The 57,671-nt window shown below is 58.4% G+C and carries 44 protein-coding genes and 1 other RNA gene (1 of these 45 cut by a window edge); 20 read left to right on the top strand and 25 right to left on the bottom strand.

The window, feature by feature from the left end; all coding sequences use genetic code 11:
* Window positions 1–46: 46 nt before the first annotated feature.
* The 3 genes from J0X19_RS00940 to J0X19_RS00930 all read right to left on the bottom strand — a co-directional run bounded on the left by J0X19_RS00940 (window position 47) and on the right by J0X19_RS00930 (window position 1,748).
* On the bottom strand, window positions 47–649 hold the full coding sequence (locus J0X19_RS00940) for a helix-turn-helix domain-containing protein (protein ID WP_206980005.1): 603 nt from the start codon (window positions 647–649) through the stop codon (window positions 47–49).
* A 120-nt stretch (window positions 650–769) separates the two neighbouring features.
* Complete coding sequence (locus tag J0X19_RS00935; RefSeq protein WP_206980004.1) at window positions 770–1,123, bottom strand: hypothetical protein; 354 nt, start codon at window positions 1,121–1,123, stop codon at window positions 770–772.
* Window positions 1,124–1,130: 7 nt separating this feature from the next.
* Window positions 1,131–1,748 (bottom strand): hypothetical protein, encoded by a 618-nt coding sequence (locus tag J0X19_RS00930; RefSeq protein ID WP_206980003.1) that lies wholly within the window; start codon window positions 1,746–1,748, stop codon window positions 1,131–1,133.
* 149 nt (window positions 1,749–1,897) lie between these two features.
* On the opposite strand from J0X19_RS00930, the gene J0X19_RS00925 reads away from it, so the two are divergent.
* Together J0X19_RS00925 and J0X19_RS00920 are read left to right on the top strand one after the other, a co-directional pair.
* Window positions 1,898–4,738 (top strand): DNA methyltransferase, encoded by a 2,841-nt coding sequence (locus J0X19_RS00925; RefSeq protein WP_206980002.1) that lies wholly within the window; start codon window positions 1,898–1,900, stop codon window positions 4,736–4,738.
* A 123-nt stretch (window positions 4,739–4,861) separates the two neighbouring features.
* Window positions 4,862–5,068: a hypothetical protein gene (locus J0X19_RS00920; protein ID WP_206980001.1), complete on the top strand. Its 207-nt coding sequence runs from the start codon at window positions 4,862–4,864 to the stop codon at window positions 5,066–5,068.
* A gap of 162 nt (window positions 5,069–5,230) precedes the next feature.
* Here the strand turns inward: J0X19_RS00920 and J0X19_RS00915 are convergent, their stop codons facing one another.
* The 3 genes from J0X19_RS00915 to J0X19_RS00905 all read right to left on the bottom strand — a co-directional run bounded on the left by J0X19_RS00915 (window position 5,231) and on the right by J0X19_RS00905 (window position 13,455).
* Window positions 5,231–7,897 carry a TonB-dependent receptor domain-containing protein gene (locus J0X19_RS00915; protein WP_206980000.1) on the bottom strand — a complete coding sequence of 889 codons (2,667 nt, stop codon included), beginning with the start codon at window positions 7,895–7,897 and terminating at the stop codon, window positions 5,231–5,233.
* 579 nt (window positions 7,898–8,476) lie between these two features.
* The gene (locus tag J0X19_RS00910) at window positions 8,477–10,519 is read right to left on the bottom strand and encodes a S9 family peptidase (protein WP_206979999.1); all 2,043 of its coding nucleotides are present in this window, start codon (window positions 10,517–10,519) and stop codon (window positions 8,477–8,479) included.
* Window positions 10,520–10,764: 245 nt separating this feature from the next.
* Window positions 10,765–13,455 carry a valine--tRNA ligase gene (locus tag J0X19_RS00905; RefSeq protein WP_206979998.1) on the bottom strand — a complete coding sequence of 897 codons (2,691 nt, stop codon included), beginning with the start codon at window positions 13,453–13,455 and terminating at the stop codon, window positions 10,765–10,767.
* A gap of 257 nt (window positions 13,456–13,712) precedes the next feature.
* Here J0X19_RS00905 and J0X19_RS00900 point away from each other — a divergent pair, with 257 nt between their 5' ends.
* Together J0X19_RS00900 and J0X19_RS00895 are read left to right on the top strand one after the other, a co-directional pair.
* Window positions 13,713–14,663 (top strand): carbon-nitrogen hydrolase family protein, encoded by a 951-nt coding sequence (locus tag J0X19_RS00900; protein ID WP_206979997.1) that lies wholly within the window; start codon window positions 13,713–13,715, stop codon window positions 14,661–14,663.
* A 78-nt stretch (window positions 14,664–14,741) separates the two neighbouring features.
* A complete protein-coding gene (locus J0X19_RS00895) occupies window positions 14,742–15,905 on the top strand; it encodes an N-acetyl sugar amidotransferase (RefSeq protein ID WP_206979996.1) in 1,164 nt (387 codons plus the stop codon).
* A gap of 141 nt (window positions 15,906–16,046) precedes the next feature.
* On the opposite strand, the gene J0X19_RS00890 is transcribed toward J0X19_RS00895, so the two are convergent.
* Window positions 16,047–16,391, bottom strand: a complete 345-nt coding sequence (locus tag J0X19_RS00890; RefSeq protein ID WP_206979995.1) for a 4Fe-4S dicluster domain-containing protein — start codon at window positions 16,389–16,391, stop codon at window positions 16,047–16,049.
* Window positions 16,392–16,675: 284 nt separating this feature from the next.
* On the opposite strand from J0X19_RS00890, the gene J0X19_RS00885 reads away from it, so the two are divergent.
* A complete protein-coding gene (locus J0X19_RS00885) occupies window positions 16,676–17,689 on the top strand; it encodes an acyl-CoA reductase (protein WP_206979994.1) in 1,014 nt (337 codons plus the stop codon).
* Between the two features lie 128 nt (window positions 17,690–17,817).
* The gene (locus J0X19_RS00880) at window positions 17,818–18,123 is read left to right on the top strand and encodes a hypothetical protein (protein WP_206979993.1); all 306 of its coding nucleotides are present in this window, start codon (window positions 17,818–17,820) and stop codon (window positions 18,121–18,123) included.
* Between the two features lie 109 nt (window positions 18,124–18,232).
* On the opposite strand, the gene J0X19_RS00875 is transcribed toward J0X19_RS00880, so the two are convergent.
* The 8 genes from J0X19_RS00875 to J0X19_RS00840 form a co-directional block, all read right to left on the bottom strand.
* Window positions 18,233–19,105 (bottom strand): nucleoside phosphorylase, encoded by an 873-nt coding sequence (locus J0X19_RS00875; RefSeq protein ID WP_206979992.1) that lies wholly within the window; start codon window positions 19,103–19,105, stop codon window positions 18,233–18,235.
* 97 nt (window positions 19,106–19,202) lie between these two features.
* Window positions 19,203–20,165: an oxygen-dependent tRNA uridine(34) hydroxylase TrhO gene (gene trhO / locus J0X19_RS00870; RefSeq protein WP_206979991.1), complete on the bottom strand. Its 963-nt coding sequence runs from the start codon at window positions 20,163–20,165 to the stop codon at window positions 19,203–19,205.
* Window positions 20,166–20,267: 102 nt separating this feature from the next.
* The gene (locus J0X19_RS00865; protein ID WP_206979990.1) at window positions 20,268–20,900 is read right to left on the bottom strand and encodes a NeuD/PglB/VioB family sugar acetyltransferase; all 633 of its coding nucleotides are present in this window, start codon (window positions 20,898–20,900) and stop codon (window positions 20,268–20,270) included.
* A gap of 130 nt (window positions 20,901–21,030) precedes the next feature.
* On the bottom strand, window positions 21,031–22,293 hold the full coding sequence (locus J0X19_RS00860) for a hypothetical protein (RefSeq protein WP_206979989.1): 1,263 nt from the start codon (window positions 22,291–22,293) through the stop codon (window positions 21,031–21,033).
* Window positions 22,290–23,588, bottom strand: a complete 1,299-nt coding sequence (locus J0X19_RS00855; protein ID WP_206979988.1) for a DUF2851 family protein — start codon at window positions 23,586–23,588, stop codon at window positions 22,290–22,292. The genes J0X19_RS00860 and J0X19_RS00855 overlap by 4 nt, the downstream gene beginning before the upstream one ends.
* Window positions 23,589–23,735: 147 nt before the next feature.
* Window positions 23,736–24,380: a LolA family protein gene (locus tag J0X19_RS00850; RefSeq protein WP_206979987.1), complete on the bottom strand. Its 645-nt coding sequence runs from the start codon at window positions 24,378–24,380 to the stop codon at window positions 23,736–23,738.
* A 124-nt stretch (window positions 24,381–24,504) separates the two neighbouring features.
* A complete protein-coding gene (locus tag J0X19_RS00845) occupies window positions 24,505–27,474 on the bottom strand; it encodes an FtsK/SpoIIIE family DNA translocase (RefSeq protein WP_206979986.1) in 2,970 nt (989 codons plus the stop codon).
* A 146-nt stretch (window positions 27,475–27,620) separates the two neighbouring features.
* A complete protein-coding gene (locus J0X19_RS00840; RefSeq protein ID WP_317194718.1) occupies window positions 27,621–29,345 on the bottom strand; it encodes a DUF6044 family protein in 1,725 nt (574 codons plus the stop codon).
* Between the two features lie 104 nt (window positions 29,346–29,449).
* On the opposite strand from J0X19_RS00840, the gene J0X19_RS00835 reads away from it, so the two are divergent.
* On the top strand, window positions 29,450–29,863 hold the full coding sequence (locus tag J0X19_RS00835) for a hypothetical protein (protein ID WP_206979984.1): 414 nt from the start codon (window positions 29,450–29,452) through the stop codon (window positions 29,861–29,863).
* Between the two features lie 102 nt (window positions 29,864–29,965).
* Here J0X19_RS00835 and xerD read toward each other — a convergent pair whose 3' ends face one another.
* Window positions 29,966–30,868, bottom strand: coding sequence for a site-specific tyrosine recombinase XerD (gene xerD, locus J0X19_RS00830; RefSeq protein ID WP_206979983.1), 903 nt, complete (start codon window positions 30,866–30,868; stop codon window positions 29,966–29,968).
* A gap of 174 nt (window positions 30,869–31,042) precedes the next feature.
* On the opposite strand from xerD, the gene aroQ reads away from it, so the two are divergent.
* From aroQ to rnpB, 6 genes are all read left to right on the top strand, one after another.
* A complete protein-coding gene (gene aroQ / locus J0X19_RS00825; RefSeq protein WP_206979982.1) occupies window positions 31,043–31,489 on the top strand; it encodes a type II 3-dehydroquinate dehydratase in 447 nt (148 codons plus the stop codon).
* 268 nt (window positions 31,490–31,757) lie between these two features.
* Window positions 31,758–32,822, top strand: coding sequence for an aminotransferase class V-fold PLP-dependent enzyme (locus J0X19_RS00820; protein ID WP_206979981.1), 1,065 nt, complete (start codon window positions 31,758–31,760; stop codon window positions 32,820–32,822).
* 116 nt (window positions 32,823–32,938) lie between these two features.
* Window positions 32,939–33,499 (top strand): MarC family protein, encoded by a 561-nt coding sequence (locus J0X19_RS00815; RefSeq protein WP_206979980.1) that lies wholly within the window; start codon window positions 32,939–32,941, stop codon window positions 33,497–33,499.
* Between the two features lie 86 nt (window positions 33,500–33,585).
* Window positions 33,586–34,056, top strand: a complete 471-nt coding sequence (gene rnhA / locus J0X19_RS00810) for a ribonuclease HI (RefSeq protein WP_206979979.1) — start codon at window positions 33,586–33,588, stop codon at window positions 34,054–34,056.
* A gap of 37 nt (window positions 34,057–34,093) precedes the next feature.
* The gene (locus tag J0X19_RS00805; RefSeq protein WP_206979978.1) at window positions 34,094–34,528 is read left to right on the top strand and encodes a DUF4279 domain-containing protein; all 435 of its coding nucleotides are present in this window, start codon (window positions 34,094–34,096) and stop codon (window positions 34,526–34,528) included.
* A gap of 87 nt (window positions 34,529–34,615) precedes the next feature.
* Window positions 34,616–35,089, top strand: an RNA gene (rnpB, locus tag J0X19_RS00800) — RNase P RNA component class A.
* 163 nt (window positions 35,090–35,252) lie between these two features.
* Here rnpB and J0X19_RS00795 read toward each other — a convergent pair.
* Entirely contained in the window at window positions 35,253–35,693 is a 441-nt protein-coding gene (locus tag J0X19_RS00795) for a c-type cytochrome (RefSeq protein ID WP_206979977.1), read from the bottom strand.
* A gap of 10 nt (window positions 35,694–35,703) precedes the next feature.
* Window positions 35,704–36,990 carry a PQQ-dependent sugar dehydrogenase gene (locus tag J0X19_RS00790; RefSeq protein WP_206979976.1) on the bottom strand — a complete coding sequence of 429 codons (1,287 nt, stop codon included), beginning with the start codon at window positions 36,988–36,990 and terminating at the stop codon, window positions 35,704–35,706.
* Window positions 36,991–37,245: 255 nt separating this feature from the next.
* On the opposite strand from J0X19_RS00790, the gene J0X19_RS00785 reads away from it, so the two are divergent.
* Complete coding sequence (locus J0X19_RS00785) at window positions 37,246–38,403, top strand: sigma-54-dependent transcriptional regulator (protein WP_206979975.1); 1,158 nt, start codon at window positions 37,246–37,248, stop codon at window positions 38,401–38,403.
* Window positions 38,404–38,516: 113 nt separating this feature from the next.
* Window positions 38,517–39,014 carry a DUF421 domain-containing protein gene (locus J0X19_RS00780; RefSeq protein ID WP_206979974.1) on the top strand — a complete coding sequence of 166 codons (498 nt, stop codon included), beginning with the start codon at window positions 38,517–38,519 and terminating at the stop codon, window positions 39,012–39,014.
* 13 nt (window positions 39,015–39,027) lie between these two features.
* Here the strand turns inward: J0X19_RS00780 and J0X19_RS00775 are convergent, their stop codons facing one another.
* On the bottom strand, window positions 39,028–40,032 hold the full coding sequence (locus J0X19_RS00775) for a long-chain-fatty-acid--protein ligase (RefSeq protein WP_206979973.1): 1,005 nt from the start codon (window positions 40,030–40,032) through the stop codon (window positions 39,028–39,030).
* Window positions 40,033–40,149: 117 nt separating this feature from the next.
* Between J0X19_RS00775 and J0X19_RS00770 the strand changes: the two genes are divergently transcribed.
* Window positions 40,150–40,725 (top strand): hypothetical protein, encoded by a 576-nt coding sequence (locus J0X19_RS00770; RefSeq protein ID WP_206979972.1) that lies wholly within the window; start codon window positions 40,150–40,152, stop codon window positions 40,723–40,725.
* Between the two features lie 89 nt (window positions 40,726–40,814).
* Here J0X19_RS00770 and J0X19_RS00765 read toward each other — a convergent pair whose 3' ends face one another.
* A complete protein-coding gene (locus tag J0X19_RS00765; protein WP_206979971.1) occupies window positions 40,815–43,235 on the bottom strand; it encodes an alpha-ketoacid dehydrogenase subunit alpha/beta in 2,421 nt (806 codons plus the stop codon).
* A gap of 250 nt (window positions 43,236–43,485) precedes the next feature.
* On the opposite strand from J0X19_RS00765, the gene J0X19_RS00760 reads away from it, so the two are divergent.
* Window positions 43,486–44,259: a DUF1573 domain-containing protein gene (locus J0X19_RS00760; protein WP_206979970.1), complete on the top strand. Its 774-nt coding sequence runs from the start codon at window positions 43,486–43,488 to the stop codon at window positions 44,257–44,259.
* A 161-nt stretch (window positions 44,260–44,420) separates the two neighbouring features.
* Here J0X19_RS00760 and J0X19_RS00755 read toward each other — a convergent pair whose 3' ends face one another.
* Genes J0X19_RS00755 through J0X19_RS00740 form a run of 4 tightly spaced genes read right to left on the bottom strand, consistent with a single transcriptional unit; the run spans window position 44,421 to window position 52,707 of the window.
* Window positions 44,421–46,370: an alpha-L-arabinofuranosidase C-terminal domain-containing protein gene (locus J0X19_RS00755; protein ID WP_206979969.1), complete on the bottom strand. Its 1,950-nt coding sequence runs from the start codon at window positions 46,368–46,370 to the stop codon at window positions 44,421–44,423.
* A 6-nt stretch (window positions 46,371–46,376) separates the two neighbouring features.
* Window positions 46,377–48,548, bottom strand: coding sequence for a family 43 glycosylhydrolase (locus J0X19_RS24700; RefSeq protein WP_242581784.1), 2,172 nt, complete (start codon window positions 48,546–48,548; stop codon window positions 46,377–46,379).
* Window positions 48,549–48,608: 60 nt separating this feature from the next.
* Window positions 48,609–50,999, bottom strand: coding sequence for a glycoside hydrolase family 31 protein (locus tag J0X19_RS00745; protein WP_206979968.1), 2,391 nt, complete (start codon window positions 50,997–50,999; stop codon window positions 48,609–48,611).
* A 40-nt stretch (window positions 51,000–51,039) separates the two neighbouring features.
* Complete coding sequence (locus J0X19_RS00740; protein WP_206979967.1) at window positions 51,040–52,707, bottom strand: alpha-L-fucosidase; 1,668 nt, start codon at window positions 52,705–52,707, stop codon at window positions 51,040–51,042.
* Between the two features lie 651 nt (window positions 52,708–53,358).
* Between J0X19_RS00740 and ald the strand changes: the two genes are divergently transcribed.
* The 3 genes from ald (at window position 53,359) to J0X19_RS00725 (ending at window position 57,276) form a co-directional block, all read left to right on the top strand.
* Window positions 53,359–54,486, top strand: a complete 1,128-nt coding sequence (gene ald, locus J0X19_RS00735; protein WP_206979966.1) for an alanine dehydrogenase — start codon at window positions 53,359–53,361, stop codon at window positions 54,484–54,486.
* 167 nt (window positions 54,487–54,653) lie between these two features.
* Window positions 54,654–55,259, top strand: a complete 606-nt coding sequence (locus J0X19_RS00730) for an SMI1/KNR4 family protein (RefSeq protein WP_206979965.1) — start codon at window positions 54,654–54,656, stop codon at window positions 55,257–55,259.
* 124 nt (window positions 55,260–55,383) lie between these two features.
* Window positions 55,384–57,276 (top strand): LTA synthase family protein, encoded by a 1,893-nt coding sequence (locus tag J0X19_RS00725; protein WP_206979964.1) that lies wholly within the window; start codon window positions 55,384–55,386, stop codon window positions 57,274–57,276.
* Window positions 57,277–57,385: 109 nt separating this feature from the next.
* On the opposite strand, the gene J0X19_RS00720 is transcribed toward J0X19_RS00725, so the two are convergent.
* Window positions 57,386–57,671, bottom strand: the 3' portion of a protein-coding gene (locus J0X19_RS00720; RefSeq protein WP_206979963.1) for a type I restriction enzyme HsdR N-terminal domain-containing protein. Its footprint extends 170 nt past the window's final position; the window shows 286 of its 456 coding nt (coding positions 171–456); the start codon falls outside the window, past its right edge; the stop codon is at window positions 57,386–57,388.

Raw genomic sequence — 57,671 nt, 5'->3', positions numbered from 1 at the left:
TGCGCACTACCGCACAAATTTCCCCCTGTTTTGAGACCCCACGCCCCTATTTTGGGACGCCTCCCGGCGCTGGCTCCCGCAACAGTTCCGCCAAAGCCGCCGCTTCTGTTTCCAGGGCGTCGGCCCGCAGCCGCAGCAGGTGGTAGCGGGCCACCGTATCGGCATCGGTGAGGATGGCCGTGGCCTGCTGCTGCCGCGCCAGCAGCCACTGCCGGGCCCGGTGGGCGTCGGGGGCGGGCAGCAGCACTTCCGGCAACGCAGGGGCCCGCAGCAAGCCAGGCAACACCGCCTGCCAGCGCCGCGCCTGGGCCTGCCCGGCGGCCAACGTGCGCAGCTCCCGGCGCAGCTTGCCGGCGTGGTGCTGGCAATAGTCAAGGCGGGCTTCCAGGGGGCCGGGCGCGGGTGCACCGGGCGGAGGCATATCAGGCTCCGGCGCGGCGGGTTGGGCCGGGGCATCCGGTGGGAGCAGCTGAGCCAGCGAGTTCAGGCGCAGCAGCACCGGGCCAGTCAGGGTGCGGCGGCCGGCTTCGATGTGCTTCACCAACTCCGGGCTTACCCCTAAGTAAGCGGCCAGCTCGTGCTGTACCAGCCCAAAATATTTCCGGACGGCAGCTACCAGCGTAGTGGATGGAATGGCTCTGCGAGGCATGGGTTTCTGTACCTTATTTTTGAATTACTTGAGAATAAGGTACAGAAACCCATGAACAAAACAAAGCCCCGGCTGCTGGGGCGACCGGGGCTTTATCTGTCAAAGCAACGTTGAAAAGAACTATTGCGCGTCGGGGGGCAGCTCCGGCAGCGGCTGGCTCGACCAGCCCGACTGGGCCTTGCGGGCAAAATGCTCGCCTACTCGTTCGATACCGGCCCGGCGCTCCGGGTTAGCGGCCAACTCGGCTTCTTCACGGCGCTCATCCAGGTGGGCAATCAGCCGCATGAGGGTAGAGAAGACGCTCTTGGGGGTGGTAGCGGGCAAGGCTACCAGTTGTTGGTTCAAAACGGCAACCATGCGCTTCAATGTTGTTGGCTCACAATCCAACAACACAAACTTAAACAGCAAATCCTCTTCCCGAACGGGAGCGGCTTGCCTGGAGACAGTTTCGAGGTAGTTGGTGAAGGCGGACATAGCAGAATTATACTTCTATTAACTGTATAATGGGCAGACTAGTTGCCAAGTCAATGCCAACCACAGTAAATTGAGTGTCAGGTAAAAATAAGACTTCCTGCTCACTATCGAACGGATCTTTCCCATTAGGGCCATAACATGAAAGCTGTTCGATATTGCGCCCGGTTTTGGAACGCACGACAAACAAACAGTTTTTTGGCGCTACGGAATCAGAGAATCCCGCCGCATGGATTTTGGCCACCCGGCGTGAGCAACTGGCCGACAGATACGCTGGCCAAGTGATGATGCCCGCATTTTCCAGCGTATCGCCAGTAGTAGCGGCAGCTACCAACCGGCTAAGTTCAGTTGGTTGCAAATGAGCGGCGCTGTATACGGTACCAGCATAAATAGGCAGCTTGCGTAGCACTACTGGTAACTCTTGTTGGAATACGCCCGGCACCCCACGCAGGTTAGTGTGCAATGCCCGGTTCAGCGCCGTGGAACCAGTATCGGTGTAGTGGTATATCAGCGCCTTTTCGGCGGGCGTCAGCGTGGGGTGGGCGGTGGCGTAGCCGCCGGTTTGCATGAGGGCGAGTTCCGAAGAAAGATGCTTTTCGACGTAAGCCAGTAGGTCAGAGTGCAGCATTGTAATAGACTTATACACTCCTATACGATACTGCCATTTTCCTCTTCTTATGGGAGGTGGGTGAAAGTACTACATGAAAGCACAAGGACAGCACACGCTCCACCCCCTATCTTGCGGGACTATCCCATCCTGTTTATCCCCCGTACCCGATGCCGCTTAGCTGGACCGAGATTCGCAAGAATGCCTATGATTTTGCCCGCAATGCCAAAGACTACAGCTCGGAGCAGGGCGAGGCCCAAACCTTCTGGAACGACTTTTTCGAGGTGTTCGGCATCAACCGCCGCAAGGTGGCCCGCTTCGAGGAGAACGTCACCCGCCACGACCCTACCCTGCCCGCCGGCGCGGTAGCCGCCCCCGGCCCCGCCCGCCGGGGCCGCATTGATTTGTTTTGGCCCGGCATCCTGCTAGGCGAAAGCAAAAGCCTGGGCAAAAACCTCGACGATGCCTACCACCAGGCCCTGGAGTACGTGGGCGGCCTGGAACCCCACGACAAGCCGCAGTACATCTTCGTGTCGGACTTTGCCCGGCTGCGCCTCTATGATTTGCGCCCGAGCACGGTGTTTCCGAAGCCCGAGCAGCACACCGAAATTCAGCTCTCCGACCTGGGCCAGCACGTGCGGCTGTTTGGGTTTATGGCCGGCTACCAGCAGCGCACCTACCAGGAGCAGGACCCCGTGAACGTGCAGGCCGCCGAGCGCATGGGCCGCCTCCACGACCAGCTGGAAGCCAGCGGCTACCGGGGCTCCGACCTGGAGCGCTACCTCGTGCGGCTGCTGTTCTGCCTGTTCGCCGAGGACACCGACATTTTCCCCCGCGCCGCTTTCATGGATTTGGTGAGCCAGCACGCCGGCCCCAAAGGCCAGCACCTGGGCCCCCTGCTGCACCAGCTGTTCGAGACGCTGGACACGCCCGAAGACCAGCGCCCCGCCGCCCTGCCCGAGCACCTGCGCGAGTTTCCGTACGTGAACGGCGACCTGTTTAAGGGCGGGCTGCGCACGGTGGCCTTTGATAGCCAGATGCGCGACCTGCTGCTGGATGCCACCCGCCTCGACTGGGGCCAGATTTCGCCGGCCATCTTCGGCTCCCTGTTTCAGAGTGTGATGAACCCGCAGGAGCGCCGCACGCTGGGCGCGCACTACACCTCCGAGCAAAACATTAGGAAGGCGCTGGGGCCGCTGCTGCTGGATGAGAAGCGGGCCGAGCTGGCCCGGCTGGCCGCCCTGAGTGCCACCACCCGCGCCCCGCGCCTGCGGGCCATGCAGAGCGAGCTGGCCAAGCTGCGCCTGCTGGACCCGGCCTGCGGCTGCGGCAACTTTCTGGTGGTGGCCTACCGCGAGCTGCGTTTGCTGGAGCTGGAGCTGTTGGAGCTGCTCTACCCCAACGAGGCCGGCACCCAACAGGGCCTGGGCGTAGCCACGCTGGTACAATTGCAGGTCGACCAGATGCACGGTATCGAGATTGACGAGTTTGCGGCCCGCATTGCCGAGGTGGCGCTGTGGCTCGTCGACCACCAGATGAACCAGCTGCTTTCGGTGCGCTTTGGGCAGTACTACGCCCGCCTGCCCCTGCGCCACCGCGCCCGCATCCTGCACGCCAACGCCCTCACCACCGACTGGAACGAGGTGCTGCCCAACACCGACGCCAGCCACATCGTCGGCAACCCGCCGTTTGTGGGGCACCATTATCAGACGGAAGAACAGAAGGCCGATTTGCGCCGGGTACTGCACGGCGTATCAGCGGCAGGTGTCTTGGATTTTGTTTCGGCTTGGTTCTGGAAAACGGCGGAGTACGTTCAGGGAACCGATGTTCGGGCAGCACTGGTCAGTACCAACTCCATCACGCAAGGCGAACAAGTGGGTCTGTTGTGGGGGCCTATCATCTTCCGCTTTGGGATGAAGATTCATTTTGCCCACCAAACCTTTAAATGGACCAATGAAGCCCGCGGTAAAGCGGCTGTGCATTGCATCATCATTGGGTTTGGGCCGCAGGACGTCCCAGTGAAGCGGCTGTTCGAGTACGCCTCAGTTACCGATACACAACCGCACGAAATCAATCCTGATAACATTACACCCTATCTGACTGGCGGACCAACCGTGCTGCTCACCAACCGCCCCCGGCCCATTTCGCCAGTACCGGCTATGCGCTACGGCAACAAGCCCACAGATGGAGGCCACCTTATTTTATCAGATGAAGAACGGGAAGAACTATTAGCAGCCGAGCCAGCGGTGGCCCGTTTCGTGCGGCCTTTCACCGGGGCGCAGGAGTTCATCAACGGGCAAAGCCGCTGGTGTTTGTGGCTGGTAGATATGCAGCCTGGAGAACTGAAGCAGATGCCACTGGTACGCGCACGGGTTGAGGCAGTCAAACAATTTCGTTTAGCCAGTAAAGCCGCTGCTACTCGTGGCTATCAGAACCATACCCTCTTCAGACAACTGGCACAACCAGACACCGCTTATTTGCTAATACCGCGTGTTTCTTCTGAGAAGCGGCCTTATGTACCAATTGGCTTCATGCCAAAAGATGTAATAGCAAGTGACCTAGTTAATACCGTTCCCAACGCCACGCTCTACCATTTCGGGGTGCTGACCTCGGCTATGCACATGGCCTGGATGCGCTATACCTGCGGGCGGCTGAAAAGTGACTACCGCTACTCCAAGGACATCGTCTACAACAACTTCCCCTGGCCCGCCGAGCCCAGCGCCGCCGACCGGCAACCCATAGAAGCAGCCGCCCAGGTGGTGCTGGACGCCCGCGCCGCCCACCCCGGCAGCACCCTCGCCGACCTCTACGACCCGCTGGCCATGCCCCCCGACCTGCGCGCTGCCCACCGCCACCTCGATAGGCTAGTCGACCGGCTCTACCTGCGCCGCCCCTTCAAGCACGATACCGAGCGGGTGCAGCGCCTGTTTGAGAAGTACGCCGAGCTGAGCGCCCCCCTGGCCCCGGCCGCCGCGCCCGCCAAAGGCCATGCCCGCCGGGCCAAGCCGTAGCGGCGGCACATTCAATTTTTGTACCTTATTATTTATTTTTCCGAAAATAAGGTACAAAACAGCAGGGCCGCGGTGGCCAGTCGCAGCCTTACCTTTGCGGCTCTTACCTGCCTTGCTATCTGCATGAACAAAGTCCTTCCCCTCGTTGCCCTACTCATAGCGTTGGGCCTTATCATCTTTTTGTACCTGCGCCTTACTCGCACGGAAGAAGCCCTCAAGCAAGCCAACCAGCGGTTCACCGACTGTGAGCAGGTGAATTTTCAGCTGCAAAACCAGCTCACCCAAGCCACCCGCGGCGCCGCCGTACCCGACAGTTTGAAGGTGCGGTAGAGCACCTCGCTACCCATAAAAAGGAACGTCATGCTGAGGCGGAGCCGAAGCATCTCGCGTGCTGACAGTGGATTAGTAATCCGACATCAGCACGCGAGATGCTTCGACTGCGCTCAGCATGACGTTCCTTTTTTGCTTGCTGCCTACACAGCCTGGCTCGCCTTAGGGGCGGCCGCCGCCGCCAGTGGGCTGCGGGGCGGGGGTGCTGCCGGGGTCGGCGTCGCCGCCTTCTTTCAGGTCGTCGTTGCCGGCGTTGCGGCGGCGGCGGGGCTTGGCGTCGGCCACGCTCAGCTTACCGATGCGGTAGCTGAAGTTGATTTTGAAGTTGAGGCGGTTGGGGATGTTCTCGCTGTTCTGCACCAGCAGCGGCGAAGTAAACTCGGTGCGAATCGGGATTTTGGGCGAGAAGAAGTTCTCGGCCCCGAACCCGATGCTGCCGCGCTTCTCGGCAAACTCGCGGCGCACGCTCAGGCTATACACCCCAAAGCCGCTCTGGTAGCCTTGCAGCTGCACCTCCCGGCCCCGCGCAAACGTGAAAGCCTGGAGGCTCCACTTATCGGTGAGGTTGTAGGTACCAAACACACGGCCGCTTATCACGAAGCCCTTGTTGCGGGCGTTGTAGTTCACGTCCGACACGTTGTTGCGCAGGACGGCGTAATAGAAATCGGGGCCGCCGTTGAGGGTGAACTTGGTGCCAATCTTGGCATTCACGAACAGGCTGCCCCCGTAGGCGTTTTCCTGCCCGATGTTGTCGAACGTAGTGAAGATGGCGCCTTCCGACAGTTCGTAGCGCACAATTTCGTCGGGCGTAGCCGGCCGGCGCACCGACTGAATCGAGCCGGTGGTGTTGCGCACAAACGCCGACATATTCAGCAGCACGTTTTTGATGGCGGTGTTGTAGCCCAGCTCGTAGTTGTTGGTGTACTCGGGGTCGAGCACCGGGTTGCCCTGGGTGGCGTTGCGCGTGTTGGAAGCCTGCACGTTGGGGTTGAGGAAGCGCAGCGAGGGGCGCTGAATGCGGCGGTTGTAGGCGGCCTTTAGGGTGTTGCCGCTGGCCAGCCGGCGCGAGAGGTTGAAGCTGGGCACCAGCACCCCATACGACGGAATTTCGGTTTCGGTATCGGTATTGGCGAACTTGGCGTTGATGGTGGTGTACTCGTAGCGGGCCCCGGCTTTGAGGGTGTACTGCTTCAGGAAATTGAGCGTGTAGGCCGCGTAGGCGGCAGCCACGTTCTGGTCGTAGTTGAACTGGTTGTTGAGGCCCGCATTGGTGAGCGGCTCAAACAGGTTGTCGCCTTCGGCCCGCAGGTAGGTGTAGTCACTGTTGGCCTGGCGCATAATGTCCTTGGCCCCCACTTCCAGAATCTGCTTGTCGCCGATGGGCGTCTGGTAGTCGAGTTGCAGCGTGAGTTCCTGGTCGTAGCTGTCGTTGAGGTTTTTGAGCCGGTACGGCGACACGCTGGCCCCTGGCGCGGTATCGAGCAGGTCGGTGATGGTGTTGGTGAAGTCGTTGTTGCGGTTGTTGCGGCTGTACACCCCCAAAAAGCTTAGCTCCTGCTGGGGCGTTTCGGTGGTGTGGGTGTAGCCCAGGCTCACATCCACGTTGTTGGACTTGTCGTTGGTGCGCACGTTGCGCGTATCCCCGGTCTGGCGGAGCAGCGCCCCGGAAACGCCGTAAAAGTCGGAACGGGTGAGCAGGTCGTCCTGGTAGTTGGTGCCGTTGCGCAAGCCGTAGCGCACCGAGGCCGCCAGCGAGTTGTACTTGTTGATGTCGAAATCCCAGCCCAGGGTGTAGCGCCCGAATACGTCGTTGCGGCGGGTACTGGCCTGCTGGCTGGTGGTGGAAATCAGCCCCCCCGATTCGCCGTACGTTTGCTGGTCGTTGGAGAACGTGCCGGGCACGTTGTAGCCGGCGCGCCCCCAGCCGCCCAGCGAGAAGCCCATGCGACCCGTCCGGATGCTGCCGTTCAACCCCAGGTTGGAGCCCCGGTTGCCTACGCTGGTATCAATGCTCAGCGTTTTGCCTTCCAAGTTGTTTTTCTTGGTGACAATGTTGATGATGCCGCCCGAGCCTTCGGCGTCGTACTTGGCCGAGGGCGAGGTAATTACCTCCACGCTCTTGATTTCATCGGCCGGAATCTGGCGGAGCGCATCGGAAATGCTGCTGGCCGTGATGGTAGAAGGCTTGTTGTTGATAAGCACCCGCACGTTGGAGTTGCCGCGCAACGTCACGTTGCCATCCAGGTCCACGGTTAGCTGCGGTACGCGCTTGAGCACGTCGGTGGCGTCGCCGCCGCGGGTGGTCTGGTCCTGCTCTGCGTTGTACACGGTGCGGTCTACCCGCTCCTCAATCAGGGAGCGTTGGCCTTCTACCACCACTTCCTTGAGCGCCTGCGCCGACGAGGCCAGCGCCACCGTGCCCAGGGCTACCGTGTTGCCGGCGTCGGTGATGGTGATGCCGGTTTTATCAACGGATTTATAGCCCAGGAAGCTGATTTGCACGGTGTAGGTGCCAGCGGCCACCCCCGTCATGGTGAACTTGCCCCGCTCGTCGGCGGCGGTACCATCGGCGGGCTTGCCGGTAGCGGGGTTGAGCAGCACCACCGTGGCATAGGGCACTGGCTTTTTGGTTGCGGCATCGGTTACGGTGCCGGTAATGCGCCCACTGCCTTGCTGGGGCTGCGGTGCCCCGGTGGCTAGCTGGCGCGGGGCGCCGCCGGCGGGCGGGCCACCGGCGGGGCGTGTTCCGGCGGGCGGACCGCCTTGATTCTGTGCGAAAACCAGCTGGCCGGCACTAGTGAAGGCCAAAGCAAGTAAAATCTTTTTCATCAATTCACTGGAAGAATACCACTCGGCAAACCCGGTGGGGTGTAGTCGTGTACGTAAAATTTCTCGAAGCTACTGGCTTCGTGCGCAGCCTCGCCCCTCAAAACGACCAATCCTCTTTTTCATCCGTCCGGGACGGAAGATTAGCAGACCGGTTGAGACCTTGGACTGAACCCACAGACACCAGTTTAATGGCAAGGTGGCATCGGAAGGCAGTAATAGTCGCCCAACGACAACCGCCGTGCTTAGCCATCTGCCCTTTCTTACTGCGCTTCTACGTAGCTACCAGGAAGTTGACTATCTGAATTGTTAAAAGAAATGACGCTGCCACTCCGCACGTCGCGCGAAATAACAGCGTCATTTTTCAGGCAGCCAGCTTATTTAATACAGGTTACAAGGTAGCCGCGTAGCGGTGAGCGGTTTGTAGAACGGGTTGTTTTCGGCAGGAAGCGCCGCATAGCGGTGCCAGAATAGCCAGGTGGCTCTGGCACCGCTACGCGGCGCACACCTACTGTCGCTGTATCTGTTACAAACCTCTCGCCGCTACGCCGCTACCTCGCAACCTGAGTTAATTACCCGGGGCTACTGCTCACCCAGCAACAGCAGCATAAACGCAAACTGCCGGGCGGCGTCATGAATGGATTTGAAGCGGCCGGAGGCGCCGCCGTGGCCGGCTTCCATGTCGGTGTGGAGCAGCAGCAGGTTGTGGTCGGTTTTGAGGGTGCGCAGCTTGGCCACCCATTTGGCCGGCTCGAAGTACTGCACCTGCGAGTCGTGCAGGCCGGTAGTGACCAGCAGGTTGGGGTAGGCCTGGGCCTGCACGTTGTCGTAGGGCGAGTAAGACAGCATGTACTCGTAGAACAACTGCTCGTTGGGGTTGCCCCACTCGTCGTACTCGCCGGTGGTCAGCGGAATAGTGTCGTCGAGCATGGTGGTTACCACGTCCACGAAGGGCACGGCCGCCACCACGCCTCTGTAGTACTCGGGGTGCTGGTTGATGACGGCGCCCATCAGCAGCCCGCCCGCCGAGCCGCCGGCCGCAAATAGCTTGTCGGCGGCAGTGTATTGCTCCTGTAGCAGGAAGGCCGAGCAGTCGGTGAAGTCGGTGAAGGTATTGCGCTTGTTCAGCAGCTTGCCGGCCTCGTACCACTGCCGGCCCAGCTCCTGCCCGCCCCGGATGTGGCAAATCACGTAGGCGAAGCCCCGGTCCAGCAAACTCAGCCGGGCCGAACTGAATGTGGGGTCGATGGAAATACCGTACGACCCGTAAGCATATTGCAGCAGCGGCGCGCTGCCATCCTGCCGGAAGCCCTGCCGGTACACAATGGACATGGGGATGCGCGTGCCGTCCTGGGCGGTGGCGTACAGCCGCTCGGTCACGTAGTTTTCCTTCCGGAAATCACCCAGCACGGCCTGCTCTTTGAGCAAGGTTTTGGTGCGGGTGCCCATGTCGTAGTCGTAGGTGCTGGTGGGCGTGGTGAGCGAGGAGTAGCCGTAGCGCAGCACGGTGGTATCGAACTCGGGGTTGATGCTGATGGCGGCGGTGTAGGTCGGCTCGCCGAAGTTGAGGTAGTGCTCCTCGCCGTTTTCCCACCGCATCACGCGCAGCTGCAACAGGCCCTCCTGCCGCTCGCCCAGCACCAGATATTCCCGGAACAGCTCCATGTTTTCCAGAAACACGTCGTCGCGGTGGGCAATGATTTCCTGCCAGCTCACTTTGCCGGTCGCCGTAACGGGCGTTTTCAGCAGCCGGAAGTTGGGCGCCCCGTCGTTCGACAGCACGTAGAAGTAGTCCTCGAAGTGCTCGACTTCATACAGATGGTCGTCTTCGCGGGGCAGAAACACCTGAAACTCCGCTGCCGGATTGGTGGCCGCCACGTAGCGCGTTTCCGACGACATAGTGCTGCCCATCTGGATGAAGATGTACTCGCGCGACTTCGAGCGGCCCACCCCGATGTGGAAAGTATTATCTTCTTCCTCGTACACCAGCACGTCCTGCGCGGGGTCGGTGTTGAGTTGGTGGCGGTAGATTTGGTAGGTCAGCAGCGTGTTTACGTCCTGCTTGGAGTAGAACACGGTCTGGTTGTCGGCGGCCCATACGGCCTCACCGCCGGTGTTTTCAATCTGCTCGGGGTACAGCTCGCCGGTAGCTAAGTTCTTGATGCGCAGCGTGTACATGCGGCGCCCCACGGTGTCCACGCTGAAGGCCAGCAGTTGGTTATCGTCGCTGACCTGGAAGCCGCCAATCTGGAAGTAGGCCTGCCCCTCCCCCATCTGGTTGGCATCGAGCAGCACTTCTTCGGGAGCGTCCAGATTTTCCTTTTTGCGGCAGTAAATCGGGTACTCGCCGCCGGCCTCGTAGCGCACGTAGTAGAAGTAGCCATTGTCGCGGTACGGCACCGACTCGTCCTGCTCCTTGATGCGGCTCTTGATTTCGGTGAACAACCGGTTCTGCAAGTCGCGTACCGGCGCCATTTCCTGCTCGAAGTAGGCATTCTCGGCGTTCAGGTAGTCGATTACCTCCTGGTTTTCGCGCTCATTGAGCCAGTAATAGTTGTCGGGGCGGGGGCCGTGGGGGGAGGGTACCTGGTAGGGCTTGGGGTGAGCTACGGGTGGAGTGAGCATAACAGCGTTAGGGAATTGAAGTAGAAAATCACGATCAGTGGAAGATACACCTGAGCTAGTGTGCGCAGTGGGGTATCAAGCATTAACAGAAATACCCGCACTACTTCTTTGCGGTGCGGCGGTTGGCCGAAGGTAAACGGCTCCGTCTTGTTCTGCCTGCTGCCGCTGAGGACCCGCTATACAAAAAGCTCCGCCGGGTCAGGACGGAGCTTCTTGTGTACAAACAGCGCAAGCCGAAACGTAGACTACAAGTTGTTCAGGCTCTGCTGCAACGTGGCAATCTTGGCTTCGGCGTCGGCCAGCTTTTGCCGCTCCCGCTCCAGCACGTCGGGCTTGGCGTTCTGCACGAACTTCTCGTTGGAGAGCTTTTTCTGCACCGAGTCGCGGAAGCCGACGGCGTACTCCAGCTCTTTTTCCAGACGGGCTTTTTCCGCGCCCATATCAATCTGGCCTTCCAGCGGCACAAAGAACTCGGCCCCGCCCGTCACGAAGCTCACCGAAGCGGCCGGCGCGGCCTCCACCAAGCTGATTTCACTCAGCGCCGCCAGCTTCCGGATTACGCCGTCGTAGTCGTGCAGCAGGGCCACGTCGTCGGTTTTGGCGGCCAGGGTCAGCGGCTTGTTGGGGCCGAGGCCTTTCTGGTTGCGGATGTTGCGCACCCCCGCCACAATTTCCAGTGCCTTGTCCATCCGGGCCAGCAACTCAGCACCGCCGGCTACTGGGGCCGGCTTGGGCCAAGCGGCCACGCACACGTAGTCTTTGGGGCCGCGCTCGGCCAGTTCGTGCCAGATTTCTTCGGTGATGAAGGGCATGAACGGGTGCATCAGCTTGAGCAGCGTTTCCAGGAAACCAGTGGTGTGGCGCAGCGTTTCGGGGTCGATGGGGGCTTGATAAGCAGGTTTCACCATTTCCAGGTAGAACGAGCAGAAGTCGCCCCACACCAGCTTGTACACCGTCATCAGCGCGTCCGACATCCGGAACTTCTCGAAATGCTCGTCCAGCTCTACCTGCGCGGCGTGCAGCTTGGCCGAAAACCACTCTACGGCTTTGGCATTCGCGAAAGGCAGCGCAGCATCCACCTCCCAGCCCTGGGTGAGGCGGAAGGCGTTCCAGAGCTTGTTGGTGAAGTTGCGGCCCTGCTCTACCAGCTTCACATCGTACAGCAAGTCGTTGCCGGCCGGCGACGAGAACAGCATGCCGGTGCGCACGCCGTCGGCGCCGTAGGTGGCAATCAGGTCGAGCGGGTCGGGTGAGTTGCCGAGCTGCTTGCTCATCTTGCGGCCCTGGTCGTCGCGCACAATGCCAGTGAGGTATACGTTGCGGAACGGCACCTGCTTGCGGTATTCCAAACCGGCCATAATCATGCGGGCCACCCAGAAAAACAGAATTTCCGGGGCCGTTACCAGGTCGTTGGTTGGATAGAAGTAGTTGACATCGGCGTTGTCGGGGTCTTTGAACCCATCGAACACCGAAATCGGCCACAGCCACGACGAAAACCAGGTATCCAGTACGTCCTCGTCTTGGCGCAAATCGGTGGCCTGCAACTCGGCGTTGCCGCTTTTCTCGCGGGCGAGCTTCACGGCCTCTTCCTCGTTGAGGGCTACCACAAATGAACCATCTAGCAGATAATAGGCCGGAATACGCTGGCCCCACCACAGCTGCCGCGAAATGCACCAGTCATGCACGTTCTCCATCCACGCCCGGTACATGTTCTTGAACTTGGGCGGGTGCAGCTTGATTTCGTCGTTTTCCACCACCTCCAGCGCCGGCTTGGCCAGGTGTTCCATTTTCAGGAACCACTGCAAGCTCAGGCGCGGCTCAATTACCGCGCCGGTGCGCTCCGACGTCTGCAACACGCTGGCGTACTCTTCCACCTTGTCGAGCAGGCCAGCGGCTTCCAGGTCTTTCACGATGTTGCGGCGGGCCGCAAACCGGTCCTGGCCCACGTACAGCTCGGCTTTCTCGTTGAGCGAGCCTTCGTTGTTGAGGATGTCGATTACCGGCAGGTTGTGCTTGAGACCCAGCTCGTAGTCGTTCAGATCGTGCGCGGGCGTCACTTTCAGCGCGCCCGTCCCAAAGTCGATGCTTACGTACTCGTCCAGAATCACCGGAATTTCGCGGCCCAGCAACGGAATCCGCACTTTGGCGCCGTGCAGGTGCGTATAGCGCGGGTCGTTGGGGTTTACCGCTACCGCCACGTCGGCCATGATGGTTTCCGGACGCGAGGTAGCTACGGTGATGTAGTTGTTGGTTGTTGGTTGTTGGTTGTCAGGATCGTTCTGCTGGTCTCCCTCACTGGCAACTGGCAACTCAGAACCGACAACTGAGTACCGCAGATGGTACATCTTGGCCATGGTGTCCTTGGCAATTACCTCCTCGTCCGACACGGCGGTGCCGCCCTGGGGGTCCCAGTTCACCATCCGGATACCGCGGTAAATCAAGCCCTTCTGGTGCAGGTCCACGAACACGCGCAGCACGGCTTCGGTTAGCTCGGGCTCCATCGTGAAGCGGGTCCGGTCCCAGTCGCAGGAGGCGCCCAGCTTCTTGAGCTGCTCCAGAATGATGCCGCCGTATTTCTCTTTCCACTCCCAGGCGTGCTTCAGAAACTCTTCCCGGGTGAGGTCTTTTTTGTCGATGCCTTGCTCCTTGAGCAGCGCCACTACCTTAGCTTCGGTGGCAATGGAGGCGTGGTCGGTGCCGGGCACCCAGCAGGCTTCCTTGCCCTGCATGCGGGCCCGGCGCACCAGCACATCCTGAATGGTATTGTTGAGCATGTGGCCCATGTGCAGCACGCCCGTTACGTTGGGCGGCGGAATCACCACCGAGTACGGCTGCTTGCGTGGGTTGGCTTTGGCTTTGAAAAAGCCCTGCTCTTGCCAACGCTGATACCATTTGGCTTCAACGTCGGCGGGGGTATAGGTTTTGGCGATGGACATCGACAATCGGGAAGTCAGTGGATACGTATTGGCCGCAAAAGTAAGGATTTAGTGCCGGGCCTGCGTATAAGCTATCCAAGCTCGACCTATTGCCAGTATCTTTAACCCCTATTTAATCCCAAAAAAAGAGAGCAAATCCGGGATATAACTTAAATTTGGCTTGCCTTTCTGACAATTAGCTGACTATATGGTACATGCTTGCATCTTTATATAGATAGTTGAAGTTCTCAGTTTTGGCCTTTCTCTCATTCTGCCTTATGGCTTCCTTGTTCAAGTTTCGCAGAGCTGCTCCTTCTCCGCCTGCTCCTATTCAGGCACCTGTAATTCCTCCGCCGACCGCACCGGCTGCTTCTTTTACCACGGATATTCTGCGGGTTGGCATGGGCCAGCTGCTGGTGGAAGGCGGTGAGCCGGAACGCAACATGGTGCGGGCCGCCCAGATGATTGCCGAAGCCGCCAGCCGCGGTTGCCACGTGGTGCTGCTCCCCGAAACCCTCGATTTTGCCTGGACGCACCCCAGCGCCCTCACCGAAGCCCAACCCATTCCCGGCATCTACTCCGACCAGCTTTGCCAGGAAGCCATTCGGCACCAGATTTATATCTGCGCCGGCCTTACCGAGCGGGGTGCCGACGGCCGCGTGTATAACGCCGCGTTGCTCATCAACCCGCAAGGCGAAATCATCACTAAGTATCACAAAATCAACCTACTCACGGTAGAGCAACCCTACTATGCCGTAGGGCAGACCCTGAACGTAGTGGATACGCCGCTCGGCAAAATCGGCGTCAATATTTGCGCCGACAACTTCATCGATGGCCTAAGCATCGGGCACACGCTGGCCCGCATGGGCGCCGAATTTATTTTGTCGCCTTCGTCCTGGACCGTGGATTACTCCATTACCGAGGAGCACGACCCCTACCGGGAAAAGTGGGTGAAGCCGTATTCCATTCTGGCCCGGCTCTACAACGTAGCGGTGGTAGGCACCACATCGGTAGGCTACATCGTGGGCGGCCCCTACGAAGGCAAAAAGAGCATCGGCTGCTCCCTGGCCGTGGATGCTTCGGGCATTCGGGCGCAGGGCAAATTCAACGAATTTGCGGGCGACTTGGTGGTGGTAGACATTCCCCGGCCCAACCGCGTTGAAAAGGGCACGCAAATTGGTGAGATGCTTGTCCGTAAGGGTTTCAAGTTCGATTCTCTTCCTTCGTAAAGGGGAAACCTCTTTCTTTTTTTCTTTCTGTTTACTTACAGGATTCGTGCTTTTGCCGATACCCTGTTGCGCTTCTGCATGACTCAAGCTTACCAACGCTGCACCCGTTGCATCATGGATACCACTGTGCCTGGCATTACGTTCGATGCGAAGGGAGAGTGCAACTTTTGTGAAGTACACAACCACATGGACAAAGCCTTTCCGCTGGGAGAGGCTGGCCGCCAGAAAGTTCAGGAGCTAGCCGCCGACATCAAGCGGCTCGGCAAAGGCAAGAAATACGACTGCGTGCTCGGCGTCAGCGGCGGCCGGGACTCGTCGTTTACCTTATGGTACTGCGTGGTGAAGCTGGGGCTGCGGCCCCTGGCCGTGCACTTCAACGACGGTTTCGGCAACCCCGTGGCCGGCGAGAACATGGTGAAAGCCTGCCAAAAGCTGGACGTGGAAATGCGCACCATCACCTCGGACTGGCGCGAATCCAAGGACCTGAAAATTGCCTTCCTGAAAGCCTCAACGCCGGACATGGAAGAAGGTACCGACGTGGGTATTGCCACGGCGCTATATGGCGTGGCCGCCAAAGAGGGCATTCAGCGCATCGTCATCGGGCAGTCGTTCCGGACCGAGGGCATTGCGCCGCTCACCTGGAACTACCTGGATGGCAAGTACTTGAAGGCGGTACACAAACGCTACGGCACGGTGCCACTGCGCCCGTGGAAAGCCGACGACCCCGGCTTCCACCTCGACATCCCGCAGATGTTCTACTACGCTTTCGTGCGGCGCATCAAAACCGTTACGCTGCTCTACCACGTGGATTACGTGCGGGCCGACGTGGACCAGTTGCTGGAGCGGGAACTAGCCTGGGTGAACCCCGGTGCCCACTACTTCGACGACCTGTACCAGAGCGTTATCTACTACCTCAACCGCACTAAGTTCAACATCGACCGGCGGCTGTTCAACTATTCGGCTCTGGTGCGGTCCGGCCAGATGCCCCGCGAAGTAGCGCTGGAAAAGGTGAAGCACATCAACGGCATCGAAGACGAAAAAGTCATCAACCTGTGCATCAAGCGCCTGGGGTTGACCCGCGAAGAATTCGAGCAGATTGTGAAAGCCCCGCCGAAAACCTTCCGCGACTATCCCAACAACTACTCCTTGATTCGGAAGCTGCGCTGGCCTATCAAAGTGCTCAGTCAGCTCAACCTAATTCCAGAGTCCGCCTACGATAAGTATTTCAACTGCGGCACCTGATCCTGAACCGCGGATTTTGTGGACGATTATAAACCAAAAGAGGCTTGCCAATTGGCAAGCCTCTTTTGGTTTATGCGGCAACGCGGCGTAAGAACGGATAATCGTCTACAAAATCCGCGTAATCCGCGGTTCAGCATGCGCTTAGGCGTGCAGCCACTCCTTTTTCTCGGTTAGCTTCTCCTGCGACTCGCGGTAGTCAGGGTCGTCTACGCAGCAGTCAACGGGGCATACGGCGGCGCACTGGGGTTCTTCGTGGAAGCCTACACACTCGGTGCACTTGTCGGATACGATGTAGTAGTACTCGTCGGAAATGGGGGTTTGGGGAGCTACGCCAGACACCGTTTTGCCGCCGTCGATGGTTACTTCTTTCAACGTGGTACCGTCGGCCCAGCGCCAGGCAGCGCCGCCTTCATAAATGGCCGTGTTGGGGCATTCTGGTTCGCAGGCACCACAGTTGATGCACTCGTCGGTTATCATGATGGCCATAGCCGTAGAATCAGGTAATGTGAGGTATCGAAAGGGTTGTACGCGAAATTTTTCCGCTTGGCGGAGTATTCGCTGTGCAAAAGTAGAAACTAACTTTAGGATGTGTGACTTATTACCGGATGATAAGTTGATTTTTGGCTAATTGTTGAGTCGGCAGCGTGTCGCCAAGGCAAACCGTAGAATCCGGCCTGGGTTGTCCAAGAACATTTCTGTTCGGAATCCTGCTTTGCCACACGCTCACCGCTTGACCACCGTTCTGTTACCACCCTGCTAACCAGTTTTTAATGCTTCACTCCGACCGCCTGGCTGCCTTTGTTGCGCTGGGCAACCACTTGCGCCAGCTTCCAGTTGATACTTTCACCGAGCTAACCGCCCACGCCCGCAACCGCAACGCCTGGTTCGACCTGCCCAACGTGACGACGGCCATCAAAAGCGTAGCCGACATGCTCACCGATAATACCCTGACGCGCTGGGCTGCCCGCTACCCCGCCGAGCCAACTGCCCCCAAGCAAGTAGGCGTGGTTATGGCCGGCAACATTCCGCTGGTGGGCTTTCATGATGCGTTGTGCGTACTGCTCAGCGGCCACACCCTGCTGGCCAAGCTTAGCAGAGACGACTCGGTGCTCATGACCTGGGTGCTGAACGAGCTAACGAAGCTTGAGCCTCGCTTTCAGGCACGGATTCAGATTCAGGAGCGCCTCAACGACGCCGATGCTTTCATTGCCACCGGCTCCGACAACACGGCCCGCTACTTCGACTACTACTTTGGCAAGCGACCCCATATCATCCGGCGCAACCGCACCAGTCTGGGCGTGCTCACCGGCCACGAAACCGACCATGAGTTGAGCTTATTGGGCGAGGATATTTTCCGGTACTACGGCCTGGGCTGCCGCAACGTCAGCAAGTTGTTTGTGCCTCAGAACTACAACTTTTCGCCCCTGCTCGACTCGCTTCGCCCCTGGCACCATGTAGTCGACCATCATAAATACAACAACAACTACGATTATAACAAGAGCATCTTGCTGGTGAATGGGGTGCCGCACCTAGATACTGGCTACCTGCTGCTGTTGGAAAGCCCGCTGCTCGTTTCGCCTATTTCGGTGCTGCACTACGGCACGTATGCCCACGAGGTGGATTTGGTGGACCAGCTGACCGACGTAGCCGCTCAAACCCAGTGCATTGTGTCGGGCAGTGGGCAATGGGCTGGCAGCACGGCCTTTGGGCAGGCGCAGTACCCGAGCGTGTCGGATTATGCTGATGGCGTGGATACAATGGCCTTTTTGGCGGAATTGGCGTAAAATGTGTTAAGAAAATAGCATCCACTTGAGGGCCGATTCGTTAGGGTCAGCCTTCCAGCAGATGTTCATCCGGACCGGATTGTTTCCGGCGCCCTGCCCACTACCTCTGACCTTTTGTACTTACCGTTATGTCATTTGAACTGCCCACCGAAACTGCTGAAGTAATTGATAAAGACGCCATTGCTCTGCTCCGCTTCTCTGCCGACGACGTACTGACCGACCCCGCCGCCATTCAGCAGCGCCGCCACGATGCCGAACGGGCTACCAGCCTGGGCAACAACTACCAAGGCAAACTCGACATCTATTTCAAGACAGCAGAGGGCGCCGTAAAGCGGGTGTACACCACTGTTTGGGCCACCCACCACGAGTACCTGACGCTTAAAGCCGGCATTACTTTGCCACTGCGGGCTATTATCGGCTTTGATTTCTACTAGGCGACATTCAAAGTAGCTTGTAGAACTAGCTGTAGAATTGATTGCAAACGAATCGGCCCTTGCTCTCCCATGGGAAGGCAAGGGCCGATTCGTTTGCACAGATGCAGGTTTAGACCCGATCCAGCGTTTTGGCAATCAAATCGTGCATCACGGCGTCGGAGTTGGTGGCAAACTCGCCGGTGGCACGGTTGGCCACAATGGCATTCAACGATACCACCTCGTGGCCCAACATGCGGCCCAGGGCATAATAACCAGCCGTTTCCATCTCGAAGTTGGTGAGCCGGAACTCGCCTTCGGCGCTTTCGTGCCGGAAGTTTTGGAACTGCTCGATTAAGTCGGGGCGGCGCAAATCCAGGCGTAGTACGCGGCCTTGGGGCCCATAGAAGCCGGGGCAGGTCAGCGTATTACCCACTACCATGCCCGCGCCCAGCTGCTCACGCAGCAAATCGGTACCCCGCACGCAGTATGGGCGGTAGTCGAGGGCCAGAGCTTGCTGCACGCCGGTCGCCACTTCAATTTCCAGCCCGGTTTCCACTAAGGGGTAGAACTGCATCAGCGAGTCGAGACCAACGGCATGCTCGGTAACCAGGTGCGAACCTACCGGAATATCGGCCTGCAACGCGCCGCTGGTGCCCACCCGCACAATGCGCAAGGCAATGTGCTCTTCCTGAGGGCGGGCCTCCCGCGTCACGAAGTCGATGTTAACCAGCGCATCAAGTTCATTAAGCAGGATATCGATGTTATCGGTGCCCATGCCGGTGCTGATAACCGTGAGGCGCTTGCCTTTGTAGTAGCCCACGTGGGTCACGAATTCACGCTTGTGAATCCGGGTTTCGATGGAATCGAAATGCTGGCTCACAAGTGGTACCCGCTCCGGGTCGCCGACGGTAATAATGGTGTCGGAAATGTGGTCGGGCTGCAAATTGAGGTGGTAGATGCTGCCGTCTTTATTGAAAATCAGCTCGGAATCAGGAATGGCCATGAAAAGGAATTGAAAATTGAGAATTAAAAATTAAAAGTTGAGGCTAAAAAATGAGTGCTGTTGATTTTAGCAGCACCCGTTTTTAATTTATTAATTCTCAATTTTTAATTGCCGTCGGTGCCCGATAGGAAATCAGGCCTTGCTCGGGGCGGTAGTGGTTGCTGATTTTGGGGTAGGTGCCGGTGCCGTCGTAGGGGCGCTTATCGGGGTGCTCCTGGCAGGCGGGCGAGCAGGCGCCTTGCAGTTGCTCGCCGCAGGTTTCGCAGAGCGGAACGTGGGCGTTGCAGTGTGGGTTGGCGCAGTTCACCATCCTATCGGAGGGCGTGTGGCAGTGGTGGCACGCACTGATGATGCTAGGGTTGACGTGGTTGACATCCACGGCCACCCGGCCATCAAATACGTAGCACTTGCCCTCGAAGTCTTCGCCGCCCGCTTCCAGGCCGTACTTAATAATGCCGCCGTGCAGCTGGTACACGTTTTCGAAGCCTTGTTCGAGCAAGAACGCACTGGCTTTCTCACACTTGATACCGCCGGTGCAATAGGTCAGAATCTTCTTGTCTTTGTACTGTTCCAGCCGCTCCACCCGGTCGGGAAACTCGCGGAAGTTTTCGATGTCCAGCGTTACGGCGTTTTTGAAACGGCCCAGCTCGTACTCGTAGTCGGAGCGCACGTCCACAATCACCACGTCGTCCTGGTCCTTCATGGCGCGGAACTCCTCGGGCGAGAGGTGCACGCCAGTCCGCTCGTAGGGCTTGATGTGGGGCAACCCGACGTGCACGATTTCCGGCTTCACGCGCACGTGCAGCTTCTGAAACGTGTGCGCTTCGGCTTCTTCCACCTTGAACTCCAGCGCCGCAAAGCGCGGGTCGGCCTTCACCAGTTGCATGTATTCGGCGCAGTCGGCCACCAAGCCCGACACGGTACCGTTGAGCCCTTCGGGTGCCACAATGATGCGCCCGCGCAGATTCAGTTGCAGACACAGGCGGTGGTGCTCCTCCCGAAACTGCTCCACATTTTCGATGGGCGTGTAGCAGTAATACAGTAAAACGCGGTAATCCATATTTTAGAAAATTATGAGTTATAAGTTATGAGTTATGAGTTGATTACTATTTGGCAACCACCCTTATAACTCATAACTCATAACTCTCAACTCATAATTCAACTAAACTTTAACGGCGGGGTTGCCGAACACGGTTTGGTTGGCGGGCACATCGGCCACTACCACCGAGCCGGCGCCAATGCGGGCTTTGTTGCCGATTTTCACGCCGGCTACCACTACCGCGCCAGCTCCAATGAACACCTGCTCGCCGACTACCACGCCGGCATTGAGAATGGCTCCGGCACTGAGCTGCGAATAGTCGCCCATTTCCACTTTGGCGTCTACTACGGCGTTGGCCCCAATCAAGCAGCCATTGCCTATTTTGGCGGCACCAGCCACAACAGCGTTGGCACTTACCAAGTTGCCGTGTCCTAGCCACGCGTGCGGCGACACGCTGGCCCGCTGGTGAATGGCATTGACGGGAGCTACTTCGTACTCGTCGTGAAGCATGGCCGTGAGGCTGCGGCGGCTGGCGGTGTCTTCGGTGGCCACGAATACTTCGCACTTTTTGCCTAGTAGTTTGAGCAGTTCCTTGTCGTCGGTATTGCCCATCACGGGCACGTCGAACAGCTCGGTATTTTGCAGCTTGGTATCGTCATCGAGGAGGCAGTACACCACTACCTCGTTGGAAAGGAAGGCATCAAGGGCCGTAATGCCCACAGTTTGAGCACCAAGAATTATAACGGGGTTTTCCATGCGTAGCGAAGAGAGGCTGTGCGATACAGCGCGAGTTAAACCGCAAAGATACGCCACGTTGTTGTTGGTTTTTTGGGGTTGGTTTTTCGAGTTGAGTGAAAGATCATCTGGGCGAAAAACCAAAAACGAATTACAGCCCAAACCGCCGAAGCACCCGCGCCGCATAATCGTTTTGCAGGGCCAGCCACAGCACAAACGGCAGTAGCGCCGCCCGGTATCGGTTGAGAGTGCCCAGGTTGGGCGTACTCAATCCCAGCAGCACGGCCAGCGCCAAACAGTAAAATAGTAGGGCCATTACCAGCGCAAATGGCAACCGGCCCGGCTGGCCGCGTAGCGTAGCCACTACTGCCACGGCCAGTACCGCCAGCAGCACCAGATTTTCGAGGCCCGCTACCTTATACAATGCTCCGCCTTCCCAGAACCACGGGCGGCTTATAGCTTCCCAGGCCGCCTGCGGAGCGTTACGCAAAGCGCTTTCCGCAGTCGGCCGGAACTCGACAAATACAATGCGCGGCTTGCCCTCCGACTCGCGGCTTAGTTGGTTGTAGTTACGGAGCAGCTGTAGCGTAATGCGGTTCGTGCGAAATACCAGGGTTACTTCACTGCCTACCCAAGTGCCCACGCCAATGGCAGCCACAAAAGCCGTAATCAGCAGCCAGCGCCGCGTAACGCCCAGTAGCTCCAGCAGCCGCATCAGCACCACTCCACCCAATGCGGCAAACAGTAGCGCCGCGAAGAAGTAGCGCATCTTAAATTGCAAAACGGCTAGTAGCACAAACCCGATAACACTGATTATTGATACGGCTTTATTTCCGTAGAGCCACCGCACTACTATAGCCACCAAGCCGGCCGCACTACCCAAAACCAGGCTTTCCTTGGTAATGCCTGCCGTCCAGTACACCACCATTGGCCAGGCCATAAACCCAATCAGCGCAGCACCGGCCGGAGTTTGCGGAAATACCTGCGCCACGGTCCGGACCAGCACCCAGCACGCCACAAAGCAAAACAACGACAGGTACAGGCCGTTTCCCCAGTTGCTGCTGTAGCTGGCCAGGTTAAGCACCGACAGAATTTTGGCCGTGAAAAACGTATTGGAATAACCGTGGTAGACGAGGTAGAGCTTCTTGCTGTAATGAAACTCGTTGCCCAACATGGCCTGCAACCAAGCGCCCGGCCGCTCCCAGAGTTGGCGCGTCATGGTAGAGGAAAACTGCTGCATATGAAAGGCATCCGAGCTGGGTTTCCAACAGGCCGCCGCCCAGGCCAGAAGTTTAAACAACAATGTGGGCAGCACCCAGCGGCCCAGCCGGGGCACGCGCAGCTGCGCCATCAGCCAGCGCCAAAACAAAACCGCCAGCGCGGCATTGAGTAGAATGGCCAGAGCTAACTTCACTGATTGACTGAGTTACGTTGTAGAATCCGGCTACCCACGGCGCAGTGCAGGCAACGGCGCGGCTCACAATATGCTCGGTGTAGCGCCAGCAACCCCTGCGAATCGGCGGAGTTGCGGTGCTGAAACCCTAGTGCGGCATAGTCGTCGGTGAGGTGGTTGTGCTCGGGAGGCAGCAGGTTTAGCAGCGCCACGGCACTTTCCACCTGCTCTTGTTGGCCGGTGTGATGGGCATAGGCAACACGCAGCGGCACTACCACGTTGGTAATCAACAGATAGATACTGCTCTTACCCAGCGCCGGCACCTTACCGGCCACGCCCGGCCGGTAATGGTTTCGCCAGTATGCAGAGGTAGGCACCTGAAAAAACCGTAGCAGCGCAGGCAAATCGGTGGCGGTGAGCAGGGCATCGAACAATGCCGGGCGGGCGTGTAGCACAGCCGCCAGCTGCGCCAGCCGCACCGACGGAAAATTGGCAGGCCGGAGCCGCAAGAAATTCCACTCGTGCACGGCCAGCCCGGTACCGTGGAGGCTGTACTTGTGGCGCAGAAACTCGAACTCCTGGCGCAGCTTCGTCACGTATTCGTCGGTGATGGTGGCTTCGTTTTCTGCCAGGAAACCGGCCTGCCCAAATACCAACGCTTCCAGCTGAAGTGCATCGTGGCGGTGGCGCCGGAGCACCGAAAGCGGCAGGGCTTTGGCTAGCCGGGCCAATGGCTCGCTGTTTTTCTGGAAGCCAAACCCCGCTGCCAGCGTGTGGTAGGCCGTGGCTTCCCAATCGTCGCCGAGGCGCTGGTGCAAGGCGGATACTGTGGCGGCTTTCAGTTCTACCCGTTCCAATAAGGCCCGCTCCACCATACTGGTGCGGGTAATTTCGGGCACTTCCGGCAAGTGCGAGGCACAGGGCAACAACGAAGTAGGCTGCTCCAACAACCGGTGATATGCCTGAAGCAGATGCGGCGCAATACGAGCCGCCAATGGCAAGGCAGGCACGACACTACCATCCAGGCGCTGCACCGGCTGGTCGGCTTCATACACCACGTGCAACACCACCTGGTCGTATTTAGGGTCGGTTTGGTGGTGGTGGCGGTGCCAGTCGGAAGCTTTCAGATGGATTTCCACGGCCCCGTTCCATTCCACGTCGTCAAGCTGCAAACGAGCCGTCAGGAAGTCGGGGCCGGCATCGGCGTTGCGGTAGCCGGGTTTAAGCACCGTTATCAGCTGCCCGTCAGTGGTGCGTAAGTCAGTCCGGTCGAAGTATTGGTGCTGCCAGATATAATGGAGGAAATCTTCTTGCATAACGGCATATGAATAGGAAATATACTCTATTGCTTTCGTTCACTCAGTAGACAATTTGAATGATGCAACTATTTCCTACCAGATAAAAAACCGGCCCGCCTCCGCACAAAGCAGAAGCGGGCCGGACAAATCGGCAGATGGAATTAGTTAGCGTAGGTCGATAACCCGGACGCCTTTGTATTTGGTTTTATCGAAGTTGAACGTGGTGGCATCCACGGGTACGTTCGGGGTGAACTTGTTGATTTTGACGGTGTAGCGGTTGCCGTTCTTCTTGAACATCTGCCAGCTTTTCACCGACTTATCGGCCTTGCTCACTTTCATGCGCACTTTGAAAATCTGGTTGGTGCGGTCTTCCGGCGACAATTCAATAACGTCAACCAGTTCCCCATTTTCCTTGGCTTCCTGCACGTAGGTGTACTTGTACCCCTTTTTGTAGAGGGTATAAATCTGCGAGGGGGATATTTCCTGCTCGTCGGGCTCGTTGTCGGAAACGGTTACTTCGTTTTCCGATTTGGCGTAGGCCCACACGGTTTTACCATCATTGATAACTTCCTGGCCGCTCATTTTCAGCCGAAACTTCTGGCCGCTCACGGTGATGTCGCCGCTCAGGTTTTCCTTCACTTTGGCAGCGTCGTTTTCCAGAGTTTGCGTGAACGAGGCTTTGAAAGCTTTCATGGCCTGGTACTTGGCACTCATCTGGTCGAGAATCTTGCCGGCTTTGGGGTCCTGCTGCGCCGAAGCAGTGCTTAGCAACGATACGGATAAAGTCAGCAGGGCGAGTATTTTTTTCATTACGAAAAGGTGTGCAGTAGCAGTAGAAGTGAGTACTGAGACGTACGAAGACGAGCTTTGTTTAAGATTCAACAAAAAGAAGTTTAAAATGATGCTCTTTCTGTTTGAAATCGTGTTTGACGTACTATTTAGGCAGGGTATTCAACAACTGTTCCAAACTGTATTCATCGGGAATTAAAACCTCGCGGGCCTTGCTACCCTCGAACGGCCCTACCACCCCCGCGTGCTCCAGCTGGTCGATGAGGCGGCCGGCGCGGTTGTAGCCCAGCTTGAGGCGGCGCTGCAACAGGGAGGTGCTGCCCTGCTGGTGCGTGACAATAACGCGGGCCGCTTCCTCGAACATTGAGTCGCGCTGGGCGGGGTCCATGTCCTCCAGGTCGCCGTTGCCACCGCCCGATTCGCCCACCACTTCGGGCAGCATGTAGGCGTCGGGGTAACCTTGCTGCTCGCCCACAAAGTCGCAGAGCCGGTCCACTTCGGGCGTATCGATGAATGCGCACTGCACCCGGATGATATCGGAGCCCTGCGAAATCAGCATGTCGCCCTGCCCCACGAGCTGGTCGGCGCCGCCGGCATCGAGAATGGTGCGCGAGTCAATTTTGGACGTCACTTTAAAGGAAATCCGGCACGGGAAGTTAGCCTTGATGATGCCGGTAATAACGTTCACGGAGGGGCGCTGGGTGGCCACAATCAAGTGAATACCGATGGCGCGGGCCAGCTGGGCAAGGCGCGCAATCGGGGTTTCCACTTCCTTGCCCGCCGTCATCATCAAGTCGGCTAACTCGTCGATTACCAGCACGATAAAGGGTAGGTAACGGTGGCCCTTCTTGGGGTTGAGGCGCCGCTCGATGAATTTGCGGTTGTATTCCTTGAGGTTACGGCAGCCAGCATCTTTCAGCAAATCGTAGCGCCGGTCCATTTCCATGCACAACGAGTTGAGCGTGTTCACCACCTTCTTGGTATCGGTAATGATGGCCTCCTCGGTGTCGGGTAGCTTGGCCAGGAAGTGGCGCTCAATCTTGTTGAAGATACTGAGTTCCACTTTCTTCGGGTCGACCAGTACAAACTTCAGCTGGGCTGGGTGGCGCTTATACAACAACGAAGCCAGTATCACGTTCAAACCCACCGACTTACCCTGGCCAGTGGCCCCTGCCATCAGCAAGTGGGGCATCTTGGCCAAATCCACCACAAACACCTCGTTGGTGATGGTGCGGCCGAAGGCAATCGGCAGGTCCATTTCGGTGTGGGCAAACTTCTCGGTGCTGAACACCGACCGAATGCTTACCATTTCCTTTTTGGTATTCGGCACCTCGATACCAATCGTGCCTTTGCCCGGAATTGGGGCAATGATTCGAATACCTAACGCCGCGAGGCTCAAGGCAATATCATCTTCCAGACTCTTGATTTTCGAGATGCGCACCCCGGCGTCGGGCACGATTTCGTAGAGCGTAACGGTGGGGCCGATGGTGGCTTTGATGCTGGCAATGTTGATGCCGTAATGGCCCAGCGTTTCCACAATCCGGTCTTTGTTGGCTTCCAGCTCTTCCTTGGTTACCTGGGCTTTAGCCTGGCCGTAGTCGTTGAGCAACTCCAGCGTGGGGTACTGGTAGCGCGAGAGGTCCAGCGTGGGGTCGTAGTTGACGGCGGGCATGGCGTCGGCATCCTCGTCTTCGTCGGCAATAACGGCCATATCGGCACCAGCGGCGGGGTCCAACTCGTTGGGCTTGGTGATTTGTAAGGTTGGTTGTTGGTTGGTTGCTGATGGTTGTTGGCTGGTAGATGCCGGCAGCGGCGCATCAGCGTCGGCCAGGTCGGCCAAAGAAAGTGGCGTCGGCACGCGCGTTGGCAACACGGCTACCGGCTCCGGGTCCATGGCCGATTCGATAGAGAAACTAGGGCCTTTGGACGCCGCCGTGGCCCCGGCCGCAGCTACCGTAGCTGCCGCACCAGCGGCACTAATAGCCGCTGCGGCCGGAGCAACAGTAAGCGGCAGCGCCGCTCCGGCCACTGCTGCACCCGCCCCCGCTAAAAGCCCAGCACCAGCAACTGGCGCCACACTCGCAGCCGGCGAAGCCACCGAACCCGACATAACTACCGGCACATCAGTGTCATCAGAATCGTCGTCGTCCTCAAAGGCTTGGGCGGTAACTGGTGGTGCAGCAGCAGGAGTTGGCCGCAGTGAGCGAACCGTCATACCAAAATCCTTTTCCTCTTCTTCCAGGGTAGCGGGAGTTGCATAATTGCCACGGGGGCTAGGCTGGCTGAACTGATTGTGCGGAACCGGAGCTGCTTCGTTGGATTCCTCTTGCTCGGTCCCGAAACGGGGCAGGTTGAGAGTTGTCACGTTGAAGAAGAACACCACGAAGGAAATCAGCAGGAATGCCAGCAGCAGTACGGTGCCCCAACCAATGAGGCTATCGAGCCAGAGGGCTGCTTCGTAGCCAATGCCGCCGCTCAGAAAGTCGAGGCGGTGACTCAGCGCGGGGTCGGCGTCGGGAGCCTGCATGGAGTGTACCACGTAGCCCAGCAGCACGCTCAGCCAGCCCATAATAAACACGCACAGCGCCAGCACGTAGCTCACTGATACGCCTGCCCGCCGGAACACAATCTTGTAGCCGAGGAAGAAAACAATGGGAATCAAGGCAAATGCGGCTACGCCAAATCCCTTATAGATAAAGACTTGTGCTACCATTGCCCCCACCAGCCCCAGCCAGTTGCCCGACTCCTGCCCGGCTTCTTTTACCGGCGTCCGGTCCAGGCCAGCTACCACGCTTTGGTCGGCGTGGCCCGTAAACAGGAACGAGAGGAAGGCAATGGTCAGATACAGGGAGCCGAGTAAAAAGAAGAAGCCCAGGAACAGCTGAAAGCGCCGGTCGCGCACAAAGGCGAACATGCCGCCCAGCTCAAACGTCGGAAGCTTGAAGGATGGGCGCGGTACTTTCGGGGCGGCCTTGGCCTCGGACGCCCGGCGGTTTTCGCGGGGCGCAGTTGTTTCGGCCGGCGCAGGCCGGGCCGACGTAGCACGCGGGGGCCGCGGCTCATTGCCCCGGCTTACCGGCGTGGGTTGATCTTGCTTGTAAGTATTCTTAGCCATTCTAAACGCACCAAAGAGCCAAATTTAGGCATTTCCGGCGGCGCAAAAGTGAGATGGTGAAATGGTGAAATGGCGAGTTGACGTTCCAGAGCACTTAGCTGCAACACCTTAGAGCAAAAAACGCGTCATTTCCTCATGTCATAATTTCACTGCTGCGTCGCCTCATATAAGTAAATCTGCCAGTACGCATCGGGTTGCGTAAACACGCCAGCCAAACGCAAACCAGTACGGCCCGGTTGGGCCAGCCGGGCTGCCGACAGCACGTAGCGCCCGCCCAACTTGCGGAAGTTAGGGGTATCAAACGTGAAATCCTGCACCACGCGGTGTTGAAACGCACCTACCCGGAAATCCTTGCCCAACTCGGCGGAAAACACGTAGCACCGGTTGCCCCAGGCATCGAAATAGGTTTGCAACGTGGGGCTTTTAGCTAACTCCCCGGCAATAAGCGGCCGAAACCGGTGCTTATACGGCAAAGGGTAGTTGTTCTGATAAGAATCCAGGGTGTAGAAGTTGTTGAGCTGCGCCACTGCCGGCGGAAAACCCAGGCATACCACCCGGTATTGAGCGGGTTGCAGCCCGGTTTGGCGCTGCACCGCTTGTTGCACCTGCCGGAACAGCGGCTGGCTAAGGTATTCTGCGTACGTCGGCTCGTTGGATTTAGGGCGGCCCGCCAGCTCGCGCAGGTTGTTGAGCCACTCCGGGTTCATGCCCAGCCCAATCAGCAGCTGTAGCCCCACCAACCCCACTTGCCACCGGCTTGGCACCTCGCGTAAGGCCAGGGCCAGCACCGCAAACCACAGCAACGGCGTGAGGTAGTGAAATCGGCCGAAGTTGAAGGCTCCGACGGCGGGCAGGCGCGTTTGCACGGCCGCTACCAACTGCGGATAAAACCCACTGAACAAAGCCAGGCCAGCCAATACCAGCAACAAAACCCCTAGGCGCCGCACCAGCACCGGCCAGCGCCCCACCGGAGCCAGCACCACCCCTGCCCCTATGGCCAGCAACGCCGCCAGCCGCAGGAAACGGCTGGCGTGATACTGCCCAAACAAAAAGAACTGCGCGGAGCTGCGAAGCCCAGCCACCAGCCCCATTGGAGTCAGGCGCCGCATGTCAAACTCCAACCGGTGCGGCACAAACTGCTTGGCAACCAGCAAGGAATAGAACAGGGGCCACTCTACCACTACGTACATGCTCAAAAGCAAGCCCAGTCCGGCCACCAGGCGCCAGTTCAGTTGGCCAGCAGTCCGCCAGTCCCAGAGCATTAGCAACCCCAATGCCACCAGCACAAACGGCCCCACAAACACAAACGTGCTCCAGAGCGGAAAGCCCACAATGATAGCCCAGTGCCACCACCGCACCGCGCCGCGCCATAGTGCCAGAAAGGCCAGCAACAAACCCGCCTGCCCCAGCAACGACAATCCGTACATGGAATACATAGGCAACAAGGCCCAGCATAAGGCCAGTGCCGCCGCCAACGCCTGCTGCTGTGGCCGGCGTAGCCCAGCCTGCCGCAGTAGCGCGTACATGCCCAGCAGCCCCAACAGCCGCACCAGCGCCTGCTGCACCAAGTAGGCACCCCAGGGCGGCAGCGCCTCAAACAGCAGCATTGTTACGCTCAGGCCGGGGCGGGCGGCATTGCGCGGCAGCCCGTTCATAATGGCCGGCAACGTGGTAGCGGCCCGGTAGTCAAACACTATACCTTGCTGGACAAGCAGATACGGAATCGAAAATTCAGCATCTAAATTGTCATCAATAGTAATGTAACTGTGCTCCTGCAAAACCACGTATGGCAGTAGAAACAGCAATAAACCCACGATTGCCAGCAACAAAGGCGTACGCCAAGGAATTTTCGAAATCCTAGATGATGGCACAGTGAAATGATTAGATTTGTTGCAAAAGTACCACTGCGCCCCTACCACTCACACCTATTGCAATGCTTAATTAGGACCTCTCCTCCTCTTCTCTGCATTGTTCCATGCCACAACTGTCTTTGACTTCAGCCGAGCAGCCATACTGCCAAGTTGATTATGACTCCCGCAACCGTTGGGTACGCGCTACGTGGCGCGGCTTCATCAACCCGCAACATGCGCTGCAAAGCATTGTTTCGTCGTTGAATACCCTGAGCACCCCGGCGGTTACCTTGTTTCTCAACGACAACAGCCAGGTCCTGAACCCGTGGTTCGACTCGCTGACGTGGCTGCGCTACGCCTGGGACAGTACCGATACCCCGCCCCCCACCTGCGTTGCGCACGTGATGCAGCCCGGCGGCGACGCCAACGTGGGCGACCTGGACACCACCTGGACCCGTAGTGCCGGCACCGAGCTGCAACTCTTCGAATCAGTGGATGAAGCAGAAGACTGGCTGCGCGGCTGCCATCAAAAGGAGTGAATAAGTAAGTGAGTGAATGAGTGAAGTAGCCTACGGCGCATATTGCATAAACGTCAGCAAGCGTAGGCTACTTCACTCATTCACTCACTTACTCATTCACTCTCAGCTACGTGGGTGAAAAGCAGTTATAACTTGGCGCAAATAGTCTCTATCCAGGTGCGTGTAGATTTCGGTGGTGGTAATGCTTTCGTGGCCCAGCATTTCCTGCACCGCCCGCAAATCGGCGCCGCCTTCAATCAGATGCGTGGCAAAGGAGTGCCGAAACGTGTGCGGGCTAATGGTTTTGCGCACCCCGGCCGTTTTCGCGGCGTCTTTGATGATGTTGAAAATCATGATGCGCGAGAGTTTGGCGCCGCGCCGGTTCAGAAATACGAAGTCCTCGTTGCCGGGCTTGATATCGAGGTGGCAGCGGATGCCTTGCAGGTACAAGCCCATGTGTTTCAGCGCGTCGCGGCCGATGGGCACCAGCCGTTCCTTGTTGCCTTTGCCGGTCACGCGCACGAAGCCCTGGTCGGCGTACACGTTGGACAGGCGCAGCTCGGTTAGCTCGCTCACGCGCAGGCCAGAGCTGTACAGCACTTCCAGAATGGCCCGGTTGCGGGTGCCTTCGGCGGTGCTTAGGTCCACAGCATCCAAGAGTTGCACAATATCTTCGTAGCTAAGCGTATCGGGGAGCTTGCGGCCGGTTTTGGGAGCTTCCAGCGTGTCGGTGGGGTCGATGGTAAGCAGGTCCTCCATAATCATGAAGCTGAAAAACGCCTTGATGCCCGACAAGGTGCGGGCCTGCGAGGTAGCCGTCATGCCCAGCTCGCCCAACCAATCCAGAAACTCGCGTAGCAGCGCCGTAGTCACTTCCTTGGGGTTGTTGGGCAGGTGCCTGATTTCCAGGAAGTAGCGCAGCTTGCCCACGTCGCGCACATACGCCTCCACCGAGTTAGCCGAGAGCGACTTTTCCAGCTGCAAATACCCTTCGAACTGCCGCAGCGTGATAGACCAGGTGGACATGGATGCAATGATTGGATGAGAGGATGATTGAATGTGGAAATGGGAAATTGTTAGCCAGATTGCTGAACAGATAGATATTTATGCAAGTTTAACGAAGCTTGGCTTGACACTTCCGCCGGTTGAATGACCGTGCTCAGGCAATCATTCTCTCATCCAATCACCCAATCATTGCAAATGCAGCTTCTCATCCTCAACGGCCCCAACCTCAACCTGCTGGGCCGGCGCGAGCCGGGCATCTACGGCACCCGCTCCTTCGACGATTACCTGCCGGAGCTGCGCGCGGCCTTCCCCCACCTTACCATTGAGTATTTCCAGAGCAACCACGAAGGTGAGCTACTCGATAAGCTGCACGAAGTGGGCTATACCTACCACGGTATTGTGCTCAACGCCGGCGGCTACACCCACACCAGCGTAGCCCTGGCCGATGCCATTGCCGCCATCAACGCCCCCGTAGTGGAAGTGCACCTAAGCAATCTACACGCCCGCGAAGATTTCCGCCAAAAAAGCATGATCGGGCGGCACTGCGTGGGAAGCATCAGCGGCTTCAAGCTGGAAAGCTACCGGCTGGCGGTGCAGTACTTCGACAGCCTCCGCCCTAAGCGTGTAGGGTTTAAGGTGTAAGAAAGTGAGATGGTGAAGTGCAAAACAAAAGAATGGGTCATGCTGAGCTTGTCGAAGCATCTCGCGTGCTGACGCAGGATTACTATTCCAACATCAGCCCGCGAGATGCTTCGACAAGCGGACGCCAGATGAAGCATGACGTTCTAGTTGCTTAGTCAACTCTTTTTAGGCCGGTTCCGCTGTCTGAACCACCACCTCACAATTTCACTACTTCACTAGTTCACCTCCCCTACCTTTGCGGTTCCGTTTCCTTTAGCCTTTCCAACCTATGTATACATTCAATCCTGGCCCGTCGCAGGTGTACCCGCAGGTACGCCAATATCTGCAAGATGCATTTGATGAGGGCTGGCTGTCGGCGCCACACCGCGGTGAGCGGTTCACTGCGCTGATGCGCCAGACCGTGGCCGAGCTGAAAAATAAGCTCAATGTTCCGCAGGACTACACCGTGTTCTTCATGAACTCGGCCACCGAGTGCTGGGAAGTGCTGACCCAAAGCCTGACCCCCAACAAGAGCCTGCACCTCTACAGCGGCGCGTTCGGTGAGAAATGGTACGAGTACGCCAAAGCCTTACGGCCCGCTACCATCGGCCTGCCATTCGGCCCCAACGAGGTACCCGACGTCACTACGCTGCCCCTCCCCGACCCGGAAATCGACCTGGTGTGCATCACCCAAAACGAAACCAGCAATGCCACCCAGCTGCGCGACAGTTTCATTCTGAACCTGTACAACCGCATCGGCAATGCGTTGCTGGCCGTGGATGCTACCTCGTCGTTGGCGGGCATCCAGATGAAGTACATCAAGGCCGACGTGTGGTACGCCTCGGTGCAGAAGTGCTTTGGGTTGCCGGCCGGCTTGTCGTTGATGATACTATCGCCGCGGGCCGTCGACCGGTTCCGCCAGATCAACGAGCGAAGCCACTACAACTCGCTCACGGCGCAGTACGAGAAGATGCTCAACTTCCAGACCACCCACACCCCCAACGTGCTGGGCATCTACCTGTTGAGCCGCGTATTGCAAGACCGGGAGCCCATCAAAGCGGTGCACCAGCACTTGCAGGAGCGCGCCACCAAGCTCTACGACTACTTCGAGCAGGCCACCCAGCTCACGCCGCTTATCACCAACCCCGAAACCCGCTCGACCACCGTTATCGGTCTGCAAGCTGCCCCTGCCCTCATCGACGAGGTGAAGCGCCGTGCCTTGGCCCAGGGCTTGCAGCTTGGCAACGGCTACGGCAACTGGAAAGCCGGCAGCCTGCGCATTGCCAACTTCCCCGCCATTCCGGATGAGGCCTTCGAGCAGTTGGTCCAGTTCTTCGCCCGCGAGTTTGCTTAAAAGGTGAGATGGTGAAATTGTGAAGTGGTGAGTTTGATGTTCTGACTGCGCCACTTACATAACTGACGCAAGCCAAACGTCAAACTCACCATTTCACAATTTCACCATCTCACCTCATGTTCAGTCTCAAAGAAATATTCTCCGTCACGCTCACGCTGTTTGCCGTGATTGATGTGTTGGGCTCCATCCCGATTATCATTCAGATCAGGCAGCGCGAGGGCAAGATTCACTCTGAAAAAGCTACGCTGGTAGCCGGGGTGCTAATGGTGGTGTTTTTGTTTCTGGGGCAGAGTATTCTGAGCTTGTTCGGCGTCGATTATCAGTCGTTCGCGCTGGCTGGCGCCATTATTATCTTCCTGATTGGCATGGAGATGATACTGGGCATTGAGCTGTTCCGGCACAATCCGCTGGCAGCTTCGGGGTCCATTGTACCATTGGCGTTTCCCATTATCGTGGGGGCCGGCACCATGACTACCCTGCTTTCCCTCCGGGCTGCTTACTCGCTGCCCAACGTGCTGGTGGGCATAGCCGTGAACCTAGTATTCGTGTACGGGGTGCTCAAAAGCAGCGCCTGGATTGAGCGCAAACTCGGCAAAGCCGGCGAGGATATTCTGCGCCGCGTGTTCGGCGTGATTCTGCTGGCCATTGCCATCAAGCTGTTCAAATCGAATTTTTGATTTCAGTGCCTAGTGCCTGGTGCTGCGTGCTTAGGTTGTTCAAACCTTTTCACTACGCACTACGCACTAAGCACCAAGCACTACCTATGATTTATCTCTTCACCGACGGTTCCTCCCGCGGCAACCCCGGTCCCGGCGGCTACGGCGCCATTCTGCGCTTCGGCCAGCACGAAAAGGAGCTGACCGAAGGCTTCCGCCTGACCACCAACAACCGCATGGAGCTGCTGGCCATCATCGTCGGCCTCGAAGCCATCAACCGTCCCGAGCTGCCCATCACCGTCGTGACGGACTCGAAGTACGTGGTGGACTCAGTGGAGAAGCGCTGGGTATTCGGTTGGGAGAAAAAAGCCGATTTCGGCAAGAAAGCCAACGAAGACCTGTGGCGCCGCTTCCTGAAAGTGTACGCCCAGCGCAAAGTGTTCTTCAAGTGGGTGCGCGGCCACAACGGCCACCCCGAAAACGAGCGGTGCGACCAACTCGCCGTACGCAGCGCCACCGGTAGCCGCCTCCTCATCGACGAAGGCTACGAGCTAATTGAGGCGCGACGTGCTGGGTAAAATACACTTTGTTATAAAGCCATCATTAACTTCATATATGCCCTGTAACTACATCTTTACGGCCAACAACCTCAACGTTGACGAAGTACTTGAATGGTTAACTATTGAGCCTATTACAACATGGCGCAAAGGAGATACACCTTTTATAAAATCTCGACAGCCTCTTACATGTAGCGGCTTCAAGCTCGCAACAAGCAGAGCTGATTTTATTGACTCAGATCAGCAAATTCAAGACACTATAGATTTTATAAGAAGCAATAAAACTCTGCTATTGCGTTTAAAAGATCTAGCAACCAAACTGGAAGAAGCGGATATTGAGGTGGATTTCGGTATCGAAACTAGAATGCATGATGTTGGTGTACAGATGGATCATTGGTCGGCCGAACTGATTCAACTACTTGCTGAAATTGGTGCAGGACTTCAGATTTCCCAGTATCATCCTTCGGTTGAGGAAGATGAAGAAATGTCATAATGTTTGACAGAAGGCATTACACTTACACAGCGCAATAAAAGATTCAAAATACTAATTTCCTCTAATCGACTTCCTACCTTTGCCCACGTGATGAGTCGCTCCACCGCGGCGCCGCAAGGCGACGAGGAAAGTCCGGGCAACGCAGAGCACCCTGCTTCCTAACGGGAAGGATGTGCCGTAAGGTGCAGACAGCCAGTGCCACAGAAAACTACCGCCAGACGGTGAAATGGTGTGTTGGTGAAATAGTGAGTTGCTGTTCAATCTGCGCAAGCGGAACGATAAACTCACCATTTCACAATTTCACCACCTCACCTTTGGTAAGGGTGAAAAGGTGCGGTAAGAGCGCACCAGCGGGCGGGTGACCGATCCGGCTGGGTAAACCTCAGGGGTTGAAAGACCAAATAAGCGGGCACGCCGGCCTTCGGGCTGGCACCGGGCGGCTCGTCCGGCGTCCGTGGGTAGGTTGATGGAGCCTTTCCGCGAGGACTGGCCTAGATAAATGGTGGAGACGTTGCCTTTCGGGGCAGCGTACAAAACCCGGCTTACAGACTTGTCACCCACAACAAAAAGGCCGCCGCAACATATGTTGCGGCGGCCTTTTTACTTTATCGGACCGTCATGCTGAGCTTGCCGAAGCATCTCGCTTGAATCGTTGAGTAGCTAATCCAACGTCAGCACGCGAGATGCTTCGGCAAGCTCAGCATGACGGGCTTTAGATTGAATCTTACTTCTTATTCGCGGCACGAATGGCTTCCACCTCGGCGGCGCTAATTGGGGTGGCCTTGTTGCCGAAGCTACTGCGCACATAGGTGAGCACGGCGGCTATTTGCTGGTCGGTCAGGAAGTCGTAGGACGGCATGGCGTTGTTGTATTCTTCGCCGTCGATGTCTACGTCCTGCAAGCCGTTGAGCACCACTTTCACTAGGCGGGTTTTGTCGCCGAGCACGTAGCTGGTTTTGATGAGCGGCGGATTCATGCCGTCTACCCCACCCCCATCGGCCTGGTGGCAGCTCAGGCAGGTTTCAGTGTACACGGCCTTGCCCTGCGCAATAAGGGCGGCGGGGGCAGCAGCGGTGGTCTTTGGTTTCGGGGCGGGCTTCTTTTGGGCTTCAGCAGACAAACTGCCTATCATCAGCCCGGCAAGAGCAACTAGCAACTTCTTCATTCAAAAACGCTTATTTCTTCGTGTACACAATGCGGTAGATGGTGCCGGCCTTGTCGTCGGAGACGTAGAGGGAGCCGTCGGGGCCCTGGGCCAGGCCGCAGGGCTTGTGGTCGGCGCGGCCGGAAGCTACCTTCTCGGGGGAGCCGGCAAAGTTATCGGCGAATATCTCCCAGTCGCCGCTGGGCTTGCCGTTCTTGAAGGGCTGGAAGGCTACGTAATAACCCATCTGCGGCTCAGGAGCCCGGTTCCAGGAGCCGTGGAAGGCAATGAAGGCGCCGTTGCGGTATTTCTCCGGAAACATGGTGCCGGTATAAAACAGCAGCGCATTAGGCGCCATGTGGGCCGGGAAAGCCGCTGCTGGGTCGATGAAATTGCCGGTGGCCTCTTTCTTACCGTCGCCGCCGTACTCGGGCGCCATCATTTTTTTGCGCTGCTGGCCATCATAGTACATGTAGGGCCAGCCGGCGTTGTCGCCTTTCTTGAGCGCATAGAGGCACTCGGCTGGCAATTGCGCCGACTGTTTGGTGTCGTAGAGGTCGGGGAAGATGTCGTGCAGCTGGTCGCGGCCGTGCTGCATCACGAACAGCTGGTTGGCTTGCTGATTCCAGTCGAGACCCACCACGTTGCGCAGGCCGGTGGCGTAGCGCGTACCGTCGCCGTAGGTCTGGTTGAGCTTGTCGGCCCGGAACTGCCAGATGCCTCCCGCCGAATCCAGAATGGGGCAGTTTGGCTGACCGAGCGAGCCTTTCTGCCGGTCTTTCACTTGGCACGAGTTGGAGTAGGCGCCCACATTCACATAGAGGTTGCCGTTGTTGTCGAGCACCACCGACTTGCTTTCGTGCTGCCGGCGGTTAATCAGGCCCGTCACGATTTTCTCGGGCTGAGTGGGGTTCGTGACTTCGCCCTTCTCATTGAGCTTGTACCGAAACACTTCCTGGTCCGACGACGCGTACAAATAGCCGCCCTTGGCGTAGATGCCCGTGCCGCCGTAGCTGCCAAAACCGCCCGCTACCTCGGCTTTGCCGGCGCTGTTTTCGCGCAGCATCAGAACGCTCCGCCCCGATTTATCGGGCCGGTTCAGCTTCACGTAGATGTTGCCCTGCGGCGTGATGGTCAGGTGCCGGGCGCGGCCACCCGTTTCGGCCACTACCAGCGCCCCAAAACCGGCGGGTAGCTTCAGGCCCGCATTGTTGGCATCGGGGGCCGGGGGCCCTACTTTGCTGGTGAGGGCGTAGAGCGACAGGCTGCCGACCAGGGCCGTAGGAACCAGCAGGAACCGGAGTAAGTTGTTTTTCATGAGTGGGAATACGGTTCGATGAGCGAAAATAAAACTGTTCACTGACCTGCTCTGCGGCTGCATCCAGCCCCAAGCAAACCATTCTTTAGTTTGCACTGCTTACTACATTCCGTTGCCAGAAGTTGTTGGCCTCAAGCCATCGTTTATACAGACGAAAACTAGAGCCTGCGGCGTTTCGTAGGCTTTGCTGTTTGCTAAGAACGGCTTTTCGCTACCTTCGCTGCTCTTCGCCCCATCTATTTTCTTGAATTTAGTATGCCCCGCATTCTCATCATCGACGACGAAAAGGCCATCCGCAATACGCTAAAGGAGATTCTGGAATACGAAAGCTACCAGGTCGACCAAGCCGAAGATGGCCCTACCGGCCTCGACATGCTGATCCGCGACAAGTACGACGTGGTGCTCTGCGACGTGAAGATGCCCAAAATGGACGGTATTGAGGTGCTGGAGCGCGCCCGTATTGCCGCTCCCGATGCGGCGTTCATTATGGTATCGGCGCACGGCAACGTGGAAATGGCCGTGGATGCCACCAAGAAAGGCGCCTACGATTTCCTCCAGAAGCCACCAGACCTGAACCGCCTGCTCGTAACCGTCCGCAACGCCCTGGACCGCACCAAGCTGGTAGCCGAAACCAAGACGCTGAAGAAGAAAGTTGCCAAAAGCTCGGAGATGGTGGGCTCGTCGGAGGCGCTGGGCGCGGTGCGCAAGGCCATTGAGAAGGTAGCCCCCACCGATGCCCGCGTGCTGATTACCGGCCCCAATGGCGCCGGCAAGGAAATGGTGGCCCGCCAACTACACGAGCTCAGCAACCGCGCCAGCGGCCCGATGGTGGAAGTGAACTGCGCGGCCATTCCCTCCGAACTGATTGAGAGTGAGCTATTCGGGCACGAGAAAGGCTCGTTTACGTCGGCCGTGAAGCAGCGCATCGGTAAGTTCGAGCAGGCCGATGGGGGCACGTTGTTTTTGGACGAAATCGGCGACATGAGCCTTTCGGCCCAAGCCAAAGTGCTGCGGGCGTTGCAGGAAAACAAGATTACCCGCGTGGGTGGTGAAAAGGAAATTTCGGTGAACGTGCGGGTGCTGGCGGCTACCAACAAGAACCTGCTCCAGGAAATAGCCGACCGCAACTTCCGCGAAGACCTGTACCACCGCCTTTCCGTCATCCTGATTCAGGTGCCCGCCCTCAACGACCGGCGCGACGATATTCCGGAGCTTATCGAGAAATTCCTCAAGGACATTGCCAACGACTACGGCAACAAGCCCAAGAAAATCGACGCCGAGGCCCTCACCTACCTGCAAGGCCTCGACTGGCGCGGCAACATCCGGGAGCTGCGCAACGTGGTGGAACGCCTCGTCATCATGAGCGACGACACCATCTCGGAAGCCGACGCCAAGGCATTTGCGGGGAAATAACCTCAGCAGCCATTCGCTGTTTGTAGTAGAAAGGAAACGTGCGGGCCGAGAGCAGCTGTAGCAGCTGCTCTCGGCCCGCACGGCTATTTAACTCCCACGATTTTCAGGTGATTATGGAAATGTTCTTCAGTGAGTTGTTCGGGTTGGAGGCAACCGCAAAAACCATGACGCCAGGGCAGATGTGCGCTCGTACGTTAGTGGTATTTGTGCTGGCGTTGGTGCTGCTGCGCCTGTCGGGCCGGCGCACGTTTGCCAGCAACAACTCCCTCGACATGATTGTAAAATTCATGATGGGAGCCATCCTGAGCCGCACTATTACCGGCGACGCCTCGTTTCCGGGCACCCTGGCCGCTGCCGTTACGCTGGTAGCCGTGCACCGGGCGCTGGCCTATGCCGTGTTTATGTCGCCGTGGCTGCACCGTCTGGTGAAGGGTGAGGCGTCGGTGCTGGCCGAAGGAGTACAAATTGATAAGAAAGCCTTGCAGCGTGCTCACATCAGCGAAGCCGACATGCGCGCCGATATTCGCACAACCGCTAACCTGGATGATTTAGCCGAGACGAAAACGGTACGACTAGAGCACGACGGCAGCATTAGCGTGATAAAAAAGTAGTGCCCCGCTTCTTCTAACTCACCATCTGGTTGCAACCGCGCACATCAGAGTTGTCGAGACGGCCGAGTACTTCAAACGAGCCATCAGGGTGCAGGCGGGCCAGGTCTTTAGTTTCGATAAAGGCGCAGGAATCCACGTTGGCTAGGTCGATGACGTTGAGGGCGCCGTCGGGGCGAGAGTCACTGACGGAAAACGGGTCGGCGGGGTCACGAAGCAGGATGCGCAGTTGCGGCGGGGCGTAGAAGCGGCCCCCGCCGAGGCTATAGGCCTGGCTCAGCAGTTCGGTCATGCCGTACTCGGAATGAATGCCGGCGGGGCCAAATACTTGCTGTAGTTCCTGATGCAATTCTTCACGAATCATCTCGCGGCGGCGGCCTTTCATGCCCCCGGTTTCCAGCACCGTCAGGTTTTGCAGCTCCGGCGCGGCCCCCACTTCGGCAGCCAAATCCAGCAGAGCGTAGCTCACCCCGAACAGCAGCACGCGCCGGTTGGCGTCCTGTTTCACCTCGCGCAGGGCTTGCAGCAAAGCGGCGTGGTCGTGCAGGAAAAACGCGGGCTGCGTCTGGCCCGACTGCTTGGCAAAGTAATCGACCATGGCCACCAACGACGAATTTCCCTGCTCCAGGTACGAAGGCAGCAGCGCCAGAAACGTCCAGCTGGTGAGCGGCCCATAATACTGCTCGAAGATGCGGGCCGCGTTCTGCCGGTACAGCTGCGGGTCGCGGACCTGGTGCTGGCTGCGTTGCTGCAACGTGGTGCCGCTGCTCAGAAACAGCTCCTGCGGTTCCCACGCATCGGGTTCGGTACGGACATCCTGAGTTTTGAAGAACTCGATAGGTAGAAAAGGAATATCAGTAAGCTGCTGAACAGCGGCAGGTGTACAACCTAATGCTGCTAAATACGCTCTATAGGGTGGGCAGTGCACCGCCTGGTGCTGAAACAGGCGCAGGGCGGCGGCGGGCACCTTGGCGGCAGTCAGGCGCGCCAGCTGCCTTATGTAATCTTCTCGGAAACTCATTACTACGCAACTGGGTTAGCAAAGCAGATAACAATTGTGGTGCAACTTCGTTGAGAAACTGTACCTTTTGTCCACTGCAACGGCAGCTTTTTCGCTCTGACTTTTCTTTATATGGATATGTTTCGTACGCTTCGTTTCGGGTTGCTCTTCGCGTTTATTGGCGGGGCCATTTCCTCTTGCATCAGCCCACCCGACTTTCCGGACACTCCGAGCATCGAGTTCAAGTCGATGAAAGTAACGCGCAATACCGCTGAGCTTACCGACACTGTTACGATTACTATTGGCTTTAAAGACGGCGACGGCGACTTAGGCCTCAACAGCGAGGAGTATTCCAGCACGAGCCCACCTTACAACCGGCTGAACAGCGACGGCACCAAAAACCTGAATCACTGGAATTACTTTTTGAAAATATTCGTCAAAAACAGAAGTAATAACCAGTTTGAGCCCCTCACCTTCCGCGCGAATGGTAGCCCTGTCGATGACCCTACCGTTTATTACTCGCAGTATCCTCATCTAGAACCTAACGCCGATAAAAAAGCGCCTCTGAAGGGAGACTTGAACTTCGAGCAAACGTTCGGCTTAGGCAACGAATTCAACCCAGGGGATGAAGTGCGCTTTGAAGTATATATCAAGGACCGCGCCCTTAACACCAGTAACACCGTCACAACCAACAGCTTTGTAGTGGCACGCTAAATTGATTTATTAAGAATGCTCTTTAACGCAACAGCTCCCCCGGCAGGCCAAGCGCACCGCCGGGGGAGCTGTTGCGTTAAAGAGCATTCTTAATAAATGGCCGGGAAGCGCTTCGGGTCCGCTTCGCGCATCATTTCATACACCGTATCAAATACGTCTTCGGCGTTGGGCTTCGAGAAATAGTCCCCGTCGGAGCCGTAGGGCGGGCGGTGGGCCTGGGCGGCCAGGCAGCGGGGCGCCGAGTCGAGGTGGCGGTAGGCGTCCTGGTCATCGAGGACCTGCTGCAGCATGAAGGCGGTGGCGCCGCCGGGCACGTCTTCGTCGGTGAACAGTACGCGGCTGGTTTTCTGGATACTATCGGTGATGACGTGCTCCAGGTCGAAGGGCAGCAGGGTTTGCACGTCCAGCACTTCCACCGAAACACCCACTTCCGCCAGCTGGTTGGCGGCGTCCAGTACGATGCGGCACATTGAGCCGTAGGTGACAATGGTGAGGTCCGTGCCTTCGCGCAGGATTTCGGGCACACCCAGCGGCAGCGTGAACTCGCCTACGTTGCTTGGAATCCGTTCTTTCAGGCGGTAACCGTTCAGGGGCTCAATTACAATGGCGGGCTCATCGGAGCGCAGCAGGGTGTTGTAGAATCCGGCTGCCTGGGTCATGTTGCGGGGCACGCATAAATGAATGCCCCGGATAGCCCCCAATATCATCTGAATGGGTGAACCAGAGTGCCAGATGCCTTCGAGACGGTGGCCGCGAGTACGCACGATGAGCGGGGCCTTCTGCCCGCCTTTGGTGCGGTATTGCAGGTTGGCCAGGTCGTCGCTCAGAATCTGGATGGCGTAGAGCAGGTAGTCGAGGTACTGAATCTCGCTGATGGGCCGCAGGCCGCGCAGGGCTGCCCCTATTCCCTGCCCTACGATGGTGCACTCCCGAATGCCGGTATCCGTCACGCGCAGTTCGCCAAACTTGTCTTGCAAGCCCGCAAAGGCCTGATTTACGTCGCCGATACGGCCCACGTCTTCGCCAATGGCGAAAATGCGGGGGTCGCGCTGGAAGTTGGCGTCGAAGCATGCTTGCAGCACTTCCCGGCCGTCCACCTGCGGGGCAGCGGCCTCGAATTTGGCGGGCACCACCTCGATGTTGCCAACGGCTTCGTCGCTCTGGCTGAACAGATAGGAGTTGTAGCGGTCGGCGTTTTCGGCCAGCGACTGGTCGAGCCAGTTGAGCAGCTCTCGGCGGGCAGCACTACGCTTGCCCCGCACCTGGCGCAACACTCGGCGCACGGTGCGCACTAGGTCGGCCCGGATGGGGGTCTGGTTTTGGGCCAGCTGCGCCACTAACTCATGCAGGCTGTTTTCGGCTCCGGCTTCCGCTACCAGTTCATTCAGGAGCTTCACTACTTGGTCGCGCTCATCTTTGATGGGGTTGAAGAAAGCGGCCCAGGCAGCTGTACGGGCCGTTTTCACGGCTTCACGCGCTTCGTTTTCAATCTGGGTTAGCTCGTCTTCAATGGCGTGGCCCTCGGTGAGCAGCCACTCCTTCATTTTCAGCAGGCAGTCGTGCTCCTGCTCCCACACCAGCCGGTCCTTGGACTTGTACCGCTCGTGCGAGCCGCTGGTGCTATGGCCCTGGGGCTGCGTTACTTCGGTTACGTGAATGAGCACTGGCACGTGCTGGGTGCGGCACAGCTCGGCGGCGCGCTGGTAGGTGTCCACCAACGTAGCGTAGTCCCAGCCTTTCACCACGAAAATCTCGAAGCCCTGCTCACCCTCGCCGTCGCGCTGCAAGCCCATCAGGATAGCCGAAATGCTTTGCTTGGTGGTCTGATACTCAGCGGGTACCGAAATGCCGTAGTGGTCGTCCCACACGCTCATCAGCATCGGAATCTGGAGGACACCGGCGGCATTCAGGGCCTCGAAGAACATGCCCTCGGAGGTGCTGGCGTTGCCAATGGTGCCAAACGCCACCTCGTTGCCATTCACCGAAAACTGCTCGTACTGATGCAGCTCCGGGTTCTGGCGGAACAGCTTGGACGCATACGCCAGGCCTACCAAACGGGGCATCTGGCCGGCCGTGGGCGAAATATCCGCCGACGAGTTCTTGCTGGTTGCCAGGTTTTTGAAGTTGCCGTCTTCATCTAAAATACGGGTGGCGAAGTGGCCGTTCATGGCCCGGCCGGCCGTGGCGGGCTCGGCTTCCACATCGGTGTGGGCGTAGAGCTGCGCGAAATACTGCTGCAAGGTCAGCTCGCCGATGGCCAGCATAAACGTTTGGTCGCGGTAGTAGCCGGCGCGCCAGTCGCCGGCCCGAAAGGCGCGGGCCATGGCCAGCTGGGGCAACTCTTTGCCGTCGCCGAAGATGCCAAACTTGGCTTTGCCCATAAACACCTCTTTGCGGCCCGCCAGGGAGGCGTACCGGCTTTCCCACCCGAGGCGGTAGTCGCGCAGAAGTTCGTCTTTACTGAGAGTGGCAGGGGTGGCCAGCAGGTCGGTAGCTTCGGTAGTGGGCATAAACGGATGGGGCGGATGTTGATACCGAAGCCGGATGGAAAGCCGGCCGCGGAAGTAGGAGCCACAAAAGTACGGATTTGGCCGGGAGGTTTCGTTGAGACCCAACGAGGGGTGTTTTTGTTTATCTTTGGGAAACAGATTAGTGCTTGGTGCCTAGTGCCTGGTGCTTAGGTTATTCCACTACCTTTCACCTTGAAAACAACCTAAGCACCAGGCACTAGGCACCAAGCACTACCAATAACTTACCTCTATGAAACACTTCGCCTCCCTTTTCATTGCCGTGCTGCTTAGCCTCGGCGCCCGTGCCCAAGGGGTTATTACCTTCGAGAAAGACATGCACGACTTTGGCAGCGTGCCCGAAGGCACGATGGCCACGCACGAGTTCAAATTCAAGAACACCGGCAACCAGCCCGTGGTTATTGCCAACGTGCAAGCCAGCTGCGGCTGCACCACCCCCGACTGGACCAAAACGCCAGTGATGCCCGGCAAGTTTGGCATTGTGAAGGCCATGTACAGCAGCGCCGGCCGGCCAGGCGTGTTCAACAAAACCGTTACGGTTACCAGCAACGCTACCGTGCCCAGCGTGGTGCTCAGCATCAAAGGCGACGTGGTGAACAAGGAGCAGGCTAAAGCCAGCATGACGCCCGCCCAACTGGCTCAGTCGCCGCGCCTGGTGCTGGACCGCACCGCCCACGACTTCGGTAAAATTGAATCAGGCCAGCAGCCAGTGGCCAAGTTCACGGTGAAAAACCCCGGCAAGCAGCCTTTGGAACTGGGTATGATTACCTCGGCCTGCAACTGCGTGGGCTACAAATCGGTGCCGCCGGTTATCAAGCCCGGCCAGAGTGCCACGGTAGAACTGTTGTACGCCCAGCGCCAGACCGGCCAGATGTCGGACGTGGCCACGCTCAGCTCCAACGACCTGAATGGCGACGTAAAGATTACGCTGAAAGCCAACATCGTGCGCGACCTGAACAACAGCAGCATGGTGAAGGAAAGCAGCGCCACGGTGCCGTTTAAGTAAGACACAGAGTAGCCTAAGCTGCTAACATCACACAACAAATCGGCCGCGCCAGAAGCATCTGACGCGGCCGATTTGTATTTAAACTGATGATACTTGGAACCAACTTCTCGATTTACTCGATGCTGGCAGATACTAGAAACTGCGCTTAACTGGTAAACCGCTCATCCCCGCTTAGCCCGCATCCGAATCACGGTTAGCGAGTATGGCGCGGCGGTGTAGGTGAAATTGCGGCTGGCTTTGTAGGCGGTGGTTTTGGGCTGCACCGCCTGCGGGGTGGCGAAGGTGTTTTTCGCGGTTTTGGGGCCAGCAAAGGTGATAAGGGTAGCCGCGGAATTTACTCCTTTGAAGCGCGACAGGTCCACTGTGAACGACTGGGCACTGCCGCCTACATTCACCAGCTTCACAATAATGTCGCCGCTGCGGGCGTCGCGCACACAGGAAGCCGCCACGGTATCGGCGGCCACGGTGGTAGGCAGCGTTACCACGTTGGCACAGTATTCAGTGCCGGTGTTCTGCCCGAACAAGGCCTGCACGTAGTAGTTGGCGGTGGGCACTACGGTGCTGTTGTTGAAGTAGATAAGGTCGGGGTTCCACTGGGTGTGGTTTTCCTTGGCCAGCAGCGGGGCGTAAGAAGCCAGCCGCACTACGTCGCCGTTGCGCTCCAAAGAAGTCATGTAAGCGGCTTCGGCCAGAGCATTGAACAGCGTGTTGCCCCGCGAGGCGTATTCGCCTAGGTACACTTTGGATTTGCTCCGGTCGTAGCTGTCGTAGCGGCGGTTGTTGGCCAGAAACCACTCCGGGTTTTCGTAGTAGTGCTCGTCAACCAATGGCACGTTCAGTTGGTTGGCAAAGGCCCAGCCCTGCTCGAAGTCTTCGCCTTTTGGGGCGGGGCCCACCGTGCCAATTACCTCGATGTTGGGGTATTTGGTCCGCACGGCATCATAGATCAGCTGGAACCGCTCCCGAAATTCCGGGGTCTGCTTGTCTTCGTTGCCGATGCCGATATAGTGGAGGTTGAACGGAGCCGGGTGGCCAGCTGCCGCCCGTTTCGCGCCCCAGGTGGACGTCGCCGGGCCGTTGGCATACTCAATCAAATCAAGTATGTCCTGGGTGTAGGCGGCCATGTCGGCCAGCGGCACGCACTGCTGCCCCGTTCCGCCAATGCGCCACGAGCCGCCCGAGTTCTGGCAGCTCACGCCGGCCGCCACCACGGGCAGTGCCCGGGCGCCCAGGTCTTCGCACAGCTGAAAATACTCGAAGTAGCCCAACCCGGCCGTTTGGTGGTAGCCCCAGATGTTGCGCTGCGCCACGCGCTGCTCCACCGGCCCGATGGTTTTCTTCCAGTCATACAGATTATCGAGGCCGTCGCCGTGGGCCAGGCAGCCGCCGGGAAAGCGCACGAAACGGGGCTTAAGGTCGGCCAGGGCCTGGGTGAGGTCGGCGCGCAGGCCGTTGGGGTGGTTGCGGAACGTTTTCTGCGGAAACAGCGAAATCATGTCCAGATCCACCACGCCCTTGCCGGTCGCCAGCACCACTAGGCTGGCATCGGGGGCGCTGGCGTTGGGGGCCAGCGTAGCGCGGTATTGCTGCCACTCCCCCACTTTTGCCGACAGCGTGGTTTCGGCCAATACGGCGCCTTTGGCATCGCGCAGCTGCACCAGTAGCGGCATAGCGGCACCGCCTTTACTGCGCGCCCACAGCGAGAAATCATACTTCTCGCCGGCTTTCAGCGCTATGCCATCAAAGCCGGAGTTTTTGATGCCCAGGCCTTTCTGAAACGGATTCTCCACCCGCAGCTGCACGTAGTGGGGGTTGTTGGCGTGCAGCGGCGCGGCGCTTTCCACCGACAAACTGCCCATAGCATATCCCTCATGCAGGTAGTCCCAGCTGGTGAGCGGGTGCCAGCCGCCCCGGTCACTCGGGCTGTACTCGAAGGAGCGGTTCTGCACCAACTCGGCGTACAGCCCCCCATCAGCAGTGTAGTTGATGTCCTCGATGAAGATACCGAACAAGTCAGGGCTGATGGGTTTGTTGGCGGCAACCTTCTGCGCAACAGCGGGTAATGCGGCGAGCAGCGCTAACGCTGCTGCACCTATTTGTAACAGATTCATAGCTAGTTATTTCAGTTTCACCGGCTGGATACCGGCGTGGGTGGGTTTCACGGGCTTGATGCTGCCGTCGGCGTTGAACTCCAGCTTGTCGATGCACACTTCGCGGTGGAAGCCGGCATCCCCGCCCATTGCTATGCCCTTGGGGTACGTGAAGCGGTGATACACAATGTACCATTCATCCTTGCCTGGTATCTGAATAACCGAGTTATGGCCGGTGCCGTAGATGCCCGCGGCCGGGTCTTTGGCGAGTACCGAGTTGTTGGCGGGCACCGTAATCTTGCCCAGCGGCGTATCGGAGGTGCCGTAGCGCACTTGGTAATTGGGGCTGCGCGTGTCGTCCTCGCTCCACAGGAAGTAGTATTTGCCGTTGCGGAAAAAGGCGTAGGCCCCTTCGCGGAACGTGGCGTCGGGCGTCATGACTTGCGTGGTGCCGGGCTTGAGGCTGGTTAGGTCGTCGTTCAGCTCGGCGCCAGCCATGTAGCCGTTGCCCCAGTACAGGTAGAGCTTGCCGGTTTTAGGGTCGCGGAAGGCTGCCGGGTCAATCTGCTGGCCGCCTTTCACGCCCTCGGGCAGCTTGTCGAGCAAGGGCTGACCGGAATCCTTGAACGGGCCGGTGGGGCTGTCGGCCAGGGCCACCCCAATCTTGGCGCCGGCGCAGAAATAGTAGGCGTACTGGTAGCCGGTGGGCGTTTTCTGCTCAAGAATGGTAGGGGCCCAGGCGTTTTTCTTGGACCAGCTCACGTCTTTGGGCAAATCCAGTAGCACGCCTTCATCCTTCCAGTTCACCAAATCCGGCGACGAAAACGACTTGAAGTACGTACCCGACCAGCCATTGAACCCGTCGGAGGTGGGGTACAGGTGGAATTTGCCGGTTTTCTGCGAATACAGAATGTCCGGGTCGGCGTAGTAGCCGGTTAGCGCGGGGTTGTGGGTTTCGGTTACGCTCACCTGGTAGGCGCGCTTGGTGGCCCCCTGCCCTACCGTGTACGTCACGGGGACCTTCGCGAAATTCTGCGGGCCGCTGGGCGTGACGGGCAGCGCGGGGCTACGGAGCTGCAAGTCAAACGATTTCAGGTTATTACCCGCCGGCACAATGAACGCCACTTTGCCGGCGGCGCTGTCTACCACCGTATTGTTTTGCCGGATGGCTGGGTTGCTAGCTGCCAGCAGCACGTCGGAAGGCGTCATCCAGCGCTGCGCCAAGCGGGTGGCTTCGGCGGCCGTAATGGGCATGACGGTGCCGTGCCGGGGGTGGAAATTCATGCGGATGTCCTGGTCTACTACCGTAAAGCTTTGCAGGTCGCGGGTGCGCGTGAACTGGTATTTGCCGCTGGTGTACATGTCGTACATCAGGATGTAGTCGGGCGAGTTGTTGAGCTTGAACGTGCCCGCGCCCTCCACTGGGTTGGTGGTTTGCTGCACGTATTTGTCGCCGAGCACGTAGCCTTCCGTCAGCTTGTCGGACACGGCTATTTTGATGCCGTTGCCCTGGCCTTCGGTTTTGAAGAACAGGTAGTACTTGCCATCCTTGGCCACGATGTCGCCATCAATGCACGAGCCGTTGGTGGGGCTGAAAAACAGCTGCTTCGGCTCGCCTTCCAGGTCGGTGAAGTCCTTGTTGGCGTAGGCGTAGTAGATTTTATCGGGCTCCGAGCCGTATTGCAAGGAGAAGTACACCAGGTACTTACCGGCTTTGGCGTCGTAGATGGTTTGCGGGGCCCACACCCGTTTCAGGTCGTCTTGCTTGGCGTAGCGCTTCTGGAAGTTGATGACGCTGTGGGTCCAGTTAATCAGGTCGGTGGACTTCAGGAGCACCATGCCGCGGTTGGAGCTCCAGCCCTTGGCCGATACCATGTCGGTGGCCACCATGTAGAACGTTTTGCCATCGGCCCCGCGCAGAATATGGGGGTCACGCACGCCGCCGGTTTCGCTGATGGTGGCTGAATTGATGATGGGCCGGTTGCCGTTGAGGGCGGTGTAGTGGTAGCCGTCGGGGCTGAGGGCGAAGCGGATAGCTTCTTCCTGTTTCTTGTTGTCGTTGCCGGTGAAGTAGGCGAAAAGGTAGGCGCTATAGGGCGCGGCAGTGGCGGTTTTCGCAGCTTTAGCAGACTGGGCACTGGCCGGATTGGTCAGCGCTAGGGCGCTCAGCAGCAACAGCAGGGGAATGGAACGTTTCATTAAAGCGGATTGGAAGAAGAATGGCGCATCAGCCGTGGCCAGGTTGCCGTTGACTTGATTTTAAAGCTTCACGCTGGTTTTGCGGCCGGCGTACTGCACTGCCTTGGCCGGCGCGTTATCCTCGCCTAGCCCGGTGCCGTGCTGTTCATCTACCAGCACCACCCGGAACGTGCGGCTGGCCTGCATGCCGGGGAAGTTGCCCGCGCGGTCCTCAAAGGTCAATTGCCGGGCTTTATCGTTCCAGCGCATCCGGATGGTGGCGTAGGCGCCCTTCTCGTAGTTGTAATTGTCGTTTTCGTCTTCGTAGAGCGTGAATTCGCCATCGGCACCGGGATACACTCTGATTTCCAGCGGCGCACCGTCTTTTTCGCCGATGTACTGCTGGCGCGGAGCCAGCGGCAGCACCGAGCCGGCCCGCACGTACAGCGGCATCAGGTCGATGGGGGTTTCGCGCTGCACGGTTTGGTTGCCGGCTTGGCGCTTGCCCGTCCAGAAATCAACCCAGGTGGTACCAGCCGGCAGGTACACGTTCACGCTTTTCGTTTGCGCGAAATCGGCGGGTACGGGCGCGTTCTTGTCGGGGCGGTTCACGTACTGCGCATCCGTCACGGGGCGCACCAGAAAGGCCGGACCAAACATGTACTCGCTGCCCAGGCTGGCTGTTTTTGGGTCGCGGGGGAAATCCATGGGCAGGGCGCGTAGCAGCGTGCCGGCGTGGTGCGTCACGGTCCACATGTTGGAGTACAGATATGGCAGCAGCCGGTAGCGCAGGTGGATAAACTTTTCCTGCGCATCAAACGACCAGGTGCCCCGCTCGCCGAACCGGTAGATTTCGCGGGGCGTGAACTCGCCGTGGCTGCGCATCATGGGCGTGAAAGCCGCAAACTGCTGCCAGCGCGTGTATAGCTCCTGAAACGCCGGGTCGCTCACGCCTTTGGGGTAGGTGCCCGACGGAAAGAACCCGCCAATGTCGCTGTTCCAGTACGGAAACCCCGCCAAGCTCAGGTTGAGGGCGGCCGGCACCTGCTTGGCCAGCACGTCCCAGCGCGAATTCACGTCGCCCGACCACACCATGGTGCCGTAGCGCTGCTGCCCGGCAAAGGCCGAGCGCGTGAGGATGAACACCCGCTTGGCCTCACTGGCTTGGCGCTGGTGCTCGTACACGCCCTTGGTGCTCATGAGCGGGTAGGCGTTGCGCACCTTGCGGAAGCTGCCCAGGGCGGTTTCGTTGTCGTCGTCGGTGTCAAAGGGGGTGAGCTGGTCGGGCTCGGTGGCATCCAACCACCAGCCGTCCATGCCCAGCTTGAAGATGCCGCTGTTCAAGTACTTCCAGTAGATGTCGCGGGCTTCGGGGTCGAAGGCATCGTACACTTTCACATGCGGCGTGCGGGGCCAGGTAATGAAGTCGAAGAGCATATCCTTGGCGGCAAACTCCTGGTAGGGCTTGGTTTTCTTGCCAAAGGAAGGCCACACCGAAATCATCTGGTGGGCGTGCAGTTCATGCACCTCGTCCACCATGCGTTGCGGCTTGGGGAAGCGCGGGTTGCCGAACTCCATGGAGTTCCAGAAGTCGTTGTTTTCGCCCCAATACTGCCAGTCCTGCACAATACCATCGAGCGGAATGCCCAGGCTGCGGTATTTCTTCACCACGTCAATCAGTTCCTCCTGCCCTTTGTAGCGCTCCTTGCTTTGCCAGTAGCCCAGCGTCCAGCGCGGAAACATAGGGGCCGGGCCGGTGAGCTGGCGGTAGTGGGCCACCACGCCATCGGCCGTGCCGCCGCCGTTGAGTACATAGTAATCGGCACAGTCCCCAATTTCCGAGTCGAAGGTGGTGGCTTGGGCGTTGTCCTCGAATTTGGTGGTCGAGTAGTTGTCCCAGAACACGCCGTAGCCCTTGCTGGAATGCAGCACTGGCACGGCAATAACCATGTTGTTCTGCTTGAGCGTCAGCTGCTTGCCCCGATAATTAAAGGTGCCGTCCTGGTGCTGCCCCAGGCCGTACACCGCCTCATCGGGAGCCAGCTGAAACTGCTGGCGTACCCGGTAGGTGGGCTGGTCGACATCGGTTTTGGCACTGAAACGCGACCCGTACGCCTTTTCGCTCAGCAGCGGCTGGCCCTTGGCCGTCCGGAAGCTGACCTGGCCGGTTTGCTGGTTGACCAGCACTTGCGTGCTCGCGCTGCCCACGGTGGCTACGCCGTTCTTTTCACTGTATTTCAGCTTGCCCGGCGCGGGCGCCAGTACCACTGCCAAGCTCTTTTTCTCGGTTTCCCGGCTCTTTGGATATTTCACCACCCGCACAATGTCAGGTGAGTAGAACTGCACTTCCACCGTCAGCGAGTCGGTGTTGAGTTTGAGGCCGGTAGCGGTTGGCTGGTAGCGTTGGGCGTGGGCGGCGGTGGTCAGCAGCAACCCCAGGCCCGCCAGGGGTCGAAAGGAAGTAGGGAACATTTGGTTTGGGGTGGGTATCGAAGGAAGGTTAGCAGAAGGCTCAGGACAGAATTTTGAAGGCATAAGCCAGCCCGGTCTTTGGGGCTGAGGCTGGCATCGTTAGCCGTAAGCCCTGCGCCGTGCGCTCGAAAGCCAGCGGCCCGCCCGTGTGGCCCAGCAACTCAACGCGGCGCACGGGCTGCGGCCGGTGCGGGCTGCCCGTTGCCAGCGCAGTAATCAGCAGCTGCCCATCGGCGGGCCAGCCCAAGGCCGTGGCGTACAGCACCTCCCCTTTCACCACAAAGCGAATATCCTGCGCCCCGAACGGCTTGCCTTTGCCCTCATTGAAGCCCTGAGCACTAAGGGCGGCGGCACCCTGCTGGGCCGGACCCTCGCCGAATATTTTCCAGGGCCGGGTGCCGTAGATACTCTCGCCATTGACCTGCATCCAACTAGCAATGCCTTCTACCACGGCCCGCTCCTGCTCGTCGATGCTGCCGTTGCCGCGCACGGGCACGCTCAGCAGCAGGTTGCCGTTTTTGCTCACCACGTCGATGAGGGTGTGGACGACGGTTTGGGCGCTTTTGTAGCCGTGGCGGTCGTAGATGCGGCGGTCGTAGTGCCATTGGCCCAGGCAGGTGCAGGTTTGCCAGGGCAAGGGCTCGATTTCGTTGCTTTGGCCCCGCTCGATGTCCCAGACCATGCACTTACGCTGCTCGGGCGTCAGGATTTTGCCATTTATCACGGCCTCGTTGCGGCCGCCGTGGCGCTTCATGCTCTCGTTGTACATATGCGCTGCAATGCGCAGGCCGGCGTCATTCACGGGCCAGAGCGGCAGGGCGGTATCGTCGAAGTACACCAGGTCGGGCTTGTATTTGTCCAGCAGCTCGATGGTGCGGTTATAGAATTTCTCGCAATACTCTTTGCTGGGCGGTGTCACGCCGTTGCCCCAGTCCCACTGCCGATGGATCATGCCGTTATCCTGGCTGTTCTCACTGAGCGGGTGATTTTGGGCGTAGAGAGCCTGCGGATCGTAGCCCTGCCACCAGGTGCCCTGGCCGTCGGCGGTGGTCACGTGGCCATCGTAGGGCACGCCGGCCAGCAGGCCTGCTTTGTCGGCGCGTTGGGCTGTTTCCAGCCAGCTCCAGGTGTGGGCCGCGTGCACGCTCACCCCGAAGCGCAAACCCTGCTTTTTGGCGGCCTTGGCCCAGCCGCCCACCAAGTCTTTCTTGGGGCCGAGGCGGGTGGAATTCCAGGGCTGATGGCGGCTGTCGTAGAGGTCGAAGTTGTCGTGGTGGTTGGCCAGGGCCACGAAGTACTTGGCCCCGGCCTTTTTATACAAAGCCAGCAACTCATCGGGGTTCCACTCCTCGGCCTTCCACTCGTTTATCACATCCTTGAAGCCGAACTTGGAGGGGTGGCCGTACTTTTCAACGTGGTACTTGTATTGGTCGGAGCCCTCCTGATACATGCCGCGGGCGTACCAGTCGCCGCGCTCGGGCTGGCACTGCGGCCCCCAGTGCGCCCACAGGCCAAACTTGGCGTCGCGGTACCAGTCGGGCGTTTGATAGTGGGCCAAGGAATCCCAGGTAGGCTGAAAACGACCAGCCGCCAACGCTGTGCTACCTGCCGGGGCCAGCGGCGACCAGTTTAAACCAGCTACTACGCTGGGTAGCCAGGCAGCGGGAGCAACCAAAGCCAGATTTTTCAGAACAGTCCGACGATTCATATGGGTGGGATAAAAGAAGTGTACTATCGGAGCGAAGAGCGCAAGGCACAGATGGCTAACGGTTAGTGCCGTAGGCTGCTTTCTGGTTAGCTAAGCTGCACCTTGCTTGCAAAGATGATTATTTTTCGCACAATCGATTGTGCTTATGAATTCAGACACCTGATACCAAGGCTCAAACTATGAGCACTCTCTGAAAGCCAGGTTAAAACGAGCAAAAGAAACTAACAAGAAGCGGCTTACCGGTAGCAATTACACGCCGTTTCCTGCCGGTTGCAAGGTGGCTTGCTTATCAATAGCCGACGTGGCACGAATCAGCTTTTTTGGGGGTAATAATTCGTCAGCATCCCTCTCAATCCTCTGTATTCAAGGCTACAACGCTAAAGCAGGAAGCTCATAGGCTATTCGGTGGCTCCTATTTCAGGCAGTTTGACAGCTTGTTTCAGCCAGCGCATTGTTTATGGTTACGGCTCTGTTCGGCAGCGGCCACGCGCTGGCGTTCTGGGCTGGCCGCAACGGCAAGCTACCCGGTGATGACCCACTGCCTGCGGAAAGGAAGGACGCCTCAGAGACGCGCAATGCCAACCGGTTCGCTTATCTTTGCTGCCGTTTTCAAGCCAGAATATTTTCCCCTCCTCACCATCCTGCTCTCACATGATTATCGGCGTCCCGAAAGAAATCAAGAACAACGAAAACCGCGTGGGCTTGACGCCCGCTGGCGTAGCTGAACTCCGCAAGCATGGCCACGAGCTGTACGTGCAAAGCACTGCTGGCCTAGGCAGCGGCTTCCAGGACGCCGAGTATGAAGAGGCCGGCGCTACCGTATTAGCTACCATCGAGGAGGTGTATGCCAAAGCCGAGATGATAGTAAAGGTGAAGGAGCCAATTGCGCAGGAATATCCGCTCATCAAGGAAAACCAACTGCTGTTCACGTACTTCCACTTTGCATCCGGCGAGGAACTGACTCACGCCATGATTGAGCGCAAGGCTGTTTGCCTGGCCTACGAAACCGTGGAATTGCCGAGCCGCGCTCTGCCCCTGCTCATTCCGATGAGCGAAGTAGCCGGCCGCATGGCGCCGCAGGAAGGTGCCAAGTACCTGGAGAAGCCATTGAAAGGCCGCGGCATTTTGCTGGGCGGCGTACCCGGCGTGAAGCCGGCCGAAGTACTGGTGCTGGGTGCCGGCATTGTGGGTACGCAGGCCGCTAAAATTGCGGCCGGTTTGGGTGCCCAGGTTACCATCATGGACATCAGCCTGAACCGCCTGCGCGAGCTGGACGACTTCATGCCGAAAAACGTGGTGACGCAGTATTCCAACGAGTACAACATCCGGGCCGCCATCAAAACTGCCGACCTCATCATCGGGGCCGTATTGATTCCGGGCGCTAAGGCACCGCACCTCATCACCCGCGAGATGCTGAAAACCATGAAGCCCGGCACGGTGCTCGTGGACGTGGCCGTGGACCAGGGTGGCTGCATCGAAACCTGCAAGCCCACCACCCACGAAAACCCCACCTTCATCATCGACGACATTGTGCACTACTGCGTGGCCAACATGCCGGGCGCGGTACCGTACACCTCTACCCTGGCCCTGACCAACGCCACGCTGCCCTACGCCGTGAAGCTGGCCAACCTGGGCTGGCAGGAAGCCTGCCGCCGCGACGAGGCCCTGCGCCTCGGCCTGAACGTGGTACATGGCGAAGTGGTGTACAAAGGCGTAGCCGAAGCCTGGAACCTGCCTTTGGTAGACGTACAAAACGTGCTGGAAGGCGCTACCGTGTAATTAAAGATCAAGAATTAGAAATTGAAAATTGGGCGTTCTGACGACTTTATGGTTGTTAGGACGCCCAATTTTTAATTCAATTCTGCATTTGGTGATGCTCTGTAATGCAACTGACAACCTCCGTAAAGCCATCATTTTTAATTTTCAATTCTTAATTCTTAATTGATTTGAAAGGTATTCTGTTCACTGGCGGCGAGCTAACCGACCTCGTCACGTTTGCCCAGCTTCCGGTTTACCTGCAAACCTTCCTGCGCGAGCAAAACGGCGTGGTGGCGTATTTCGGCGGCCTGCACATCCGGGGCTGCGTGGCCGAACCCACCTGGCACTCACTGGACGCAGCCTGGCACGGCGAAGAGGCCTTCTGGCGCACCTACGACGAAGTAATGGAATCCGATATTCCATTCGGGCAAGACTGCGTGGGCAACCAGTTCCTGCTGCGCGGCGACGCGGTGCTGTGGCTGGACACCGAAACCGGCGAGCTGGCCGATCTGGAAGTGGATTTCAAGCATTTTCTGTTTGGGGTTGAAAAGTTTCCGCTGGATGCGCTAAGCATGGAGCCGTTGCGGGCTTTTCAGCAAAGTGGCGGCGTGCTGCGGCCGGGCCAGCTCCTGAGCGTGTATCCACCGTTCTGCATGGCTACCAACGACCAGCAGCCCTCTAGCACCAAGGCAATAAGTGCTGCTGAGCGCCTGGCTTGGCTGGCTAACTTCTACCGTCAGATCAAGGATTTGCCCGACGGCCAATCCATCCGCTTCACGCCCGACCAAAACTAGTGCTTGGTGCCTCGTGCCTAGTGCTTAGTACCTGGCGCTCAGACTGCTCTACCGAATACTATGCTCCAAGCACTAACAACAAAGCCCTATGCACTATGCTCCAAGCACCAAGCACTAAAAACTCATGATTTCACCGCTTTTGCGCCTGTTGCTGCGTCGGTTGCTGCTACTGATGGGCGTGTATGTGCTGCTCCGGCTGGGCTTTTACTGGGCTAACCGCAGCGTATTCCAGGAGGCCCCTACGGGGCAGGTGCTGCTGGCATTCTGGCACGGCTTCCGGTATGATATTTCGGCGCTGCTGCTGCTCAACGTGCCGTTTCTGGGGCTGTCGTTGGTGCCGGTTTTCAGCTCCCGCTGGCAAGGGTTTCTACGCGGCTTCTACCTGATCCTCAATGCCATTGGTATTGCCCTGAACCTGATTGACACGCAGTATTTCAAGTTTATTGGGCGCCGCACCACCAACGAGCTGTTCACCATCACCGATGATATTCAGCGGCAGGCGGGGCAGCTGGCAGGGCACTACTGGTTTCTGCTGATTCCGTTTGCGGTGCTTTCTGGGCTGGTGTGGTACTTCTACCCCATGCCTTCCGAAGCCGACGCCACCTATTACCAGGCCCACCCCAAGCGGCGAGTGTGGCAGCCGATTGTAGAGGTGCTGCTGTTGGTGGGCCTTACGGTGCTGGGCATCCGGGGCGGGGTGCAACTCAAGCCGCTGCGCACCGGCCATGCCTTCATGCAAACCCCGCCTATTCTGGGCCACGTGGCCTTAAACAGCACATTCACCTTCCTGAAAAGCTTGCGTGCCGAACCACCGGAACGCCGCACGTATTTCCCCTCAATGGCAGCCCTGAAGCCGGCGCTGGCGGCCCGCCCGCCCGGCCCGCGCCCCGGTGCGCCGCGTGATAATGTGGTGATTCTGCTGATTGAAAGCTTTGCGTCCGAGTACAACGGTATTGAAAACGGCGGCCAGGGCTACACGCCGTTCTTCGATTCGCTGGCTACGCAGGGCCTGTTTTTTCGGCAGCACTACGCCAACGGCCGCCGCTCCATTGAGGCCCTGCCGGCCGTGCTGGCGGGCTTGCCGGCCCTCACCGAAAACTCGTTTATCACCTCCGACTTCCAAACCGATGAGCTGCACGGGCTGGGTGAGCTGCTGGGCCGGCAGGGCTATGCTACCTCGGTGTTTCACGGGGCTACCAACGGTACCATGGGCTTCAATACCTTCGCCGGCATTACGGGCATTCAGCAGTACTACGGCCTGAGCGAATACCCCGGCGGCACCGCCAGCCCGGATTTCGATGGGCACTGGGGTATTTTTGATGAGCCGTATTTGCAGTACTTCGCCCAGAAGCTGGGGCAACAGAAACAGCCGTTCTTCTCCACGGTTTTCACCCTGACTTCGCACGAGCCGTTCCCGGTGCCGGCGCAGTACAAAGGCAAGTTCACGGCCGGCGAGCTGCCGATTCACGCTTCCGTGCAGTACACTGATTTTGCGCTGCGGCAGTTTTTCAAAGCCGCCGCCCGGCAGCCGTGGTACCAGAATACGCTGTTTATTGTGCTGGCCGACCACACTTCCCAAACCCTGCGGCCCGAGTACCAGAACACCTTGGGCTCCTACAAAACGCCGCTCTTACTGTTTCACCCCGGCCACGCCTTACCGGCCGCCAACGTGCAGCGCATCACCCAGCAAGCCGACATTCCGGCCACCGTCCTCGACTACCTGGGTTTGGCGCCGGGCCAGCCGCTGCTGCCGTTCGGCTACTCCGTGTTTGATGCCGGTACCACCGGCCGCGCCCTGTTTCTGAGCGGCGGCAGCTACTTTCTCGTTCACTCCGACTACGTGGCCGAACTCACTGCCGACAACCAGGTGCGCCTCTACCCCTACCAGAACCACGCCCTGCCCGCCCTGCCCCTCGCCGCCCCCGACCCGCAGAAGCTCCGCCAATACGGCAACGAGCTAAAAGCCTGCGTGCAGTTCTACCTCAACGGCCTCGCCGACAATACGCTTTATAAGTAGTGAGATGGTGAAGTGGTGAGGTGGTGAGTTTGATGTTCTGCTGGCGCCACTTGCGCAAAACCACTCGACCAGAACATCAAACTCACCACTTCACCATCTCACCAATTCACTATTTCACCATCTCACCATACCTCGGCACTTCGCTTAGGCGCTCGTTGGTGCGCTGCGCGAGGTTTACGCGCCAGCAGAAATGCTGCAAGCCGTTGGTAAGCAGCAGCAGCGGCGCCCCAATGGTTTGGTTGTAAATAGCGGCCTGCTGAGCCACGGCGGCGGTAATGGGCACGGTGGGGCGCTTGCACTCCACCAGCAGCAGCGGGGTGCCGTCGGGGCCGAGGGCCCAGAGGTCGGTGCGCTTCTGGCGCTGGTTGTAGCGGTGGCCCCGCTCGATGCTCAGC

Source organism: Hymenobacter telluris, assembly GCF_017313265.1.
GTDB classification, from domain to species: Bacteria; Bacteroidota; Bacteroidia; order Cytophagales; family Hymenobacteraceae; genus Hymenobacter; species Hymenobacter telluris.
This window is presented reverse-complemented; position numbering and strand designations above follow the sequence as displayed.

Coding starts and splice junctions, on each gene's coding strand:
- J0X19_RS00940 (WP_206980005.1), bottom strand. CDS start 649: ATGCCTCGCAGAGCCATTCCATCCACTACGCTGGTAGCTGCCGTCCGG.
- J0X19_RS00935 (WP_206980004.1), bottom strand. CDS start 1,123: ATGTCCGCCTTCACCAACTACCTCGAAACTGTCTCCAGGCAAGCCGCT.
- J0X19_RS00930 (WP_206980003.1), bottom strand. CDS start 1,748: ATGCTGCACTCTGACCTACTGGCTTACGTCGAAAAGCATCTTTCTTCG.
- J0X19_RS00925 (WP_206980002.1), top strand. CDS start 1,898: ATGCCGCTTAGCTGGACCGAGATTCGCAAGAATGCCTATGATTTTGCC.
- J0X19_RS00920 (WP_206980001.1), top strand. CDS start 4,862: ATGAACAAAGTCCTTCCCCTCGTTGCCCTACTCATAGCGTTGGGCCTT.
- J0X19_RS00915 (WP_206980000.1), bottom strand. CDS start 7,897: ATGAAAAAGATTTTACTTGCTTTGGCCTTCACTAGTGCCGGCCAGCTG.
- J0X19_RS00910 (WP_206979999.1), bottom strand. CDS start 10,519: ATGCTCACTCCACCCGTAGCTCACCCCAAGCCCTACCAGGTACCCTCC.
- J0X19_RS00905 (WP_206979998.1), bottom strand. CDS start 13,455: ATGTCCATCGCCAAAACCTATACCCCCGCCGACGTTGAAGCCAAATGG.
- J0X19_RS00900 (WP_206979997.1), top strand. CDS start 13,713: ATGGCTTCCTTGTTCAAGTTTCGCAGAGCTGCTCCTTCTCCGCCTGCT.
- J0X19_RS00895 (WP_206979996.1), top strand. CDS start 14,742: ATGACTCAAGCTTACCAACGCTGCACCCGTTGCATCATGGATACCACT.
- J0X19_RS00890 (WP_206979995.1), bottom strand. CDS start 16,391: ATGGCCATCATGATAACCGACGAGTGCATCAACTGTGGTGCCTGCGAA.
- J0X19_RS00885 (WP_206979994.1), top strand. CDS start 16,676: ATGCTTCACTCCGACCGCCTGGCTGCCTTTGTTGCGCTGGGCAACCAC.
- J0X19_RS00880 (WP_206979993.1), top strand. CDS start 17,818: ATGTCATTTGAACTGCCCACCGAAACTGCTGAAGTAATTGATAAAGAC.
- J0X19_RS00875 (WP_206979992.1), bottom strand. CDS start 19,105: ATGGCCATTCCTGATTCCGAGCTGATTTTCAATAAAGACGGCAGCATC.
- trhO (WP_206979991.1), bottom strand. CDS start 20,165: ATGGATTACCGCGTTTTACTGTATTACTGCTACACGCCCATCGAAAAT.
- J0X19_RS00865 (WP_206979990.1), bottom strand. CDS start 20,900: ATGGAAAACCCCGTTATAATTCTTGGTGCTCAAACTGTGGGCATTACG.
- J0X19_RS00855 (WP_206979988.1), bottom strand. CDS start 23,588: ATGCAAGAAGATTTCCTCCATTATATCTGGCAGCACCAATACTTCGAC.
- J0X19_RS00850 (WP_206979987.1), bottom strand. CDS start 24,380: ATGAAAAAAATACTCGCCCTGCTGACTTTATCCGTATCGTTGCTAAGC.
- J0X19_RS00845 (WP_206979986.1), bottom strand. CDS start 27,474: ATGGCTAAGAATACTTACAAGCAAGATCAACCCACGCCGGTAAGCCGG.
- J0X19_RS00835 (WP_206979984.1), top strand. CDS start 29,450: ATGCCACAACTGTCTTTGACTTCAGCCGAGCAGCCATACTGCCAAGTT.
- xerD (WP_206979983.1), bottom strand. CDS start 30,868: ATGTCCACCTGGTCTATCACGCTGCGGCAGTTCGAAGGGTATTTGCAG.
- aroQ (WP_206979982.1), top strand. CDS start 31,043: ATGCAGCTTCTCATCCTCAACGGCCCCAACCTCAACCTGCTGGGCCGG.
- J0X19_RS00820 (WP_206979981.1), top strand. CDS start 31,758: ATGTATACATTCAATCCTGGCCCGTCGCAGGTGTACCCGCAGGTACGC.
- J0X19_RS00815 (WP_206979980.1), top strand. CDS start 32,939: ATGTTCAGTCTCAAAGAAATATTCTCCGTCACGCTCACGCTGTTTGCC.
- rnhA (WP_206979979.1), top strand. CDS start 33,586: ATGATTTATCTCTTCACCGACGGTTCCTCCCGCGGCAACCCCGGTCCC.
- J0X19_RS00805 (WP_206979978.1), top strand. CDS start 34,094: ATGCCCTGTAACTACATCTTTACGGCCAACAACCTCAACGTTGACGAA.
- J0X19_RS00795 (WP_206979977.1), bottom strand. CDS start 35,693: ATGAAGAAGTTGCTAGTTGCTCTTGCCGGGCTGATGATAGGCAGTTTG.
- J0X19_RS00790 (WP_206979976.1), bottom strand. CDS start 36,990: ATGAAAAACAACTTACTCCGGTTCCTGCTGGTTCCTACGGCCCTGGTC.
- J0X19_RS00785 (WP_206979975.1), top strand. CDS start 37,246: ATGCCCCGCATTCTCATCATCGACGACGAAAAGGCCATCCGCAATACG.
- J0X19_RS00780 (WP_206979974.1), top strand. CDS start 38,517: ATGGAAATGTTCTTCAGTGAGTTGTTCGGGTTGGAGGCAACCGCAAAA.
- J0X19_RS00775 (WP_206979973.1), bottom strand. CDS start 40,032: ATGAGTTTCCGAGAAGATTACATAAGGCAGCTGGCGCGCCTGACTGCC.
- J0X19_RS00770 (WP_206979972.1), top strand. CDS start 40,150: ATGTTTCGTACGCTTCGTTTCGGGTTGCTCTTCGCGTTTATTGGCGGG.
- J0X19_RS00765 (WP_206979971.1), bottom strand. CDS start 43,235: ATGCCCACTACCGAAGCTACCGACCTGCTGGCCACCCCTGCCACTCTC.
- J0X19_RS00760 (WP_206979970.1), top strand. CDS start 43,486: ATGAAACACTTCGCCTCCCTTTTCATTGCCGTGCTGCTTAGCCTCGGC.
- J0X19_RS00755 (WP_206979969.1), bottom strand. CDS start 46,370: ATGAATCTGTTACAAATAGGTGCAGCAGCGTTAGCGCTGCTCGCCGCA.
- J0X19_RS24700 (WP_242581784.1), bottom strand. CDS start 48,548: ATGAAACGTTCCATTCCCCTGCTGTTGCTGCTGAGCGCCCTAGCGCTG.
- J0X19_RS00745 (WP_206979968.1), bottom strand. CDS start 50,999: ATGTTCCCTACTTCCTTTCGACCCCTGGCGGGCCTGGGGTTGCTGCTG.
- J0X19_RS00740 (WP_206979967.1), bottom strand. CDS start 52,707: ATGAATCGTCGGACTGTTCTGAAAAATCTGGCTTTGGTTGCTCCCGCT.
- ald (WP_206979966.1), top strand. CDS start 53,359: ATGATTATCGGCGTCCCGAAAGAAATCAAGAACAACGAAAACCGCGTG.
- J0X19_RS00725 (WP_206979964.1), top strand. CDS start 55,384: ATGATTTCACCGCTTTTGCGCCTGTTGCTGCGTCGGTTGCTGCTACTG.